This window comes from Vibrio sp. V38_P2S17PM301 (genome assembly GCF_009904845.1).
Taxonomy (GTDB): Bacteria; Pseudomonadota; Gammaproteobacteria; order Enterobacterales; family Vibrionaceae; genus Vibrio; species Vibrio proteolyticus.
In genome coordinates this window covers 112,763-167,483 of sequence record NZ_WXWO01000025.1, presented here as the reverse complement: position 1 = coordinate 167,483, position 54,721 = coordinate 112,763, and the positions used below count along the sequence as shown (strand labels likewise).

The following is a 54,721-nucleotide window of genomic DNA, read 5'->3' as shown; positions in this document are numbered from 1 at the left end:
TTTCAGCCCGGGCGGCCAGATCTTCATCACTGTTCCCCAGATGAATGTTGGCCTCGGACAACAGATGCCAACCGTTGACATCATTGGGATGTTCGTGGGTATAGCGTTGCAGAACCCGGACGGCTTCTGCATTTTTGTCCTGTTTCATCAGCACATTGGCATAGTTGATCGTCAGAACCGGATTGGCCGGTTTGCTTTTCAGGGCTTTTTCCAGCATTGCCTGAGCTTTTTCCGGCTGCTTTTTCTCCACATACAGATCCGACATCGCATCTAGGTAGAAGTTATTGTTGGGATCCTGTTTATCCAGCGCTAACAACAGCGGCTCTGCTTTATCCAGTTGCTTGGTGTCCAGATATACTAACGCGCGGCCATACTGAAATGCCGCTTTGAGCGCTGGTGGTGATTTTTTCTCGGTGCGGTCAAACCAATCGAGTGCTGCTTTGGCCTCAATGTTGGCGTAACGTGCCACCACACGGGCGCGCGCCAGATTGTAGTCCAGCGACGGATTCACTCTGTGCTGAGGATAGTGACGCGCGCGCTCACGGCTGTCGGTAATACGATCTTCGGGCAGCGGGTGGGTCAGCAGCATCGGAGGTGGTTTACTGGCGTAGCGGTATTCGTCGGCCAGGCGACCAAAAAATCGAGGCATGGCTTCGACATCAAATCCGGCTTTGGACAGGGTAGCAATACCAAAGCGGTCCGCCTCTTTTTCGTTGCTGCGGGTGTAATTAATCTGGCTTTGCATTGAGCCAGCCTGTGTGGCTGTCAGGGCAGCAATACCCGCTTCTGGCGCAGCGATAGCCAGCAGCAGCGAGCCAACCAGTGCCGCGATGGTGGCGGGAGACTTTCTCGCTTGATCTTCCATGCTTCTCGCCAGATGGCGCTGAGTCACGTGGGCGATCTCGTGCGCCAGTACGGAAGCCAGCTCACTTTCGCTCTGAGCGTGCAGAAACAAGCCCGAGTGCAAGGCCACGTAACCGCCAAAGAACGCAAACGCGTTGATGTTACGATCACGAATCATAAAGAACGTAAACGGTGTCTTGACGTCATTCGCGTTCGCGACCAGTCGGTGGCCGAGTGAGTCGATGTACTCGCTCAATACCGGGTCATTAATGACAGGCCGGCTGGCGCGCAGCATCCGCATGTAGGCATCGCCGTAAATTTGTTCCTGATCAATCGACAGGGTGGCACCTGCGGCCGTGCCGATGTCTGGCAGGTCAACATTGCTCGCCACCGACACCGACGGCGCACACAGGGCGGCCGAGACACAGAGACAAACGAGTGAACGAGTGCGTTTAAACATAGTAGTCAGAAGTACTCCATATACATATTCTCTATTGACACTGCCAAGCGCGATTTGTTTCAGTAATAGTTAGGGTCTGCGATTGTAAGCAGATGTTGCCCGTGGCAAGCTGCGTCTGTTTAAACAGTGGCACAGCACTAAAATACCGATACAATATTGAGCCTATGATAAGCATCGGACTGAAGAATGAAACCCAAGATTGTCGATTTGCGTGCGCAGCGTTGCCCAATGACTCTGTTGTTGGCCAAACGTCACGCCGTGACACTGCAGTGCAATCAGACCATGATACTCTATATCTCTGATCTCAGTTCGAAAAACGATATCGAAAAGTTTTTGAGTTGCAAAGGGTTTCACGTTTGCACAAGTGAAATTGATGGCGATTTTTCCATGCAAGTGACCTGTTTAGGTCAGCCTACTTAAAGGAAGTTAAATGTTTGAAATGGTGCTGCGTTGGTATAAACGACGCTTCTCGGATCCACATGCTGTCAGCCTGGTTGCCATTCTTCTGATTGGTTTCATCATTATCTATTTTTTCGGCAACCTGATCGCACCGTTGCTGGTGGCGATCGTGCTGGCTTATCTGCTTGAATGGCCGGTCAATCAACTGTCCCGGGTCGGGCTGCCGCGTACGCTATCAGTCATTCTGGTGATTCTGTCGTTTACGGGGCTGATGCTGTTGGCGGTGTTTGGGCTGGTACCGACCATTTGGCAACAGGTCGGCAACCTGGTGAATGACATTCCTAAGATGTACACCGACCTGCAGGTGTTCATCAACACGATTCCGGAGCGCTACCCTGAGCTGGCTAACCTCAAAATTGTTGAGTCGATCGTTACCAACGCTAAAAACCAGATGTTGTCGGTCGGAGAGAGTGTGGTCAAAGGCTCGGTTGCATCGCTGGTCAGTCTGGCGACGCTGGCGGTTTACCTGATTTTAGTGCCGCTGTTGGTGTTCTTTTTGCTGAAAGACAAACAGCAGATGATGGACATGGCGCGCAGTGTGCTACCGCGTAACCGCAAACTGGCCAATAAGGTCTGGTACGAGATGAACGAGCAGATTTCCAATTACATCCGCGGCAAAGTGTTGGAGATCCTGATTGTCGGCGGTGTCAGCTACGTGACCTTTGCGATTTTAGATTTGCGTTACTCGGTGCTGTTGGCGGTAGCCGTTGGCTTCTCGGTGTTAATTCCGTACATAGGTGCGGCGGCGGTAACCGTGCCGGTGGCCATTGTTGCTCTGTTCCAGTGGGGGTTAACACCGCCGTTTTACTACCTGCTGATTGCCTACGGCATCATTCAGGCGCTCGACGGTAACGTGCTGGTTCCGGTGCTGTTCTCTGAAGCGGTCAATTTGCATCCGGTGGCCATCATAGTGTCTGTGTTGGTCTTTGGCGGCTTGTGGGGCTTCTGGGGCGTATTTTTTGCTATTCCACTGGCCACGTTGGTGAAGGCGGTATGGAATGCGCTGCCCAGCATAGACGAAGAGCCGGCAGAATCGGCTTAAATTTTATAAAGCTCAATAATATCAGCCCTGATGAGTTTCTCATTCAGGGCTTTTTTTCGCCAGAAAGTGGTCTGATCTCAGAAAAAATGCACGTTTTGGTGAGAAAATGCTCAAGAAATCTTGCGCTTCGTCGATAACAAAACCATAACAATAAAAACAAGATGTTACCGTCATTAAGGATCACGAGGTAAATATGAGATTTAGTCAGAAGATAGTTATTGCTTCGTCTGCATTGCTGTTTGTTACTGTGTCATTGCTGTCAATTCAGCAATTAAGAACCGTTCGCACCGAAGTAGAAGGGCTGGTGAATAACAGCCTCAATGAAATGGTTACTGGGGTGAAAAACACCATTGCTTCGGAAATGGAAAGTAAAAAAGCGCTCGCTCAATCCATGACGGAAGTGATTGAGCTGGACCCGCAAAATCATGAGTATGTGAAAAACATTCTTGAGAAACCGAAATTGAAATCGAGCTTTCTGGCGGTCGGTTTTGGTTACCAGAGCAATGGTTTTGTGATTGAAAATGATGACGGTTGGGACGCTGGGCCGGATTATGATCCGCGTGTACGCCCTTGGTTTAAAGCCGCGAAAGCGGAAAACAAACTGATTGTTACCCAACCTTATGTTGACGCCTCATCGGGGAACGTCATTATTTCCATCGGTACGCCGGTGCGGGACAACGGTCAGTTTACTGCTGGTATGTTCTATGATTTGGAGCTCACAGGGCTGGCGGATCTGGTCAACAACACCAACCTGTTTAATGCCGGCTATCTGTTCATTGTGACCGCCGACGGCACCACTATTGCGCACCCTGACGTGAAAAACAACGGCAAGAAAATGGACACTTACCTGCCGGTTGCAATTCAAGCGGGAACGCAGGAAGTGGAAATGGACGGGCAAGAGTACCTGATTAACTTTACCCATGTGCCAAGTGAAAACTGGTATGTTGGGGCGGTGGTCGATGAATCGGTGGCGCTGGCGGCAGAAACTAAGCTGCGTAACAGCTCAATCATTTACACACTGATCGGCTTGGCACTGAGCGTAGCGATTCTGACGTTCCTGATCCGTATTCTGATGAAACCGCTGGGTGTGCTCAATCAGGCCATTCAGGATATCGCGTCAGGTCAGGGCGATCTCACCAAGCGTCTCAACACCAATACCGATAAAGAGTTTGCCGAGTTGGCGGAAGGGTTCAATGCCTTCACCGAGAATCTGCAAAAGCAAATTCAGCAGTCGAAAGCCATCAGTGGAGAAATCCGCCACGGCACTGAAATGACAGCGATGGGCTCGCAGGAATCGGCGCAGGCGATGCAAAGCCAGTTGCATGAACTGGAGCAGTTGGCAACGGCGATGAACGAAATGTCCGTCACTGCTACTGAAGTGGCCAACAATGCCCAGGGTGCAGCAGAAGCCGCCAAAGACGCAGACGATGCGACGGTGGAAGGCTCTGAAGTGGTCAGCCACACAACCACATCCATTGACACTCTCTCGGCCCGTATCGATCAGGCGGTAGAAGAAGTGCTGGGGCTGGAATCGGCCACGGCCAATATCGAAACCATTTTGAAAGTGATCAACGACATTGCCGATCAGACCAATCTGCTGGCACTGAATGCTGCAATTGAGGCTGCACGTGCCGGAGAGTCCGGCCGAGGTTTTGCGGTGGTGGCGGATGAGGTTCGGACTCTGGCCCAGCGTACTCAGGAGTCGACGACGGAAATTCGTAACATGATCGAGCAGCTTCAGGCAGGCGCCAGCGCGGTATCGGCGGCCATGAGTGAGAGTAAGAACACCGCAGTAGATGCAGTGAATAACGCTCAGTCAGCCAACCTGGCACTGGAGAAAATCCGTGATGCAATTCGCCACATCAGCGACATGAACATGCAGATTGCCTCGGCCGCAGAAGAGCAGAGCCTGGTGGCGGAAGAGATCAATAACAACACGGTGAAAATCAAAGACCTGTCGACTCAAGTGTCGGATGCGGCCCAGCAGGCCAACATTGCGATGCAGGTCCAGACAGAAAATGTGCGCGAGCAGGATGAAATTCTGAACAAATTTATTGTTTAGGCTTAGGGGAAACAAAAACGCCAGTCAATAAGACTGGCGTTTTTTTATGTTGGAGATTATTGCTCGTTAAGGTAGTTCAGCACCACTTCGTGGTGATCTTTGGTTTTGAACTTATTGAACACGTGTTCAATCACACCGTCTTCATTGATCAGGAAGCTGATGCGATGCAGGCCATCATAGACTTTGCCCATAAACTTCTTTTCACCCCATACGCCAAACTGCTCTGCGACCGCATGGTCCTCATCCGACAGCAGAGTGAAGTTGAGGTTGTCGCGTTCAATGAATTTCCCCAGACGTTTCACCGCATCAATACTGACTCCCAGTACCACCAGATTGTGTTTATCCAGCTCGGCTTTGACATCACGCAGGCCTTGAGCCTGAACGGTGCAGCCTGGTGTCATGGCTTTCGGGTAAAAATAAAACAGAACTTTCTTGCCTTTAAAATCTGACAGGGACACCAGATTGCCGTCTTGATCCGGCAAAGAGAATGCGGGTGCCGGGGTGCCTGCAGTCAATGTGTTCATTGTGATTCCTTTTTTATTGGCTGTTTTTAATGAAATTGAGTGAGCCTAGCACATTCAGCGTCGTGCACAACGCGTCAAACTCTTCCTGAAGCTGCATCAGATTGCAGTCCGAGTCGACCGTGGCGGTGATCGCGATGTGGAACTGGTCGTGATCCAGATGGACTTTCGACTTGTTGATGGTCTGTGCGCTCAGTGAGCCTAACCCGATGTTGCGATCGGCGAAAAACTGAGTGAACTGTTCGGTCAGTCCGACGCGATCATCTGACTCGACAAACACCTCAAGGGTGTAGGCATTATCTTGATGGTCATGGGTAGAGGTACGTTTCATCATGGTGATGAGATCATGCTCCTGACCAAGCAACGGCAGAGTCGTTTCGACGCGAGTGACGGCGTTGTTGTTCCCTGAAAGCAGCATGATCAGGGTAAATTCATCGCCAAACAGCGCGATGCGGCTGTCGACAATATTACAACCGGATTTGGTCACCAGCTGGACAACCTGGTTACATATTCCGGGGCGGTCACTCCCTACCGCGGTAATGACTAAATGCTGAGTCATACTATCACTTACTTCAATGTGTCTTATTTGTTCAGCTAGCTTAGCACAGTTAAGCGCAGGAGAAACGTCGCCGGGGAAATTGATGTGTGTTATGTCAGCTAAATCAGACGCCATTCGCATATGACAACTGCCTGACAATGGGAGCGTGGAAAGGAGTATAAGGTCGGTTAGCTTTTACGCCTGTGGGCGTAGTGGTGCGCCAGACTCAGGATCATTAGTGATATGAGTATCGCATCTGATAAATATTCATTCATTTAGGCGATTTAAGCGTGTTTAATCCCTTGTCTTTATCAATCGCCTTACAGTACCATGCAGAAAGAATCAATGTAGGGAGAAAGACATGTTTTCAGGAAGTATAGTGGCGTTAATAACCCCGTTTGACCAGGATGGCGAAGTCGATTTTGTCAGCCTGAAAAAACTGGTTGAGTTCCACGTGGCCGCGGGCACTGACGGCATAGTCGCAGTAGGTACAACCGGTGAATCTTCAACGCTGACCGTAGAAGAGCATGTCAAGGTGGTCCTGAAAACGGTAGAGTTTGCGGAAGGCCGCATTCAGGTGATCGCCGGAACGGGCGCCAACGCCACTCATGAATCCGTCACGTTTAGCCGTTTGCTGAACAACTCCGGCATTGCTGGTTGTCTGAGTGTCACTCCGTACTACAACAAGCCGACTCAGGAAGGTTTGTACCAACACTACAAAGCGATCGCTGAAGAAAGCGACGTGCCTCAAATTCTTTACAATGTTCCGGGCCGTACGGCGGTAGACCTGCATCCGGAGACGGTAGCTCGCCTGGCGGAAATTGAGAGCATCGTGGCACTGAAAGACGCGACCGGCGATTTGAGCAGAATTGCAATTCATCGTGAACTTTGTGGCGAAGACTTTATCTTATTAAGTGGTGACGACTCGACTGGCCTGGAATTTTGCAAAATGGGTGGTCAGGGCGTGATCTCTGTGACCAACAACATCGCGGCGGCGGACATGGCGGCCATGATGCGTTTAGCGAAAGAAGGCAAGTTTGAAGAAGCGGAAGTGATCAACCAACGTTTGATGACGCTGCACAAGAACCTGTTTGTCGAATCCAGCCCAATTCCGGTTAAGTGGGCCGCGCATCAGATGGGCCTGATCGCTCACGGTGGGCTGCGTCTGCCACTCACAGAATTGTCCGAGCAAGCTCGTCCGGTGGTGCAAAAAGCCCTGGTTGAAGCAGGTATCTACGAATAGAAATGGAGTGCCGGAGCGATAGCTTCGGCTGTTTTTAGGAGTTTCAATGAAATTTTCTCATCAGCTAGTCGTCAGTTCGCTAGCTGTTTTTGTTTTAAGTGCATGTTCCGGTGACGCGTCACAACGTCGTCAGGCGAAAGATGACTTTGAGTACGTTAATACGCCAAAGTTGGAAAACTGGACCCCGTTGGCCGCCTCTCAGCCTCAGTTTTACGAGAACTATAAGATTCCTCAGGGCAATTTCCATGGTGGTATTGGTAAAGATGTGGATATTCGTCCGCCTCAGCAAGTGCTGGAGTTGATCCCCGGTGCACGTACTGAACTGCGTGACGGAGAAGTGACCTTATGGCTGCTACGTCAGGATGAAGCGGACAAAGTGTGGAATACGGCACTGAATATGCTCAAAGAGCGTAACATTCCGATCCGTTCTCAGACCGACAACCGCATTGAAACCGAGTGGGTGACCTGGACTTCTGAAGATGAAGACGGTGAAATCGGCAGTCGCTATGAAATTACCCGTTCTCAGCTCAACAGTCGCTATGGCTTCAAGATTTCGCTGATTGACTGGCGAGAAAACGGTCAGTCTAAGCCCGTGACAGCCACCAATAAAGAACGTTACAACGCGCTGATGACCAACCTAGTGACCGCTCGCTATGACATGGACATGCGTGAAGAAGCGGCGCGTAAAGCGCAAGAGTTGGTGAAACACATTCCAATTACCATGGGAACCGACCGCAGTGGTTTCCCGGTGATCATTGCGCGGACTTCTTACGATGTACTGTGGCAGCGTTTGCCAAAGATTCTGCCAGCGATGGGCTTTACGGTGGAAGAGCGCAACCAGTCACAGGGCACCATCAAAGCGAAATACGCTTCGCCAGATGACGCATTCTGGAATGATGTGGGTGTGAAACCAGTCGATTTACCAGCGGGTACGTATACCTTCCTGCTGGGGGACTTGGGTAACCGTACTTCCATCAATATTACCAATGCCGCCGGGAAACCAGTCGAGGAGCAGTTGCTCAAAGACATGGCGCCAGTGTTGGCAGCGACCGCACAAAAACACGGTAAATAATCGCAGAATAGGGACCATACGGTGACTTTTCGAGCTCAACAAAAACAGTAGGTTATAGTAAAAACAATTACTTAACTGGCAATAAGCGCCGCCACAGGATGAGTGTGGCGGCACTAGTTGGGTCACAATGTGGTCAACGGATTTAACTTGATTGCTTCATTCAAATAGTCTGGCGCCAGGTGTGCATACACCATGGTTTGCATGATGGTTGCATGGCCAAGTATTTTTTGTAGCGTCAAGATATTTCCTCCATTCATCATGAAATGGCTGGCGAACGTGTGGCGCAGTACATGGGTTGCTTGCCCTTTGGGAAGTGCAAATCCCTGACTAAGCAAAATTTCCCGAAACTCACTGTAACATTCCCCAAATAAATACCCATTTTTGCCAGTCCTTATCTCGCGGATCAGCTTTGCGTCTACCGGTACCGTGCGGTTTTTTCCGGTTTTCGTATTGATGAACGTTACGCGATCGATTGCTAGTTGTGAGCCTTTTAGGTTTGCTGCCTCTCCCCAGCGCGCGCCAGTGGCCAGGCACAATCTGACAATATTGAGCATATCTCCGGATAAAGTGTTCAGCAGTTGCCTTATTTCCTCTGTAGACAAAAAGGCCATTTCGTTATCCGATAGCTTGATTTTGGCCAATCCTTTAAGCGGGTGTTCATTCCAGAACTCATCGATATCGATGAGGGCAGTAAATACACCGCTCAATAGCATTTGCTCCTGGTTAACGGTCGCGGGCTTGGTTCCGGAGTTGGTTCGTCCTGAACGATACTCAACAAAAAGCCGCTTGTTCAGCTTGTGCGCCGCAGGATCGCCCAGAGATGAGCAGATATTCATGAGTTTCCTGCGTGCCGTCTTGCCATCCTTGAGTAAGTGCCCCTTGTGTTGAAACCAAAGCTCAATTAACAGACTTAGTGGTCTGTGATCTTTGGGGCGCTCAACCCAGTCCTTATTGTTTTTTGTCGTCATTAGCCAACGTTCGTACTGCATGGCCTCTGATTTTGTTTTAAATCGTTTTCTATATCGCTTGCCATGTCGACCCTGTGGTCGACAATCAACCTCATAACCGTTTGGAATGGATTTAACAGACATAAAAATGCCCTCCCCAACGGTAATAAGCAGTTGCATAAATTATTAAGCTTGTTTCTGTGAGTCCTCTTGCACTAAGCCGCATTGCTCTTGAGTTGAGAACGCCGGGCATACTTGTCCAGCTTCAGGGTTGGTTTTACCGGTCATTAACCAAAGTGTGTATTTTTCCAGCTCTGGCCTTTGTAGCATTTCCAGCACACCATCCAATCGAGGTCTCTGTTTGTCGGATAAGTAATTTTCAAGAGATCTTAGTGGTATTCCTAGGATTTCAGCGAATTCTCTTTGGGAATACCTCTCCTCTTTTATTACGGCTTTTAGTCTTTTACCAAAACTCATAAGTTGATCCCGTATTTATGTGGTGGTATTATCCGTACCAATAGTTCGGTACTGCGTGAAGGTTCACCCGACTGCACCGGGTAAAACTTTCAGAGGATACAGGAAATGGCAAAAAAAGAGAAAATGGACGATCGTCCTGTGATCGTGATTCAACCTGACATGCTTCCAATCTCGCTTGAGGAGTATGCTCGGCGTACGAGTCAGTCGTTGTCGGCGGTGAAAAGTCAGCACTTGCGAGGAGCAATTCCAACTCTGCAGGTCGGCAAATCCAGCAAAGTATATGTCAACCAGGCTCAGCTTATCGTGAGCTCTCTTGAGGCTGCGGGGTGGGATATCCAGGTGCCGAAAAGCTTTTACGATCTCGCAAAAGAAGAGGTTGCTCGCTATGCGTAACGGCATTATTAAATGGTTCAGTATCGACGTGCCCCCGGCCACAACAGACCATACCAAAGGTAATGATATGACCTGCCAGATGAACAGTAATGTTGGTCTTGATGAACCTAATGTAGTTGAAGCTCGTCATTGGGTTAAAGAGAATCGTTGCTTGCAGGTGGGTACTTATGACTAGTGTTATTTCGGAATGTATTGACGCTAGCTCCTTTTCTATCACTGAAAAGCGTGGCGAGTTTCATTTTCATTATGGTGATCTAGTGATTAGTGGTAGTGCCATCAAGTTATTGGCATCCGGCTCCGTTGTGCTAGAAGATCATCAAGGGTTGCCTATGGGGGTTGTGACTGGCCAATTGGCTCAGAACATACAAGCTCAATTGAATCAGTGTCGGCAACACGCCGTCAGTTCTTTGTCTGAGTAGCCCACGTCGAGCTTTATTGAATGGCGCAACGAAAGTTCGAACTGATCCAAGACTTTAACTATGGAATGGTTATCCAGTCCGAGGGGAAGTCTGTCACGCGTAATATGCCTAAGGAGTTGTGGGACTTCTGCAATGTCGTTCAGTCTCTTGGTGGTGCGTTCGCGGGTTGGGCCGGTTATGCGCGTGCCTGGCTTGGAATAGGTAAGAGCTATCCGACCAAAGTTAAGCGCAAAAACATGACCAATCTGATTTTGTGTATTGCCAGTAATCTGGATTTACGCACATTCACGTTTTGTACTGCCGGCACGATTGCGCAGTATGCCGATAAAATCGGCGTTGATACTTCCACCGTGAGCAGACATCTGCATGACCTGATCGAACTGGGCGAATTAGAAGAGGCTTTCCCTGGCGATAAAGCCTCTCCTAATGATCCTAGAGCGGGATTGATTCAAAAGCCTAACCTAGTCGATGAGAATGGCCAGATATTGAAAAACACCGGCGTCTATCTTCCGCGGGTTCTTCGTGTTACCAACAAGTTTTTTGAACGTCGATGCAGTGAAGAAGCCGTCAACCGAATCTATGAAAAGCATTTTAGGGAAGTAGAGAAAACGGGCCTGTCCGTAAAAGAGCTGTTGCTGGAAGTACGCGATCGTGTATATGGCTATGCATTTAAGAAGCACACAGAACGCTTATCTTTAAAGCTTGGCTTCCGTTCCTCAATCGTACTAAAGCGCTGCAATACGCGAGATGAGGCGGTTGCATTAATCACGCGTCAAATCCACAAAGAGTATTCCAAATCGGAGATTGCGGGGATGTCGACCGCTGAACTCAATTTCCTTGTTCTGAGGCGTCTGAAAGCGTCTGGATGGGAAAAAGCACCGCCAGGTTGATCAACCTATTCACTCCTGACAAAAAAGAGCGTGGCACTAATAACAGAGCGTATTAGAGGCTACGCTTTTTTATTAATCAAATCAGTGTGTTGGTCTTAAATTTTTACTTAGATATAGTAGCGGCGATTATTGTGCAAGTCTATGTTTTTGATCCACTTTTTGATCCATTTCGCCGATCCTTTTTTGACCACTTGGATCGTTATGCACATCGGATTCGGTCGTTGCTATGTTAACTAACAAGTAATGCAAATGGGTTTTGAAGGATAAATACAACTTTGGTGATGGTTAAATGCAATATCTCTCGTTAAGTTCCTATCATTAAATAATTTGTTCTTTGGAGTAGGCCACTCCTTGCATTGTGGGGATAAGTTCCTTTTGCTCTCCACCCGTTGCATGACCAGTGATACTTATCCCCACAAGCCGGATGGTAAGGAAGGCAACGGCGCGACTTGCTCGCAAGCGAGCTGGCGCCTTAGGGCGTTTAAGTCCTGTAGCATGGCGATATACACCCAGGCTTACACGAAACCAAGACGGCCGTCAGGGGCAAGCCCCCGACACCCCCTGGATTCTGGCAGGAGGAAAGACAAATCTGAGTGTCTCTGCACGTAAACTCGTCCAGGCGTCTTGTGAGCATGTTTTTATTGCCGACCGAAACGAAGGTAGGGTTTGTGAAAAATGACATACTATTCGAAGTTGCATCTAACTATCTGATTTTTATGAACATACGTAGTTGTTTGGAAGAGTGGGAAAAATAAGAATATTTTTCATATCCTGAGCCTAAAAATATTTTCTTCCTAGTGATTCAATAACTTACATGGCACTGTGAGTTTTAACGCTCTGTAACGATTTCAAAAGATGGCAATTTTGAAACGTGCTCCGACTCAAATGCATCGCCAAAGCCCTTGTGCGGCCAGCTCTGGCGCTGAAGTTTTCGATCTTTTCATTTTTCGCGCAAAGAGGTCACGAAAGCTCGGAGGTGGGGGGGGATGAGTTGTTTTTTCGGCGAAAATTTTTTTCTTTTTCTGGCTTTGGTGAGACTCGTTTGTATTGGTTGTTGATTTCTATAAAACATCTCCTAAAGTGAGTCTTGTTGCATATTGTTTGGATGCGTGCATCAAACATGCAACGAAGATATCGCCATGACTTTCGTCGCGGTAGACTCACTCACTTATGGAAGAATCGTTATGCTTGATATAGATACAATTACCAATGCTTGGGGAAGATGGAAAACAGCTCAGTATGGTACGACTTGCTGGTTTACGGAAAGTACGCAATATGACCGTAATAAAGATACGAGGGACTATAAGCAGTATCAAACCAATGTAACCGCGCCCAAAGACCTCGTGTACTCGAGCGCAGTGCAAAGTGACGGTGGCGCAGCTCTTCTGGGGCGGTATGATGTAGAAAATGGCAGTAGCCAAGTCCTCCAACATACCGTCAATCTTCAGCAAGGTTTGCAGGATTCTTTCACTTGGAGTGTTACGGAAGAAGTAAAAGTAGGCGTCTCTGTTAAGGTTGAGGCTGGTATCCCGTTCGTTGGGGGGGCTGAGACTAATTACAATACCGAAGTATCACTGTCTTCGATGCAAGGTGCAACGACAACAAAAGACTCGAACTATGGGGCGTCAGTAACAGTGCCGATTTCTCCTCATACACATAGTTGGGGGCAGATCGACTTGTCTTTTACTGATATTGCCACGACTTGGGTTGGCAATGTTAAGTTGGAAGGGTGCGTAGCCATTTGGTTTAACAACAAAGTTGCGCTCAACAATGACGGTGACTACCACTGGTTATGGTTTATCCCTATTCAAAATGTTTTTAACGACTGTATTCGCAACAATATTGTCGACACACGTGGTTACGTTGTTCAAGGCGGTAGTGTCATTGCGCAGGCCAGTGGGGCATTCCACAGTAGCCGAGGATTGGACATGAAAACAGTCGCTCACGAGCAGCCGTTGGACGCCAAACAAAGAGACATGGTCGAACAGCACATTACGGTCATTGACTTTGAACGAGAGTACCAGGCCATCCCAGCTAAATTGGAATAAGGTGTGGAATCTTAGTTTTAATTAAGCCGCTTAAACAAGCGGCTTTACTTTATTGGCTAAGGCGTTTGCCTGGGAGCCGTGCCCTGCAATTTCTGAGGCGTTTTCCGGTGCTCCGGTCGGCCCGTCGGGGGCTGGGTGGGTATGCGTTGATAAGGCGGTCGCCAATTGGTTCACGACGTCTGTTAGCTGGTAAAGAATGTCAATGGTGTTCACCGTTTCATTGCCGATCTTTATTTTGCCGCCTTTCTCCACTTGCATTGAGATCAGTTCGCCGGCAATCGCTTGCTTCTTACCAGCGACGTTTTCATTGAGATCGGATGCCGTGGTGAGGTTCAATGACTCTAAGGATGCGATCTCAACGTGGCCAGTGGTCAACATCATAAGCGCGCCAAGGGCCGTGAGCTGATACTTCCCCCCTATGTTCTCGATGACATGAGCGGTTATCTCACTGTTTTTTGAGATGGCGTGTGTCTCTATATGACCCACAATCTGATGCAGTTTGGCGCTGATTTGCTGCAACTGATGATCGGTGGTCTGTTCAATATTGCCGCTGGCATCGATGGCCATTCGGGCGCCCTTTCTTGCCTGGGTAATGAGCTCTCCGGGTTTGCAACTAGCCAGCGTCGTTCCATAAGGCAAAACAGTGCTGATGTAAGGCTTGTTGATGTCCCCAAACGCAAAGCTCAGTTCCACAATGGCGCCAGGCTCTGGAAGTTGCATGATCCCGCCGCTGGCACTGAATGAGCCCGAAACGGCGATATTCGGCATTTCAGGCGCATGAGTCTCATTACCTTGCTTGTCCAGTAACTTGACGCTCACAGCGTATCTGGGGCGAAATGCATTGCTTAAATCGCCCTCGTGACTGTTTTCATTGATGGTTGTGACCACAGCCCACACCGGCACGTGCCAGCCTTGGGCAATCTCGGGGTAATGTTTTCTGATGATTTGTGCAATTAGCTCATCCATTGTATTTGCATCTTTTCTTTGTGTAATTCAATGTTTCTGACTCGTTGGCCATTGATTAAAACGCCTGGGCGTAACAATGGATTCATGGGAATTTGAGCGCTGTTGTTCTGCGCGTTTTCTAAATATTGATGCGGGATCGGAATGTTGCGACCGTTCCAGAGTGAGTCGGACCAGGAGCCAACAAAAATACGGCCATCACCTTGCTGTTGCCAGGTGTATTTTTTGATGCCGTAGACATCGCCTAAATCATCCAGCAGCGTGTATCCGGTGCCGTGATTGATGATGTAGGGGGCGGGCGTTTTTACATAGTCATTGTCAGGGGCCACGAACTGCAAGCCCGTTATCGTTGTCACGGTAGACAGAACATCGGTCAGCGTGGCGTGTTGAATGGCCAGCGGCAGCGTATTACGCAGTGCGGCGCTCAGCTCTCTGCAGAACAGCGAATAAGCGCCCTGGTTGATTTGTTTGTAGCTTTCAACGTACCCCATAAACCAACGCGTCAGCGTGTTGTTATAGCCGCATTCGTACGCAACCACTTGTTTCATGTTGGGCTGAATGTTGGTCAAAATGGTGGCGGTGCCAGGGCTGCGGTAAGCCAGGTTACACACCACATCGATCGGCTTTGCTTCCTGGTTGCCAATGAATAGTCGTTCATTGAGTTTCACTGCTGTTTTCCTCCGGCGCATTCATGTATTGACCGAGTTGATCATCCATATACTTAAAAACGCGCTCCAGGCTGCTCAACTGCGTTTCTGGCGGGATGTTGGCGCTGTCTTCGGGGTGTGCCGTGTCACCGCCTTGCGTTTGTTGTGTCGCGCCTGGGATGGCTTCTCTTTGTGTTTTCCGCTCTGGAACGGAGAGCCTTTCTCGCAAGGAGAAGTTAACGAGCCAGGCGAGATTATCTTGTTGCTCGTCAACGGCGACCTCACCCACAAATTTAGCCTGATAAAACTTCATCGCATCGGCGGCGTCATGGCCAAGTCGGTAGACTGTGCGGCTGCCATTGTCATCGACGGATTCGGCCATATCGACCAACTCGGATAACCATTCTGGTGCAGAATATGGGATCAACATGTTCACGGTCATTTCTTTGGCTTTGGCGCCCTCTTCGGCGGCGTCTGTACCGCTGCCCGTTCCGCTCATGTCTGAATCACCAAAGGGCAATTTGATATTAATCCGGATCTCTTTTCCTCGGATCTGTCGGTTGTTTAATCTCAGAGTCATACATTTACCATCTGATAAAAAAACGTGGGCTCTTGGTCACTGACCATCAAAAATAAGGTGCTGTAAGGCTCGGCGCTGATACGGGTTTCACGTAACTGTTTGGCCATGTTTGCCGGTGTTCCTGTCAGCCTGACTGCGTAGCATTGGCCTTGAAAAAGACGGATGAAATTTGAGACATCAGTCAGGAGTGTATCCATTGTTTGGCTCTGCAGTGCGGCCAGTTGCTTTAAGCGCTCCACGGGGGAGACGGCGCTTTCAGCGCACGCCTGCGCTTGTGCGAGCTCGGCGCTTAAATAGTGCTGCGTCGTGGACAATGGCGCCTGGTAAGCATAATCATCCGTTCGCCAGTAGGGATTGAGCCGGCGAGCCGGTATCTGCATTTTTTCGATGGCCAGGATGGCATTTTTTTGGGCGTGATCCGTGACGGCTAACCATTCAGGGAAAGCTAGCAAGGTGGTGATCGCGGATAGATTGGCGGCAAACGTGGATTCTGTGGAGCCCGTAATCACCAGGGCTAAACCATGTTTGCCAGAGACCGGATCGTATTGTTCGGTCAGTTTTTGGGCGGCAAACGTCGCCGCGGTATCGGCAGATAAACGCTGCTGTGTGCCTATCCGGTATTGGTAAGGCGTCAGGGCAACCGCAAAGCCAGAAAATAACAAGCTGTTTAATTGTTCACGCAATGCGGCCAGGCCGGCGGCAGAATCGGCCAATTCTGACGGTGTATGCAGCGAGCGTGATAGCTTATCCAGTTGACTTGCCTGGCTGGCGACGTGTGACTTTAACTGCCCGATAAAGCCGGACGCTTGCGCGTGGATGCTCTGCGCTGCGTGGGGAAAGGTGATGCGGTTCATAGGCTATCCGGGACCAGGTATTTCACTTTGACGGCGTACACCACCACGGTTGATCTTGGCCTGTTTTCCTCGCCACCAGTGTTGTCCACGGTCACGGTATGGCTGTGGTTGCCGCTGCCCCCCATGGAGTGATTGTGAGAGCCCAGCGCGACGCTATGACTGTGGGTCGTGCCACTGACTAAACCTGATACGGCATTTTTTTCCGTGCCGTCACCGGACCATCGACCAAGTAAACCACGTATAATAGAACCTGCGCGGCTTAATCCGTCTTTGGTTGTGTTCCCCAGCAGTTTGATGTCTGGCGACGCGTTGGACGTCGTTTTTGTGCCTAAATTGGTGCTGTTAATCGTGTGGGTATGGTTTCCGGTCGTGTTGGTACTGGCAGAGTGATTGTGAGATAAAATCTCTTGTTCGAGTTGCGAGCCTGGGTCAATGCCATCCGCAAACTGTCTCAAGTACCCGTGGGTGCCCCAGTTGGGCAGCGTTAAGGTGTCCTCAGTGATGCCCAGGTAATCAAAATAATCGGGGTAGTCCGCTTTATTGAGGGTTGCGCCATCAATCGGCAAATAGTCGTTATCCATGTCGGTGTTTTGATAGATCCTGACGCGGCCCAGTTTGCCCTCAACCTGTCTCATGACGGTGAGCATTTGACTCATGGACTGGGCCATGTCGGAGAATCGCTGCTCATAATCTGAGTTGAGCGCTTTAAGCTTTTCATCGGTCCGGCTAAGTGCGCGTAAATCCTGGGCGTCTGACGTTGATGTCAACTTTGCCAGGGGCGCAGCGTAATAGGTCACGCCACTCTCAATAAACGTGGGCGCCAGACTGTCCTCGATGCGAAGGGTGTTAATGGTCATCCATTCACTGTTGGCCTGGCCTTGAAAAGTGGCCACTAAATACACCGTTTTCGGGAACACCACATGGGTTAAATCCAGTGGTGTGACGGTGGTCAGTACCGACTTTAAACCGCCGACGTAGCCGGCGCCGGGTTCGATGGTGGCGGTGATGGCGCCGGCCGTGTGCGACACTTTCCAGCCATCCTCCAAAAACGCGGCCTGGCCGTACTCGGTCAGGTTGTTTTTTCTCACGCGCTCATCCATGGCGGACAATCGGGTATTGAATTCTAATTGCCAGGTTTCTGCAGGCACGTTGATCTGTGTGAGTGCCTGAGCGTTTTTGTAGGTCGTGACGAGGTTGCGTGATAGCGTGTCGCCTTCAATGCCCGCTAAGGGGTCGGCCTTAACCTTGCTTTGCTCGGGTTCGTGGATAATGACACCGGCCAGGTTTAATGCGCTGTTGACCAGATAGATAGCATTGTAATTCCAGGTGCCAATATCCGTACCCAATAGGCACGAATACACCACCGCATCCGGGTTGATAAATCCTTTGTTATTCTCGGGGATGTCGTAGCGATACTGGATCTGGTTTTCTGGCGGCAGTGTTTCGTCAGGGTCGATCGGTAACGAAGGATCCAGCCCCGGAATCAATGCAAAGACCACCTGATCTAAAATAACCGGCTCGCCGGCGGCTTCCTGTTGGGCTTTGTAAGTGGCTAATGCGTTGGTTAATTGTTGCGTCATACTAATACCTTCATTCTTACTGTTCGACGGTGACATAAACAAAATCACTGTCGACTGAGCCAGATTCGTTTGTTACCTGGCACCAATACCGATGAGTACCGGCGTTGATTGTGCTGACTGTCATCGTGGCACTCAGACCGCCGTATCGCTCGGGAATGGGCGAATCAATGACAGAGCCGCCTGAGCCATATTGGTTGTACCACTGGTAGGAAAGGGTACCGCCGCCGCTGTCTGCAACGATTGAAAATGTATAAGGTGCACCGATTGCGACCGTTGGGTGATCTTGAGGTTGTTCAATGATGGTGGGCAGGGCCGGGCCGACAATGACCGCAACGCGGTCAGTGCGAACCATTTGATCAAATTCGTTGTAGGCAACAAACTGCCGTGGGAACGTGTCTTGATTCGGGTACTCACTGGTATAGCGGGCAGACGTGCCGATACCAGAAGAAATCACAACATCATTGTCTGGGTTGATGCATTCCCAGCGCAGCTGGCTACCATGGGCGTTAAATTCGGCGGTAAGCGTGACGGTTTCGCCAGCGGGCAGGCTCGCACCAACAGGTTGAGTTTCTACGGTCGGAGGGGCAACGACGGTGACATAAGCCGTCACACTGTTTATCGCGCCGGCTTCATTCCATATTTTACACCAGTAACCATGTCGGCCTGCATTGACGGTAGAGACTCGCATCATGGCGGTATTGCCCCCAAAATCAGGCGATACCGGGCCCTTTTCGTTTCCAGAGGTCGAGTTGTACCATTGATAGTGAATATCGCTATCCTGGTCATCAACAAACACGGCAAAGCTGTATTGCTGGCCCTGTTTTACGTTGGCGTGGTTCAATGGTTGGCGCGTGATGCCCGGTAGCTCTGGGAAAAAATGACAGACATTGCTGATGTACTGACAGGTCATTTGTCCGTAGTGATTGGTCAAGGCAAGCTTATTGGTGACGTTGTACTCATAGCGCCGGCATGTGGCGCCATAGGTTTGAATCAATAAGTTAATGAGATCCTTTTTACCCGCTAATGCTTCCGGATCCAGCTCTAGGGTCACAATGTCCCAGTCCCGATCGGGCTGTCGTTCCTTAATGTCATAAACACTGACACCCAGGCGCTCAAATATGCGATACAGGCCTGCGGTCATGCCGGCGTCTTCTGCGTTCACGAAAGCATAATCAACCCGCTTGCGGTAAATCAGTTCATCTTCACCATCCAGACGCTCTATTTTTCGTTCCCAGGCGACATAATCCACGATGATGAGATCGCACGTCATCAGGTCAAACTTGCCCAATGAAAGGCGACACCATGTTTCGACTTTTTCCCAGAAAGATTGTGACGCTGCAGCGAGCTTCCTCAACTCGCCTTTGCTCATCCAAAACGGCAAAGTGATGTGCATCATACGCCGGCCCTCGGTGTTTCGGTCAGGGTGAGCGTGTTGATTCGCGCTATCTCTAAGCCGGTTCTAAAATCCCGGTTTGGTGTGTACAGCGTCTCGATGAGTGGGAACTGATTCCGGATCTCCTGGTTGAGTGTGGAGTAGCTGAATAAGGATTGTGGCCAGGTTTGAGTGACATGCTCATAAGCCTGGTTTTCTCGAAACGCACAGCGGATCAACTGCTCGATGTCCTGAAACAGTGTGCTCTTTTGTGCGTCGGTCAGGTTGGCCACGGGCAGCACTTCAAAAGTGATGTCTTGCGGCACATCGGGCAAGTCCATGGCTAACATGTCATCACCCAGGCCGTGATGGCCATCATCACGCACTGCTTTGTTGATGGCATCAATGAAAGGTTGTGAAGGGATGCCACTGTCCAGCAAAATATAAGCGTTGGCGCTGCCTGGTCCACGTGGTGCGCCGTGCTCAATGTATATTTGATCCGCTTTGACGCCGCCAAACTCCGACATGATGAGCTTGTATTTGTCATCAATAAACCAGCCTGACACCGATTGAAAAGCGCTTCTGTAACGCTCTCTTGCGTCAGCGTCGCTTTCTTTATCTTGCCCTGGCTGCGTTAGCCAGTCTGCAGGGTTATACACTCTGAGTAAGCCCGGGAGTGGCGTTTGTGGGATTTGGTAATAGCCGGCGCCCAGGTTGTACGCGGCGCCGGTGGCCTCTGCTTCGCATTGGATGGAGAGCTGCGCCACACCGGCAGGCAGCGTCTCCTCTTTGAGTGTAACCAACTTATACATCACGCCATTAATGCGATCGGTGCTAATGGTAAAGCCAGCCGGCAAGAGGATTTCCGGTGCGGTGAGTTCACGTTCAAAAATAACGTAGCCCTCGGCTTTGCTGGCGTCTTTTCGGGTCAGGTTCACTGACCACAAATACATATCCAGAAAATAGCCGGTGGCCGTTCGTACAAACGACTGAGGCAAAATGTCGGTAATCAAAAAGGTTAAAAGCCAGAAATACGCCTTGGTGATCATGGCCTCGATCAGTCGCCAAAACGGGGAGAAGGTCGAGTCATTGTTGATAAGTGAGCCCTGGTCCTTGACTTCCTGCTGAAAGACCGCTTTGACTTCTGCAGCCTCGGTAGGAATGTCGGCGTTTTTTACCAATTGTTGAAAGTCTTGGTTTGGGTCGTGAGTCATAGCCATGCTTCAATTACTCCAAAGTCGTAGCTTTTCGCCGTTAACTGGCGTTTGTCGTTTATCCTCTGAATTTTTCCGGTGCCCGGGATGACTCTGAGATCATCCTCCGCCAGTAAAATAATTCGGTGTTCGACGTCGGCGATCTCTGTCGGGCTGCGCTCTGCGACAAGCTCAACGGCCAGTCCGCTTTCTAAGATCGCGTGTTTGATGTCCTGGGCGATAACAACGCGGTCGGTGGTTATCACTGGGTTTTGACCATCGTCTAAAAGGATGTCCTCATTGACGATCAGTAGGTCGCTGTAAATGGGGTTTGTCATGATGACCACCTTGCCAGGGCGTTATTGATGGCATTGGGATCCGTCAATTGCTGTGGATAAATGTTCATCGTGCCGATGGTGTTTGAATTCGTTTTGTTACTGTTATTGTTATTGATGTAACTTGACGGTATCGGTTGTACAGAAGCCAGGTTCGCTGTCTGGTTGACGTCAGGCAGACGTTTATTCAACGCTTCGCGCCGTGCATCAATGTCGATCGTTGCCTCGTCACCATCTGCAAACCATCCCTTCACTTTTGCCCAGGCATCACTGAGCCAGCCGATAAAGTCATCCCAATAGGCCCATAGGGCCGCAACGGCAGTGATCACACCCACGATGGCAATAGGGATCCATCCAATGGTGGCAATAAAGGCCGCACCGACGCCCCAAACGGCGGGGATCATCGTAATGAGCAGCTTGGTTAAGCCTGCGATACCTGCCCACATGCCACCCATAAAGAACTTAGACACCGCCCAGATAGCGGTCAGACCCACCCAGGCTAGCTGAGTGACACCGGTGACAAGGGATAACAGCGCCATACTGGCGCTGAGTATCCCAATGCCGATCACCAGATAGCCCACCATTTTTGTGAGGTTAGGAAAGAGGTTCATCCAGCGTCTGAGTGTCTGACCGCCGGCGATCATGTAATTAATAAAGGGCTGCAGCGAGCCACTTAACGCCTGACCAAACACAATTTTTACGTTGTTCACGGCTTGCCCTAATTGCGCATAAGGGTCGGCAATGTTTTTGGCCATCGTCACGGCGCGCTCCATGCCTGAAACGCGGTTCAATGATTCAATATTGGCTTTCAGTGCATCGGTGTCATGCCATAAGTTGCCGAGCATACCGGCGGCGTTCGTGCCAAAAGCCGTGTTGAGGATGCCCATTTCCTTGAGTCCTAAATCATCCCCTAATTTGGCTTTTAGCTTGTCGATGATTTCGACCATGCCAAGCGCTTTACCGTTGGCGTCAGAAAGGCTGATGCCTAACACTTTCTGAGCATTAGGCAGCGCATCCAGAAACCCCGCATAAGCGGTGCCGGCGACACTGCCTTGCATCGTGGATTGAAGGGAGCCCAGGATCGCGAACTGCTCTGCGGCACTGATGCCCTGGTTAGTAGCCCTTGCACCGACACCGGCAAACGCCTCATTCATCGCGCTACCGGTGGTTTTAAATAACTGGACGGCCGTCGCTGTTTGACCGGCGATTTGCTCTACCCATTTATCCTTGCCGATCGCATTCGCATTCTTTTTAAAGATGCCGTACATGGTGCCCATGTAGTTGGTGATCGTGGCGGTATCGGCTTTGGTGGCGGTCGCTAACACGGCGGATGCGTTCGTAAATGTGGCCAGGTTGTTTGCGCTGAGTCCATCGATGGCCGATTGAATGTCATAGGAAGCGCGGACAAAATCAGACGCGCTTTTGCCATAGGTTTCAGAAAATACGATGGCCTGGTTTTGAACGGTATTCGCGGCGTCTGCGCCCAGGGCGCTGTCATTAAACAGTGACATCAGTTCACCGCGTGCGGCGTTCATCTCTCGCGCGGGTCCAGTCAGGCCGTCGAACATCGCCCCACTGGCCCAAAGGCCTGCGGCGCCGGTTCCGGCCGTTTGCCAGGCTTTTGATGAACGGTCGGCCATTGATTGCAGACCAGCAAAGCTTTTCTGTACGCCTTTAAAGCCTTTCTGAGTGCGGTCGTTTAGCCAAACGGTAAAGCTTAATTGATTAGACGCCATTTAAGATGTCCTTAATGTCTGGCGATAAGGTGTGATCCAGTACCGCCTGGGCGCAGGGGTCAGACCAAAGCAGTGACACGCTTTTGGCTAGGCTGGATGATTGCAGCTTTTTGGTCAGGTCTGACATCAGTGTCAGCTCGCTTGCCAAAATGGCATTGATGCGGCTTTCAAAGCCGGCATAGGCGCCGTTCAGGTCGGTTAAAATCTGAGTGATGGCGGCTGTGTCAATCTCTCCGGAGACGTACCGCGCAATAGCATCCATCTGCTGCTGCGCTGTTGTGGTCATGCCGTTTAAAAACTCGTCGATATCCCCCAGGAGTGAGCCGGTGGCGTTCATTAGATAATCGCAGCCTTGTACGTCTTCAATGCGATTGACGCCGGAGGCACAGTTAATCGTGGCAAAGAGTTGATCTAAATGTGTCTGCATTTGGTTTTGTGATGCCGCTGTGCAAACAAGGGAACCATTAATGGCGGCGTGTGTTGCGTCGACCAGTTCCTGGGTGACGCCATCGGCAGGAGGAGCGGCAATAGGCAGACTGTCAACGGCGGTATTGGCATTGCCCAGAGTGGTGAGCGTACTGGATGTCAGAGTCAGGCTTGGGCTGTTTAAGCCCAGGCCGTTTTGTAGGATTTCGTTATACAGGTCATCGTTCATTATCACACCTACTAAGGGAACGATTTTACTATTCCCTGGTTCACTGCCAGTGTTAATGACTCGTGATGATGTTCATCTAACCACATAGCCCTGGCTAAGTTCTCAATATCGTCATTTTCATGCGGTAAGTAATGCCGCCTTAGCGCCATTAATTGGCTGACACGGCTCTTGCGATAGGTGGCAGCCAGGGCGGTGATCAGTCCAATGATTGGCCGAAATCCGGCTCAACTTTGTCTGTGACGGCTATCATCATTTGGTTGAGTACGCCTTTCACCTTGAGGGCTTCGGCTAAAAAGTCATGGTGCTCTTTGCAGACCACGCCCATGAGATAGTTTTTGGCCGCGGCGGTCGGAGAGATTTTCCCGCTCTGTGACGCGTTCAAAAAGGCGTTGTACTCGTTCAAGCTGATGGAAAATTGAATGCCGGAATGCAGTTTTTTACCGTTGATCACCAGTGGCACCACCACATCCGTGCTGCCCTGCAGAGACTTAAGCAGGCTAAGTGCTTCGTTTTCTGGTAGGGCATCCGCGTTGGTTTCTTGATGGCTATTTTGTGGTTTCGTCATGGCTTTGTTCCTCATAAATCAGTGTGTTGACGTAATTTTGCAAACCTATCAACTGCGCTTTTAACTCGTAGTAGGATTGGTAATTTCGGACGATAGTGGGTAAGGCCAGGCGCAGGTCATTGCGTTGCACCACGATCGGATCCAGTGTTTCCAGTTGCTGAGGTGGGCGGATCATTAATGATGCGTCCGGCTTCGGCGGTGAGCTCTCCAGGAGCGGCGGCTCGGTTGTGGAGGCGCACCCATTCAGAAACAAAATCAGCATTGCAGCCGGTGTCGGCCGGCTTAGAGACCACCTTGATGATCTCTTTTTCAATTGGGACATAGACGGTCACCACTTCCTTTTTTTGGGCCGCGGCATTGAGGCCAGATTGATACGCTTTCTTTTCGATGCCCTGTTTTTTGTCGATTTGCTGCAGGGTGCGAGCGTTGTTTTTCTGCTCGTATTTCAGCGCGGCAGCCTGGTAGCCGCTGTCATAGATGGCGTTGTAAATGACATAACACAGCCCCGCAATGACAACGGCGATAAGGAGGTTGCGCCAGCTCTGCAACGTCATAGGGCCAACACTTCGACAGGGAAACTGCCCTCAAACTGCTCTGGCTTTCCGGCGCCTAATGGCGTGTTGTAGTGCTGTTTCCAATAGTTGGCCATGGCCTGGATATCGCCGGCTTCAGGAAGCGCCGCCGGCACACGTAGATAGTGGATACGGCACATCGCGACCTGATAGGCCAGATTCCAAATGAGAGAGCCAGTGCAGACGCTGTCCACATGTCCGGCTTGCTCGCCCTGAGTCAGCAAAGACAACACTTTCTTTTTGAGTTCCGGTTTGTACTGCAGATAGTTGTGACAGCGCCGGAAATGCTTTAAAACACTGTGAAATTATCCTCTAAAACGTTTTTGGATGCGAAACTAACCGAAATAAAGCGGGATTTCGCGAAACAAACCTGGGTTATCGATGCCGATTCTCAACGAGAGATTTTGTATCTAGGTTAAAGGAAACCCAGCGCGATAGCTGGGTACAGATCAATCTGAAAGGCCGGATAATTGTGGACGTTCAGAAAAAGGGAAACCGTCAGAATCTGGATAGTCACTCAATACCTTTCGGTCCCTGAGCAATTGAATGAACTGCTCCTCAGTCTTTATAGGGGAAGTTCTTAGCGCTTCTGGATAGTTCTGGTCCTTTTCATATTGATCAATGCGGCTCAGAACCTTAAAGAGCTCACGATCTCGCCATTCTAATTCTTCTGCCGCCCGCACCGGCTTGTGGCGCTCTGGGTCATAGGCCCAGCCGTCAACATCATTCATCCACGAATCATAAGGCTGATAGGCAAGAAGCGTGTGGGTATCTGGCACATCCCCGATAGTTTCAATTAAATAGTCGTAGAGCTCAGGGTTGTCTCTGTCCTTCGCATAAGCATACTGACCTCGATGATCCGGGACTTCCTGCCAAGTGCCTTTCACTAACTTTATTGCGAACCCTTCATTAGGCTCTGGTGGTGCTTCAAAAACATGATGGTCAGGAAGTTCAAAGTTGTAGTCTGAGACCAAAAACGCCATCCCCCACTCATTGTAGTAGGACTGGCCAATAAGGATCTCATAGACTGCCCACTCATCCTCTTTGTATAAGACGGTTTGAGTGTCAGGATCGTACTCAGGTGGGTGTTCTTGTATCGCCCACTCTGGATAATCACCATCTGGCTGGCCTATGACGTAACGACGTCCGTGTTCATCCCAAAACGCTTTCCATGTCATGTCTTCGATTTCATTGGACCAAACGTCTTTATCACGATCGTAATGGGCAATCATCCCAGCGCTTGATGGAGTATAAACAGTCTGAGTAAAATCCGAACCTAAAGCGGTACCTTTAGAAACGTGCTCTACGGTATTTTCAATCCACCACCCATCTGGAGTGATACGTGACACGTTGACGGGTTGAGAGTGTTCGAAGAATTTAGTCATTATGCCAGCCTTACTATCCAGTTTACTTTACGGTGGTTAATGGTGTTTCTCGACGCACCAAACAGTGCAATGAATAAACTGTGAGCATGAGCGCCAATGGAAGTTGAGTGGTAGTGGTTACCTGCGGATGCCGTTGTGTTTGTATAGCTTCCTGATGGATTGCTAAAGCCCGCATTATAACTCCCTCCATAGAGCGCGCCAGACATGGTCCTCACTGTATATGGGTGCGCGTGGCTACCCGTCGTGTTCGAATTTTTGGTCCCCAAATTTGTAGAGCCGACACTCGAGCCGGGGTGTCCATGCGCTTTGACTTGGCCTTCTTCCCAAGCTCCGACCGTTTCCCCGTCTTCTTTCCCGATGACGCCACAGCCGCGCATATCGGGAATAATGCCGTTCGGCCAAATGGATGCAAGTTGAACATAGGTCTTCACATCAAAGGCCTGACCCTTCATGATACCAAAGCCATCAGGGGCTTCATTCGTAAACCAAGGAATGGCCGCACCGACAGGGAATATTTTTGCGGCCAACTTTAACCAGAGGTTAGTGACCAGCTTGTCGATGACATTCGGTACTCCCAGTGAATGCATCAACTTTTTAACGGTCAGTATTTTTTCATCGTCTGTCCCGGTTGTGACGTCTTCCACCGTCGCAATCTTCGCGATACCACGCTCTCGCTCTGTGGCTTGAGGGTAAATGGGGGTCACTTCAAGCGTCACAGCAGAGGCGTTGTATAAATCGACGGAGCATTCGATTTCCAATTGAATGTAATCTTGACCAATATCAGGCACCAAGCTGGGGACATATGAGCTGTAGATGATCATATCGCCTTCATCATCGTATAGCCCAAACTCCCAAACGGACTCCCCGGCAAACCGGGTGCTATCGACATACACTAAGGCATGGATCCACCGGTCTGTGGTATTGCCTTCATTAATGTCTTGACGCCCAAACTCGTTAACGAGTTGAGTGAAGGCGGTGTTAGGTTCAACATATTCAAAGTTTGAATCGCCCAATGCGATTTCTCGGATAATCACTTTCTCACCGGCTTGGTAGGCTGCGTCTAACTTAGCCAAACCGACGTCAGTGACCACTGCGCTTTTTAAAGGTTCGTTCGCCATAATCAATCCATAAGAGTCACGGTGATGCGTTTTCGGCTGCGGGTATGGATGCCGGCATAGATGCCGCCACGACTTAAAGGATTCCGGACGATCATGTTCCAGTGCTGGGAGCCTTGTTTGTTGCTCTCCACTAACGTCACCACGTTCTCATAATCCTTTTGAGTCAAGCCGCCTTGTTCCTGGGTGGCTTCCACAAGAAAAGTGCCTTTCTCGCCAGGCGGATTCATTTGATGCCAAACGGTGAGTTTTGGGTCAAAGCCAGTCAGGTCCAATGCGCGCTCCACCGCCCAAATGGTGCCCTTGTACTTATACAGTGTCAGGCCATTTTTTACGACGGCACGTTTGCGCTCAAGCGGCCAGGCATCGTTCCAGGTGTCAACTCGAAACCACCAGGCAAGCCAGGGCAGATACGACTCATGCACATGGTCGATATCCAGTACCTGCAACCCTTGAATCGCTGAGCGCACCTCGTTCATTTCTTCGGAGGTCAGACGGCTTAGTGTTCTCAGCCGGATGTCTTGCTTTAAGATTTTGGGCAGCATCATTACGTCTCGTTTATCCAGTGATGACAGAATACCGAGTCTCAACATCCTCATTTCCGTTCGGCAGATGGCTGGGTGATATAAAGACACAATGCGGGCTCTACCTCACTCACATCGAGATAAATCATGAACACTGAACATCAACCGAACAACACCATTGAAACCGTATCGAAACCGGACGCTCAGGTTTTCGCCCTGGAAGACATTGCGCGTGCAATGATGGAATTTGACCTCTGCATTTTGAATACTCCCATCCAGTTTGGCGGGATGGTGCTCAACTGTGCGAAGCGGGTGCGTAAAGCACTGGTGAAAGACCGCATTGAGGCGGTGCGATTCACAAAAGAGCAATACGGCTTTGAGTCCAACGATGCCATCACGGCCCACATTGCCTCCAGCATTCTCGTATTCGGTGAACGTGTGGAAGAAGCGCGGGATGAGCATGGAAAGCTGACGAAATTAGGAATGAAAGGCGAAGTGGTGGTGCCGGTCGACATGCTGATTAACTTGCCTTATGAGGAGCACATCAACCTGGCGCATTTGATGGGAAAGAGCTGAATCTCGCCCGAATCAAATCAACGGTATTCGACCAATCTTTTCGTCTGCTTACCCATCGAAAAATCGGCATTGTGACGGCTTCAGAATTGCTCCGGGCCGATTGGGCACAGTTCGCGTATCTTATTGAGATGTTTAATCATGAAAAGTAGCAACAGCAATTACGCATTAGAACTGATTGTGGGTATTCAGGATGCGTTTACCCAGCAGTCTAAAAAGATTGAGAAAGAATCCAGTAAGCTGGAGCGAGAGTTTAAGCAGCTACAGAAAACCACGGCGGACATCGATGCGTTTAAAAAAGCGGAAAAAGCGCTGAAGACGCTGAATCAGCAGGAAACTCAAAACAAAAAAGCCATTACAGTACAAGAGCGCGAGCTGGTGCGGCTTGGGCGAACACTGAAAAACACCGGCATCGATATCAACAACATTGCTCAGGAGGAGAAGCGCCTTCAGACAGAAATCCAAAAAACCAACCGAGGTCTGAAGCAGCAAGGAAGTGCGCTTAAGCACATTGAGAAAATCGGTACGATGGCGGGCGGCGCTGTCGCATCGGCAGGGTTGGCCTGGGCAGGAAACGACAAGGCCCGCAACGAGCGGTTACTGGCGGCCCGCAGCAGCTATTCTCTGGATGACGTGCAGTCAGCAGAGCAGCGGCAATTTCGTTCCGACTTGATCCGACGGTATGGCGCCGATCAGGAGAGCATCTTCTCCGCCCAGGCGTTAGCCAAGCAACAGAACTTAGGTGAAGACGACACGCAAGCTCTAACAAAAGCGGCCATTCAACTGCAGAAGATATTCCCTGACTATTCCTCACCAGAAACCGTTCGTGCCCTGGCGAACATTTCCAAAGGTTTTGGTATCAGCATTGAGGAAGCCGCCAATAAAGTGTACGCCACCAGCTCAATGGTCGGCGATGCGAATGGCGACCTACTCGATACGTTCGCCGAATACTCCCCTTTGCTCGGCGATAAAATCTCCTTCGACCAATTCGCCGCCTCCATCGTTCGTGCCCGTCAGGCGGGTGTGTGGAATACCGACAAAGTTGGGGATGCTTTCAAGGAATCTTTCATGGCACGTTTCAGCGATAAAGGGGAATTTGCCAAACTGGTCGGCGAAGACGATAAAGCGGGCTCCATTGATGCGATAAGCGACATCGACCTGCGCAATCGCATTAAAGAAGCCGCCTACCGGGTGCGCAATGATGTGGCCACAGGTGAGGCGCCCGGGAACCACTACGCCGCTCTGCTGGCTTTAGTGAACAGCGCCAGTCAAACCGATGCGGCTGCGGTGAAACCGATCCTTGAGGCGATGGGCGGCACCATTTTGTCTGAGGATATTGGCACTCAAGGCCTGAATGCCATGCAACAAGGTCTGCAAGAAGGCGCTCAGGTCTTCGAAGGCACACAATCTTTGGATGAAGCAAGCAAGGGCATCGCCACGTCAATGGATAAAGCGATGAACGCCTTGGGCTCCATGGCCGATACGGTGTCTAACAGTGCAGCCAATCTCATTGATAAGTTTGATGGCTTAGGGGACGCGATATCCAGTGTGACGGGGTCAGCAACGGGGGCCATGAATGAGCACTCAGCATTAGGCTATGCCGGACTGGCGGGGTCTGTGGGTTTGACCGGCTTCGGAGGATTGATGGCCACCCGCATGGGTAAGAAGGCGTTAGGAAAAGTGTTTGGTGTCGCTACAGGGGCAGAGAAAGGCTTCAAGCCCAGTCGTCTATTCAGTGGCCTGTTTTCCTCTAAGGCAGCCGAGCCTGTTGCCAACATAGCAAAAGGGACCAGCCTGTGGTCAAGAGCTGGCACAACGCTCTCGGGGGCCGGCAAAGGGTTGATGAAGAAGTTGCCGTTTCTCGGGACCGCATTAAGTGCGTTGTCTATCGGTGACAGTGCGTTGAAAGGTGATACCGAACAAGTCTGGAAAGACGTCGGTGCGACCGCAGGCTCTTGGCTGGGCGGTTTAGGGGGCGGCGCATTGGGCGCGCTGTTTGGGGGTGTCGGTGCAGCACCCGGAGCGGTGGCAGGCTCCGTGGGTGGCTCAGTGGCGGGGGAAACCTTGGCCTCCTGGCTCTATGATGTATTGGGTGGCGATAAAGAGCCGGATGCCCATCAGCAAGCCGTGACCCAAACGGAACAAACGATTCAGTCTGTCAGTGACCAGGTCAAGGAAGTCAAACTCACCCCACAGGCCGCCATCGAAGTCAACTTTACGCCGACGATACAGTTAAGCACCTCTCATACTGACCCTGAGCCGATAGCGCAAACGCTGGTGATGGCATTAAGGGACATGACACCGCAACTCAAGCAGGCACTGCATGATGCCATGGACGATTTGTGGCGTGATATGGGGCATGTTGACCTGGATTAAAAATAGAATATACTGTTTATATATACAGTAATATTTTAAAGGAGTTCTGTATGCGCGTGAATATGATGATTAAAGAGTCTGACTTACCTGACGGTAAGTTCTCGTTGATTGAACCGGAAGTCCAGCGTCGCTTGGCCAAGGTCTACCCGAACGTGCAAGTCCGGGTACGCAAGGGAGAGAACAACCAACTGGATATTCAGGAAAAAGACAAAACCCGACGGGAAAAGCTTCAGCAGCTCCTGGAAGACATCTTTGATGAAGCCGATGAGTGGCTGTATAACTGAAATAAGAAAGGCGCCAATGGGCGCCTTTCTTTTTTTGTTACGGTCTAACCATTAAGTTTTCAATAGACGATCGCGTTTGTTCAAACGTTTCCTCCTCCATCTCAACACCGATAAAACGGCGATTCAAATTCAGGCTGGCTTTCCCCGTTGCACCGCTGCCCATAAACGCATCCAACACCACGTCATTCTCTCGGCTGCTAGCAGTCACAATATGCTCTAACAGCGACTGCGGTTTTTCACATGGATGTTTCCCCGGATAATACTGAACAGGGGGAAAGTGCCAGACGTCGGTATACGGAACCTCACTAGTGACGGCAAAAGGCCGACGCAAATGCTGGTATTGAGCTTTCAAATCATCGTATTCACGAACCAGCGCCTGGTATTCAGATTGAAGACCGTCGTATTCTTTTGTCAAGTCGCTGTGTGTCCGGGACAATTTTCCCTGCTTTTGAGCAAATAGAGCCTGAAGTTGTTGATATTGTTTTTGGTTGGGCAGTTTCCATTGGCTTTCGCCGAACCAATGTGAACACATCTGGGAGTCCGTGGCCGCATTGATTTCCTTAGCCGTGACGCCAAGTCGCTTTCGGGCGTTGATGAAATAGTCCATCAGAGGCCTGAAGACTTGCTTTTTGAGCTGCTGACACTGCGATGCGTATCCGGAGCAGCCTTTGGCGTAACCTTCGGCCTTATAGTGGCCCGCAAACAAGATGCGCTCGGTGGCCGGAAAGAACATGCGCAAATCCGGCTTATGCATGCGTTTCCAAGGGCCGGACGGTTTGGCCCAGATGATGTGGTTCAAGACGTCGAAACGCTGCCGGAGTAGAATTTCAGTGTCACTGGCCAGCTTTGAGCCACAAAACAGGTACAGACTACCGGAGGGCTTCAGAACGCGCCAAAACTCCATCAGCACTTCATCAAGCCAGGCCAGAAAGGTGTCGACATCAGGCCATTGGTTATCCCAGGCATTTTTCTTGACCTGAAAATAAGGTGGGTCAGTGAGGATGAGGTCGACCGTGTTGTCGCTCAGGTTTTTTAGGTACGCCAAACAATCAGCATGAATCAGCGTGGCACGGCCATCGCAAAGGGTGTGTTGCTGCATTCTTATCTCCTGTCATACAAGAGCCTTGAATACGCCATGTGGAAAAGCCACCAGCCATGCAGGCACATGACTGGTGGCGTTTTGCTGCTTCCTCTCCGGGGGCCGGGTCTCAGGTACTCAAGGCATCAAAACACGAAACAACCCTATCATGATTTACTGTGTATTTGTACAGTTATCTATCTCGTATGAGCTGGCTAAGGTCGGGGTAAGGCAACTGGGCCAATTGCTCAATGACAAATGCAACATGATGGATGGAATAATCAGGCAATGCTTCAGCAATAATATAAGGATCCAGCACACCCTGGCGGGCATGTTCCACAATAAGAAGGACCAGTTGTTGGGCATCGGTTTTGACAGGTAACATACGGCTATTCCCACTCTCGTTTTAAGGCGACACGACACTATTATGGTGTGCGGGGAATAGCCAGTGTTTTAATAAAAAGCGGCAATAGTGAATTGCCGCTCACAGTTCAAAAATTCAAATATCCGTATAAAACGGGTAAGATTGACATATCTAGTCCTACGGTAATGTCATATTCAAGAATGCGGCAATATATCCAATATACGAACCACTAACGTTAATACACCACTTATAATAAAACTCCAAAAGCCCAATGAATTGAACCACATAAATGCCCGGAACTTTTTCGACTCGGTGGTCACCCGATGCCGAATAAACGGATACGAAATGCAATAATCCACATAACGAGACATAATGCTGGCCGACAGCATGCACATGGGCTTAGCATGCAACTTTTTGACATCTTTAGACAACTGTTTGTCGATGTACACAATACGTTGTGGATCTCCCAAAGATAGCACCACGCCACACAAAGTACCCGGAACTGCCCACAGGAGCATATAACCGCCAAACACTGCTAGTAAAACAATTATTCCGACTTCCCACCAAGGTTCTGTCATTCAAATAACTCCACAACATATTCATATGCAATATATACTGATTCACCAATCTTTCTGCCAATGGCATCACCTGCCATTCCGCCAATGACTCCACCTGCTACGAAAGCTCCAATGGTCGCGACCGCAAGAACAGGTGTAGCGGCGGTACTCAATACCAGAACGGTCGCACCGGCGGCCATACCTGCGACCTTGCCACCGACAACAAGACTGCCCATAAACCCACCGACCTCGGTGGTCGCGGTCTTGCCGCACTCCCCGGTGCCGTCCACTTTGCAGGCCTCGTAGATAGTATCCGCGGCACTGGCCCCACCCAGTACCACGCCTACATAGCCAGCCCAGCGAGCAGCAGTGATGCCTTTTGCCACATTTGCAATGCGTTTGCCCATATTCGGCACGAACCCTTTGGCGATGATCTCATCCGCGTGATGCACGACTGACTTAGTCGACAGTCTCAGCGCCCGCTTAATCTGAGTGTTAACAGGAAGCTGAATACTGCGCTTGGATAACATCGCAAACGAGTCGTCCAGCTTTTTAAACAGAGCCGCTCGTTCTGACACAAAACTACCATAGTTGATACCACCAACGCGACTGGCCATGGCCACTTGCCCTATATACAAATCATTAATTTCCAATAACACCTGATTGATATTCTTCAAATGCTGCTCAACCATCGCGGTGGCAATACCCACACCGGTTGACGCATGCGCATAGTAATCCGGTTGCTCTGATGGCACATCTCCAGATTCCGTACGTTGATTCGCGTAGTGGTCCAACAGTTCAAAGTGACGATTGACTGTGGCCACCTGTCCATCATCCAGCTCGCACAGGGCTGAACTCGCTGCCAGCGCCTCTTCCAGCATGGCATTGAGTTGTTGCCGTTGCTCGTCGTTTTCCGGCTCCGCGGTGGGCAGCAGAACCAGTTCTCCTTGACGCACGGGGTCATTGAGGTGTGTATTGTATTTTTGAATCAAGGCTTGATGCGCTTCACTGGTCTCCTCTGTAAATAAATCCGCCCAAAGTTGAGCCTGACTTTGAGAGCGCAAAACCTGTATCCAGCCGAGTGAAAACCCAGTCGCCATGGACGCTGCAACGTTCAGAACGGGAACATGGTCTGCGATGCTCGGACTTTGCGTGATGTTGACGGTCTGCGCATCAATTTCATGCTGGTTGTAACGTCCCCAGGTATCGCCGTACGGATGCACCGCCGCCACAGTTTCTATCGGTGAAGGCACTTCATTTTCAGGCGTAGGTTCGGCGCTCCGCTCAAGCAGAGGTGTTTGCTTAATACCGACCACCTGGTCCATGTCCAGCGTCATAGCATGTTGGTTCAGCCAGTCGGGACTGGCTTGGGCCAACTCATCCGCCGTGAGCTTTTCTTCCCGATACAGTAGGTGCTGCTCGGGCGCGGGCTGACCTTCAATCTTATAGGGCAGCAAAATGCTGGCGTAGTGATGCTCAGAGAGCCGCTCTTCGGTCAGGTTTGAGGCATCCGATCTCGTCACCTGGAACGTCCAGCGACCGTCACCGGCCACTTTGAATTCTTTTGTCAGTTTGCCTTCAGAAAACAGGTAAAAATACCCGGCCGTCGGCCAGCCAAGGCGCGTTTCACTGACCTGAACAGCCAGCTTCACCGGTATAAATTCGGCATTGATTTTTTGGCTGTCAGTCGGGTTAGGCATGACCGTGTACGCGTCTGACTGACCGCTGTGTAAAAACAGATCGTGATAGAGCGTCTTCTCTTCGGCCTCAAAGCATTGCGCGGTGAGAATACTGTCGCCTTCGCTGGTTTGCTGCTTTTTCCATTGGGCAACCGCCTTTTCGTTATCAGTCGCACCTAACAGCCAGACACCCGTCTGTAAAGTGTTGAGTTCATCCGGACTGCAGTAGAGTTTGAGGTTGATTTCCTGCTCTGGCGCTTTTTCCGGCGTCTCTTGGACCGGACCTTCCGCAGGACGAGTCAGCGCGGTCTCATCCACAACGGGCTTATAGCCAGCGCGCACTACCTTACGCGACGAATCAAAGTCTATTGACATGGTTACTCTCCCTGAAGCGACATCATAAATGGCGATATTGTACGATGGAGAGGCGGCAAGGCGTAGCCGGAAAGACTAGGTAAAAGCACGGTTCATCTGGTGATTTTGCCGTTTGTGAAGATTTGAGGAGAACGTCACACCGGGAGGGGCACTTAAAAAAAGAGCCCGCCAATGCGTGCGGGCAAATCTGACGTTGCTAGATAAAGGGGGACTCAACCTTATTGAGGATGAGTGCATTTAAATTAAGTGATAGACTTATCATCGTCAAGCACACAACACCCTGCACTCATTTTTTCAGTAAAACCTTACTTTTGGCGACTATCCGACATGTTGATGTGGTCAGCAAGTCGCTTATCCAGCTCGGATTGACGGGAAAAGTGAATATTGAGCACGATGGCCTCGTCAAACGCGGCTACCAAGGCCAAGGCCGAGTGTTGGTCATCCAGCACCAATTGATACGTCAACACAGGTAACCATGCTCCGTCCGCCATGTGATCGAGTCCATACCAAATCGCATCCGGTTGACTGAGTAGCTTCTCCTGAATCATTTCCCGGAACGGTTCGAGCTCTGGTGAGTATTTTATCGCTTTATTGAGTGTCGCGGCTGACAGGACGTGTTTGGACACCAACTGGACTTGCTCATTCAGCACACGCTGACTTTGCGACAGCGAGTAGTTTAGAATGCTTTGTGTCAGACTGTATTCTTGCGCTCGCTGCATCATCGATGCGGGCAACGTTTTCATTGATACCAATGGCGAGCTGGTGAACTGATGCTCTTTGCCAGTGATGGCATCTTTGTCCAAAGCCTTACCGCTGACTTGCTCTGAAGCGCGTCGCATTGATGCCGGCAGCGCGTCATACTGCTTACGTGACAACACAGACACGGTGGCTCGGCATTTATGGTGGTTGGGTGGGTAGAAACGTTCCCAAAACGGATCGTCTTTAGGTTTGATCACGCCATCGAGCTTTCTGCACAGCTCAGTCGTTCCCGAATCCAGGACGGACGAATAGACCAGGAACTCAACCAAATCGTTATTCGCAATCTGGGTCCAGCGGCCAGAGTTGTACGCCGTCATCATGTTGTTGCGATAATGCAACTCTAGCCAGTACGGGTTGGCTTCAGATAAGCCTTCTTGCTCGAGAAGCTGACGAATATTGCCCAGGGTTTCAGAGCGATAAGCGCCGCTTTCCAGTGCGTCTTCATAGCGTTTCTTCACGCGATTGACCGCATCAATACTGGAGACGTTCGCCACCGTGAATGCACGCAGCTTCATGGCCGCTTCCATCTGACGATACTCTTTGGTATCGGTCGGTAGCATCACTTTGAGTGCATCCATCGCTTCCTGAAAAGGCACATCATCCACCGCGAGGTAAATGGGCGCATAGGTCAGCTCGACGGGCTTATCTTCTGCTTCAGTGATGGCGTTTTGAACATGCGCTTGACCCAGCAACCAACTGACCATCATCGATGCGGCGTAAATGTTGGTGTACGGGTGGGTGACCTGAGTGATATCGATGTCATCAGGGGTTGAATGCGCCTTGAACGCTGCTTCCAGCTCCCTTGAAAGGCTTTTGACGGTGAAGGAAAGCGCCTCATTTTCGAGGCGCTGCAATTTGATGAGGTTGTCGGTTTCTTTCTGGTCAAGGTGAGTTAAAGCAGACATAGGTGCTTTCCTGGGGCGTCTGATAAGGTCAGGGGGGAAAGCGGTTGAACCGGCTCCATACCTGAGCCATTTGCCAGAGCCGATTCCAGCATCGCTTTGTAAGCGTCTTCATCCACCCGGACTTTGATGCTCCCCTCACGGCCGTTAGCCAGAAAAATCCACTTAAACAGCGTCTCGTTGAGCGTCTTATGCACCATGCGGGCATCGCGTTTAGAGACGCGCATGGCGGCCCGTTCATGGACCTCACCCAATGAGCGAGAGCCGTACTTTTGATTGCCACCGGTGAGAGTCTGCCCTGTGATGCGCTTGGAGATTTTGTTGTCGATGTATTCAATGGTGCGCAGCAGCTCGTCCACCTTGCCATTCGCATCGAGCGCAACAATCTCTTTCACGCCAGACAGTGCCACAGCATCGCCGTTCATCACAGGCGCCAGTGAGTCTGCTATTTTCTGTAAATCGTTATCACCGTTCGCGTTTTCAGCCAGGGCAATGGCCGTAGGAATGGCGTATTTCTCCCCCAGACGCTCAATGTTGGCCCAGCTTATCCACTTACTTTGCCAAATGGGCCAGACCGATTCTAAGATGGTTTCACCGTACGGACGCTCAGTGGTCGCATTGCGCAGAACGGGGATGACTTTACCTGTCACCGGTGTTCTTGCGGTGTAGTCCACCGCGCTGTACACCAAGGTGCCATCTTTTAATAGACGAAAGTCTTCAGGACGTTTGGGCTCAGAATCGGTGAGGACAAGCTGCGAGCCGCCTTTCTCCCAAATCAGCTCTACCGGCATAAAGCCAAACTCCGTCGCCCCCAGCATCTGCTCCATCAGCGTTTCTAAATCGAAGTCCGCCATCACATCGTTGTAAAATGCAACGTCATTGGCAGAGCCTTCAATCACGTAAGGCACGGTCATCGCGGTGGCATGACGCATCTCAATATCGGACGCCACCTCTTCATCAAGCAGCATGGCGCGAATGGCCCCAAAATAGTAGTTACTGCTTTGGTAACGCGCGTTGCCCAACTCGGTCGGCAATGGGTAGTGATTAACGATAACGTCGGTGGGAAGCCGAGCGATAAGGGACGACAAGGTGAGATTCTTTATCACGGGCAATCGCAGCTCCTGTGTATTGAGCGCCCTGTTCAGCGCCGTTATTAAGACCAAGCAATGAATGGAGTAACGCGATGGCTTCGACTTTGCGATCGTCAAAATCAAACTCGCTGATTTCACCGAGTTCATAAATGGCCATCTGCGTCATGGCTTCCGTCAGCACTTCCTTGTCATCGTCACTGTAGAGGCGAGTCAACGCATTCTTTTGACCCAGATAGGCATAGCACCAACGGGCGGCCGATTGACAGGCGGTTTGCGCGTTTTTTTCATCGTTGTACGTTAAGGAGGCGTAGATTTGCTCATCCAGGGCGTCTGATACGCCCTGGATAGTAACCATCGCTCTTAACTGCGTCAGGGTCATCGTCATGGGGGGACCTACGCGACCGGAGCCAGCGCATCATCGACCCAGCAAATCGCATCCACGACGACAGCCGGTAAAGGCTTTGACATGGTGTACACATCGGCCCCTGATGGGTCATCGACTTTCTTCACTTTGGAGAAGAACGGCAATGCCTGAAGACCGGCGTCCAGGTCGTCCAGTGCGGCATAGTAAGGGGTGTGACCCGCATCAAGGTCAATCATCACCATCTTGTCATCATCCACCGTTTTTACCCGTGTTTTGACACCGCCCACCATGGTTTCGTAAGAGCCGTTTTCAGAGGTAATGACGTAGCCCCCAACATTGACCTGACCTTTGCTGACTTTCACATCCAGCACGTTGGACAGGTTCTTACCCGCCAGCGTGACAATACGGGCAAACAGCGTTTTGCCACACAGCACTTCAATGTTGGCACCATAGCCTTTGGCCTGAATGGCTTCATCCATCTCTTGCAACGCGGTGTACACGTGTTCAATGGTGGCCTCTGGTGCCAGGAGTGACGTGTCAAATCGGTAGCGCAATGTTTCACCATAATCCACTTCAAACAGCTCCAGAGCGCCGTCCGCGGTCTTCATGGGATATGCAATCTTGCCGGTCAGGGATTGTGCGCACAGCGCTTCGGTGGACACTTCAATCTTACGCATCACGCCAAACTGGAGCATGTCAAAAAACTTTTGAATGTTCTTTAGCCCCAAAGCCTTCAGGTTGTTCAGCTCCGATGCCGAGATGTGTGAGACGGTCGAAAAGCCTTGCGGCTCGATAGATTGCGTTTCTAAGTCGTCGCCACCGAGTTGATACGCCTTGGTGCCCCGGCGCACGACAGGAATGTTGGACAGAGTTTCTTTGAGCACATTCCAGGGAATGCGCACGCTCGGGTAAAACACCGCATCCCCGAACACTTTCTTGCGGATGCGCATTGGGACCGGCTTGCGCTTTTTATAATTGTTGAGCAGTTCGGACCACTCTTGAGGGGCTAACAGGCCGCGTAAAATATCAATAATATCCATGCTTCTTTCTCTTTATAACCGCCGCGTCAAGGCGGCTGTAATGAATGGGGAGGGTTATTGCTCAGAGCCAGCGTCTAGTGTGTCTTTCTCCAAACACGCTTCAATGACTAATTCAACACTGTCCTCAACACGTGGGTAGTCCCCTTTTTTGGTCAATGCCACTTGAATGGAGACTTCACCATTGCCCACAGGGGTGATGACACCTGTCTTCTCATCCACAGTAGCCACAGATGTATCACTGGATGAATACTTCACGATTTGCTCGTATGGGTTATTGATGGCCAGTACGAACGTTTCTTCATCACCGCCTTTAGCCAACGGACTGACCCGTACCGGCGCGTCATCCACTTTCACAAAACCGACGTGCGGCTCATCCGAATCGACGTCAGGCGACGTCTGAGCCACCGGTTGACCGAGCTGGTGATACGCATCGCCTTCACGTTTTAGAATGTGCAATGTCGCAATGGCTTGCTCAATCAGATCGTTACGACGTGAGTGATGCAGCAAGGTGCGAGGGTGTGCGCCCATCTGTACAAAGGCGTTAGACGCTTCGCGCAGTGCTTTGGCAAACACACCGTCTTGTTTGGCTTTGTGTTGTTCTAGCGGGCTCATAGCCAGGCTCCTTCAGCAAAGAGGTGGGACAACGACAAAGTGAACTCATTCGACGCGGACAGTGCACGGCCATCGGCAAGCACCACACGATCACGAAGGTATGTGCCGGTGCGCAACGTGGAGACCGAACCGTCCCCCTCAAACTGGTTCGCGGTGACAATGCCCAAGGCCACTTGTGTCATTGTGATATTGCCCGCGCCATCATCGACCGCAGTGATCATTGGTGAGCCATCCCAGCGCTGCGTAATGATACCGTCGGTGATCACCACGACATGTCCCACATTCAGTCCTTCAACACCTGCGTCCACCAGTACTTGTTGAATAATGTTGCCCCCGGGGTGGCTCCCAACGACAGCGGGAGCACCTTTTAGCGTGGTCTTCTTTGCAAAATCCATTACCAGCCCTCCGGATCAAAGTTGTCTTTTTTAGCGCCACCGTTATCAGCCAGCTCTAAGTGTTGGGTTAACTGGTCCCAGGCCGAAGGTTGGGACGACGTCGTGTTCTTTTCGGGCATGGCCGCAATCATGCTTTTGAGTTGGCTGTAGCGGTTGCCATCACCCGAGGCGCAAAGCTCAATAGCGGAAGCACCATCAATCATGGCTTTCACGCTCTTGCGCAGCTCATCACTCATCTCACGAGAGTCCGCCAGCTCGGTCAGCGTTTCTTTACGGTCGCCAGCTAACGTGTCTTGCATAGCGGTGACCGCAACGTTTGACTTATCGTCATCGGTGGTGACGTCGCCATCCTTACTTGGCTCGCCGTCTTTTTTAGCCGGTGCAGGCGTATTGGGTTTCACCCCCATCGCTTCGAGCTGCGCTTTAACGACGTCGCCCATCAGCGCTTTGAGTTCGTCTTTTTTCATATTGATTCCTGTTTCATTGTCATCAGAGCCAGACTGAGTACCGACTTCTGCACTGAGATAGATAGCGCCATCGCAAAAATCGCTATCACTGAGGTTCACCACATCACGGGTTTTGGTGTCCGCTGCCGGAGGAAGCTGCCCCAGGAACGCCAGATGGTGCATGTACCATTCGCCGTCTTTATCCGGCATGGGGTGAATGCCAGCACTGAACCCTTCAAATGCACCAGAATCTTCCAGTTGCTCCATTTCAGGGGTATACACCACTTCACCCACCAGCACCGTCTTGCCGGCTTTCTCTCCCGTGCCGGCTTCGGTCCGAAGGTTGGACGCTCGCCCCAACGCGGCAATCTGATCGCTGCCTTTGGTTGGGTGACCCGGTGTCACCGGTGGACGAGCATCCGATTTGTAGTTACGCACCACGGATTCGAGCTGCGCTTTGGTGACAGGCTGGCCATTTTTTTGAATGCCATCCGCCACTATCTCTAACTTACGAACTCGCATATCGCCTCCTTACACCGTGACCGTGACACCGAATTGCCCAGGCGCATCCGGCGGATATTTCGCCCCCGTTTGCATGTCGAGCATAAACACACGACCCGAGGTGTTGCTAATCTCAATAAAGTGCACCGCAATGTTGGCGGTGTACGGCGAGCCGTCGTCGTTGTATCCCGGCACCGGTGGATTTTTCACATAGCCATGTAGTCGGGTGATACCGGCATCAATGATTTTGGTGCCGGTTTCCGGATCCAGCATGCGCACCTGGCCAGTCAGGCGCAGTTTGATCCAACCATCGTTTTTCGTCAGTTGAGACACATCGCCCAGCGCAACCGATTGAAACTCGACGGTGGCGGTCGGCGCTTCATATTTTCCGGTGGGGACTTCCACATCCCCAATCCCGCCCAGCCCACCGACGGTGGCCATCTTGCGCTGTAAGTCCGCATTCGCACTTTTGACGCGCCCGACGTACTGGGTTTCATTGATGAACGCCATCTGGTCACGCCAGACCACACTTTTTTCTGCCATGACTTACCTCACGCAATCAGTTTGTTAAAGGCGCTTTCCAGCCCTTCAACGTAAATTTCCGCTTCAAATTCCACGCTTTGCATCGGCACGGGTGGCGTCATTCGATAGCGGTACTTAATCTTGCCCAGCATCAGATTGGTGAGCGGGTTGTCACCGGCATCAATCGACACGCTGCTGTACACCAAAGCGGTGCCTTCTTTAGAGCGCAGATAGTCGTTCACCGTATCTTTCACCCGGCCACACGTGGTGTTGGCAATATCGGTCGGACTGGTGAACATGGGAAAGTCCAGGAACTGGCGTGTGACGTCTTCAATGCTCTCTTCAATGATGTCGGCGGTGCGGCGCACCGAAAGAAACGACAGGTAATCGCTTTTGGCGGGAAACGCGGTCGAGTAGTTGCCAAAGTTCTTCCAGCCGCCGTGGTTCATCAGCGTGGCAATACCATTGACGTTGAGATAGTTCACATCACACGACGGGTCACTTGGGATGTAATCCAGCTCAATCGATGGGCCAATCACATCGGCCATCACATAGTTCGACGGAGAACACCAGTAGCCCGTCTCTGGCACAATGTTCTGCTCGGTCTGATCACGGTCTACCTGAGCCATCAAACCGCACAGACTGGGCGCGTACCAATCCACGACCGTTGCGCCATCGCTGTCCAGCACTTTTGGACGAGGCCAGCCTACGTAGGCACGTTGTGAGGTGTATTTTTGTTTCCAGGCATACGCCTCTTCTGGCGTTGAAATATGCTCAGGCATATCACCCACCCAAACACCGCGAATCGTGCTGATGGCCGCAACCGCAAGACCCATCGCGCCATCCTTGTGCAAGATGCCCGGCGCCATGTTGATTTTGGATGAGAAGCCGTAGGTCTGTTTTGCCCTGCGAAGCAGTGGCAATGCTTCCATGAATTTTGCTAACAGCGCATCAGTCACGCGAGCGACGGTTAAGACATAAGTGAGTTCGACACCCGCAACATCACCGACGATGACCTCTTCCCCCTGGTCATTGATGTAGCGGTAGTCGCTCTTTGGGGCGAGCGTCACGGTGACCACGGTTTGCCCCTCAGACAGAGGCGTAATGATGCCGTCACGGCTATCAACCAAAGCAATGGCTTCCTCTTCAATCGACCAAACAGCGGTTTGCTCATATGGGTTGATTAAGGCGTTAGGCTGAGAGTTAGCACCTAAAAACGCGGTCGCCATGGAATCCCCAAGCACGGCCGGACTCATCACCTTGCCAGCGTTCGGGTTCGTTTGAGCCACCGTCACACCATAGACATGCGCTTCGTCGACATCATGCTCACCATCATTAAAGGTGACCAATGCAGTGATGTTGGCAACACCTTCTTGCACGGGCGTGACGACGCCCGTCATCGCATCGACGGTGGCAATCGCTTCATTGTCTGAGCTGTACGTAATGCCATAAGCATGAGGGTTTACAATCGTGACAGGCAGGCTTGCACCATCATCAATATAAAGCGAGGTGCTTGACGTGCTCATGGTGACGCCAGAGGTCACCGGCGCTTCCACGTCGGGAAAGTCGCTGTCTTTACCCAAAGGGATGGCAATGATGGAGTTGCTTGGCACATAGTTGTGGACACGACGGATGGCATTGTTCAACGTACCTTCACCGAAGACTTTTTTCGCGTCGTCGTAATGGGTGGTGTGGTAGAGCTTTAATGGCTCTGCCAACTCAGAGGTGCCAAACACACCAATCACACTGGACGACACTTCGATGACCGAAATGGGACCGGTGAGCGATTCAATGGTTCGGATGCCGTGAAGTAATTCGGCCATGGATACTGTCTCCTGTTCATCAGTGGAGTCAGTATCTCGGAATGTTGCGGGGGTTATTTCCGTTCGGAAGTCGCCGTATTAGTGAAATCAAACACTTCACTCTGGCTTGTAGCGAGGATTTGGCAGGAAAGCTTAATGCCAATGATGCCTTGTGGCAAATCCGTTTGGGTCACGATAATGCTTTCCAGCCTGACGCGAGGCTCGTACTTGGCCACCGATTCGGCAATGGAAACTTTCAGACCTTGTACTTCCCATTGAGGTTTATCCAGGTACGCCAACGCATCGGCGGCGTAGTCTGGTCTATAAATCCGTTCGCCTTTCCCCGTGTACACAATCATAAAAAGCGACTGCTTAATATCGGACACCAAATCGGTATGTCGTCCGCGTCCGTTCAGTTTCATTGAGTAGGTCATACGTACCCCGTTTGAATTCGTTTGAAATCCGGTTTGAATGAGTTTGAAATGATTTCTTTGACCCATCACCCCGGTATCAACTTCAATGCCCTCAGAATGGCGCTGAGCGCGTTTTTCATTTATTGGTTGGCGGGGGATGTTTTCCCTCCAACGGAATCGATGTGATCATGACTGACCACTGCGACGGTGACCCCATTGACCGTGACGGTCCCTTTCATGATTGCGCCGCTGCTCATCACTGCCGCTCCCCCTGCAGTACTACTGTAGCCCGCCGCACCCACGAGTCCGGTAAATGTCGCCGTCATGTCACCCGTTAACGCTTGGGTAATATGGGTTTCCCCATTGAGTAAAATCGTGGGGGCATTCACGGTGTAGGTCGGGCTGTTAATCGTCACCCCCGATTCGTTGACGGTGATGGCTGGCTCATTACCCTGGATTTTCAGCACACCGGTGTGCGTGGCCTGGTCGTATTCCAGCAACGTGCCGTCTTTAAACTGAACACCAAACTTGTCCACGTTGGCGATATAAGGCTTGGCTGACTTATTCGCCATCGACCCCAGCACATAGCCGGACATCATCGAGCCGCTGGGGGTAAACAGACACAACACTTGCTCGCCGACGTCTAAGTTGCACGAGATGCTCACGCTCTTGCTTCGCATCCCCAGCACAGGAAGCCAGTCTGATTCTGGATACCTTAATCCTGGGAACGTCACTTTGACGCGCCTTAGCTGCGCGTCCACCTTGCTGACTTCCCCGATGCACACCAGTTTACGCAGCATCGACAGTACATCAGAAAGCTTGGCTTTTATGTCTGCGAGTTTGTTAAACATGCTGCCTCCTAACGCAGTATCCGGCTTAACGCACCGCCGCCGAATCGAGACAGCGCCTGCGCAGCCGTGCGAATGGGTCTTGGTGTTTGTGGCACCGCGCCGCCAACAAAACCGGAATCAAATCCACTGATGGCCATTTCAACCGCATCCGGGCCATCATCATGGCCACGCGGAAACTCTAAGAACATTTGACGCAGCAGGGTCTGAGTTTCTAAGAATTGGATAAGGCCATTTTCAACTTGAGAAGAGAGCGACTTGATCCGTACCTGCTTATTGCCGCCTTTGAACTCGCGAACCGGAAGACGCACCCCTTTCTTTTTGGCGTAACGCATCACTTCTTTTTTATAGATCTTCTGGAACGCCACGGTTTCGAACATCACAAAGGACGGACGATGCTGCAGGTAGACATCCACGATGCGCTGAGCAAATTGCAAATCGGATTCTTTCCAGCCTTTGGCAAACAGCACATGATCGACCATGGTGATCTTGTGGCGAGCCACGACCGCAATGAAGGACCAGTCGCCTTTTTTGAGCCCCGTTGCAGGGTCAACGGCCATACCAAGGGTGCAGTCTCGAAGGTCAAGTTCGTAAGGCTTGAAGTACACAAACCAGTCTTCTTTAAAGTCCGCATCTTCATCGGCAATGGGCCGGTTCATCCATTCCGTCCACCACGCACTGCCTGACGCTATTCGTTTATTTTCTAAGTCTTGTAAGCTCCAACGCGACGGGAACAAAGGACGCCCCGACGGCGTAATGGCACTAAAGCGCAGACCTAACCAGTTCGGCAGACGACCCTCTTCAATTTGGTTTAACAAGCGTGACGGCAAGTCGTCTGGATGCATGATGGTATTGGCGATGATGGTCAGTGCACCTTTACCCAGGTTCATAATCACGCGCTTGAACCAACGCTCGGCCTGGCGCCGCAATGTGGGGGATTCCACCTCTTTATCGTCTAACAGATCATCACAGATGATGTGGGTCGGACGTTGGTATTTGTTCTTGATACCCCGCAGGCGCTGGCCACGACCCACGGCGACAATGGAGGAGCCGTTCGCAAGTTTAATTTTTCGCTTGGTCCACGTATTCCCGCGCTGCTCGCCGTAGTCGTCCAGGATAAGCTCGTTATCTTCTAAGTCATCTTTGATGGCGTCCATCATCTCTTTGGCGCTATCTGCCGATGCACCACAAATCACAATGAACGACCCCGGATGATTGAGCGCCAGCCAGAGCGGCATCGCCTGCGTGTTACGGGTGGTTTTACCGTGGTCACGCGGCTCAATATCAAGAATACCCTCATACTCGCCGCTGATGGGCTGCTGAATAAAACCATGATCGCGTGGGTCGATGAGTTCTTTAAACAGCACTTCATCTTGACGGTTTAAGTTTCGATTCGCCGCCAGACGCGTGAGCGCCAGTTGGTATTCACTGAACGCCAGCGTGAACGCATCCGGCATGTAGGTTTTGCAGAAGTAGGCAAAGTCATGCTTGGATTTGGCGCGGCGTTTCTGACGGGCTTTTTCTTCTTTCTCCTGTCGTGCTAACGCTCGCGCTTCTTGCGCCTTACTGTGTTTGGCGAGGCGTTTATCCTCAACGGCAATATGGGCGCTGTCACGAATATTCTCTAAATCCGCATCAGACACCCCCTCAAACAGACCGCTCATCGACGGCCTCGTTTGGGTTTCTGCTCGATGCGCAGTGCCTGGATGATGCTCACCAGTTCCACCAGAAGCTGTGGGTGCTGCGCTTTGAGTAGTTCCGTCAGTTGGCGCTCGAACTCGGCCTTCGCCGCGTCCACACCTTTACGAAACTCCACTTTCAGGCGGTCGAGGTTGACCTGGGCATCCGACAGTCGCGCCAGCAAGTTCGCCAGTTTGTTCGGATCTTTAAAGGACTCCGGGCCAAACTCCAGCTCACGCAGCACATTGAACATGTAGCGCTGCATGATCTGTAAGTTCAGCTCGGAAATGTCGGTATTGGGGCTGTCTTTGAATTCCTTTAGAAAGACCTCGGCCTGCTCTTGAACCAGACGCTGCTCTTCGATCAATTCCTGATTGCTGCGAATGACACGATGGACGGACGAACGGGAGATATCAAAGCCGTCATGCTTAAGCTGCGCGGCAATCTCATCCAGCGTCCTCTTTTCCACGGTGTACATGTCAATGACGCGCTCAAGCAGCCCGTGCAATTCCACCTTTGAGCGTGGGGCCATGGGGTTTCCTTCTTATTTATTGTTGTGAGTGTGCAGCGTATCCCCTGACGGCGTGGTTCACTTCCGTTCGGCAGATGGCCACGAAATAAAAGGCAGAATGCAAGTCTGTTTCAAACTCGCTTCAACGGAGTTCATCGGTCATGAAAGGCTTTCTGAATGCGCTGCACAACACCACTAAAGCCATAGAGGGCTTACCAGAAACACTGGCACCATTTGGGCTGCAGTGCGTGCGTGACAACATGAAAAACGGCACGTTCAAAGCCAATTCGCTGCTGACCAAAAACACCAAGAACGCAGGCGCGAAACCGCTGTTCGACACGGGGGAAACCTACGCGTCACTGACGTATCAAGCGGGGAAAGAGGACTACCGTGTCGGCACCAACAAAGCCCACGCCCCGCTGATTAATGATGGCGGCGTGATCAAAGCCAGGAAGGCGAAGCAGCTCGCTATCCCGGTTAACAAGCAGGTCAAGAAACGCACTGAGGTGTATGGGGTGCGCAAAACCCTGGAAGGGTTAGAGCGACAAGGATGGAAAATTTTCTATCGTCCTCACTCCATCATGGGGCGCGCCCCACTGGGAGCAAAAGCCTTTGGTCAGAAAGTGAAGACCAAAACCAACCGTAACAACCAACGTTCAGCGAAAGGCGTGTTCTATGTGCTGTACATCCGAACGCCACAAATCAACGTCGCCGGTCGCGAATTTATGTACTTCAGTCCGGCGCAACAGAAAGCGCAAAGAGAGATGGCATTAGAGCAGTTAAAGGCAGCCATTCAATGAAAGTCATTCGAGCATTAGAGAAAGCGTTAGAAGAGGCGCTGGGCATGCAGGCCGTGATTGAACCGTCTAATGCCATCGCCCGAAAAGAAGTGCGCGTGATGTTTAACGGCCTTCGCGGTTTGAACCGTTTGCCCCTTTCAGTTCAAGGCTCCTACGTCCCTTATGAAATGTTGGTGGATGTCGTGATCTCCGCCCGAGTCAGTGGGGGCAACACACAGTGCTTCTTATCCAGTCAGCAAATGCAGCTCAACCTGTGTATGACGGATCACCTGACCAACGACTTGATGGTGTTGAAAGACATAGGCGAGGCGCTGCCTGTTGGCTTTGGCGGGCTGAGTGAACGGTTAACCATCAAAGGGGATGCAGAGATTTCCGATGCTCGTAAGGTGGCGTCGGGTTGGAGCGAGCCGAAACGTGATGATGACTTTGAACACAAAGACGATCTGTTTGTCTGGCGTGAAGACTGGCAAGCCACGTTAGCGCTGACTGTACACAAGCAGTTTACCAATCCCGATGTGACGGAAATTACCGCTCAGAGTGAGTTAACCGGTGAGAGTCATACCATCCGCAGTGAGGAGCAATAACATGGCAGAGCAAGCAACGAACTACGCCCAGTGGGGCGGCTTTGGTGATTTGGTGTTTAAAGGCCGTTTTACACCAAACAAAATCAGCGACTCGCGCACCTTTAAGATCAACAAGCAAGATCTCGTGAACGGCTATCCCGCGCACCAGAACATGGGCGAAGATGAGCACACCGCCTCACTGGAGTTGACCTTTAACAACCACTTTGTGGACATCACCAAGATGACCAAGCAATTAGAGCAGATGGGGGAAAATGGCGTACCACGCGCTTTGGTGGTCGGTTCAACTGTCCATGGTCAGTTCAGCATTCGTAAGATCAACCGCACCAATATCCAAACGCTGCCGAGTGGTGTGGTGACCAGCGTGGACTATCAACTGGATATTGTGGAGGTACGTGCATGAACACCTTAATGGCTCGTCAAGGCGAGCGCTGGGAGCAGCTTTGCTATCGCGCTTACAATGCGACCAATCAAGCGCTCGTGGACGCCTTGTTTGACGCCAACCGAGCGCTGACCCAAACCATGACCGACTTCACCTTTGATGGCGGTGAAACCGTCAACATCCCAGACGTGAAAGTGGTGAACACGGTGACGGTGGAGACGCCGCCATGGGCATAACGGCAACCGGGCTTATTCGTCCATTCGCTATTTTGCACTGGGCGGGCAAGGATGTGACGGCTGAGCTGAGCCGCTTTGTTAAGTCGATGACCTATACCGACGTGATGGAAAGCAAACAAACGGGCACCGACACCGTGTCTCTGACGCTGTTTAACCAGGACCGGCGATTTTTTGATGCGTGGTATCCCAACCAAGGCGACACATTAAAACCGGGCATTGGCTGGCTAGACGAACAAGGCCAGCGACACGAGTGGCTGTGGGGCGAGTTCAGCATCGATGACGTGTCATTCAAACTGGGGCCGGATGATGTGATCGTCGGCGCGAACGCCAAACCGCCGGCACCAGAGCGGGGTGTTATCGACAATCCGCAATGCATTGCGCGAGAAAACGTGACCTTTGAACACGTTGCCGAGTCCTGGGCGAAAGAGAGTGGTCTGTCGTTTATCAAAGCCCCAAACACACCGGACTTTCGTTTTGCTCGCATCGAGCAGCGTGACGAGAGTACGCCCGCGTTTTTAACCCGGCTGTCTGAGCAAACCAGTGTGCCGATGGCCATCAAAGGCAAGAATCTTGTGATGGGCAGCTTTGAATCTGATGTGATTCAAATCGACACCGTCAACCGCAGCATGTTGACCTCACTCACGTTGCCTGACAGTGCTCGCTCGAAGTATGTGGCCGTGGAAGTCGAAGGGTACGACCAACAGTCGAACACTCTGTTCAGCTATCGTGCTGGCGATGCCACCGCGACGGGCGACCGAGTCAAGGTGCTGCGTAACATCGACAACGTGACATCTATGGCGGATGCCAGAGCGTACGCCGAGTCTTACTTGCAAAATGGCGCTGAGGGTAAACAAGGCGAAAAAGGTCGCCTGTCGGTAGTGAACACCATGTTGACTACGGCCCACCTGATTGAATTTTTACATCTTGGCAACGTGCCAAACCGCTGGAAGCCGACCACTGTGACCACGTCGATCAGTGGCCGTTCGTGGACCGCCAGTGCCCAACTATCAAGAGCACGCTGATATGACTCATCGATTTCCGAACCTCCCAGAGCCACAGTTGGTTGACGTCAACTATGACGTCGATCTGGCCAGTTTAAAAACGCGCTATCAAGCCGGTACCGGGCATTACCCGGGTCTGAACGATCCGGAGACGTTCCATCTGGAGCAAATTGCCTACGAGAAAAACGAACTCAAGGCGCTCATCAACTATGAAAGCAAACAGAACTTGCTGCCGTTTGCACAAGGTGAGCGTTTAGACAACCTTGGACTGCTGACCGAAACCGAGCGTCTGCCTGCCTCAAGGGCCCGTACGGTCATGGCTTTTGTCTTTACCGAGCACGCGGGGCTGGTCATCCCCAAGGGCTATCAGGTGATCGCGGTGGATAACCAAACGCTTTTTGAGACCTTGGATGACACCGTGGTCAGTGCGGGTACGCTTGGTGTCCAGGTGAATGTCGAGTGTACGGAGGCTGGCCTTCAAGGTAATGGCTTCTTGCCTGGACAAATTCACCAAGCTGTTGAGCCATTAACCGCACTTGAAAGCGTGCGCAACACGGAGACGACACTGGGTGGCGCAGAGATTGAAGACGATGACGCCTTTGCGTATCGCATCTATCTCTCGCCATCGAAGTTCAGTGTGGCTGGCCCCTATGAGGCGTATGAGTACTTTGCCCGCTCAAGCAGTTCGTCGATTAAAAACGTCTCGGTATGGACGCCCGCGCCGAATGAAATTGAGATCAGCGCCATTTTGCAAGATGGCTCGCTGCCCAATCAAGCCATCAAAGACTTGATTCAATCGGAATGCTCAGGGGCAAAACGCGTGCCTATGGGGGATTGGGTGCGCGTAGTGGACGCGGAAAATGTCATCGCAACCGCGCGCTTCCACCTACAAATTTTCAGTGATTACGCCTCATTGGCCGAATCCATTCAAAGCACGGCGAAAGCGAACATTGAAACGGCCATTGAGACATGGAAGACGCAACACGGACGCGACATTGTGCCGGCGGCTTTAACGTCACTGGCGCAACGCATTGAAGGGGTGTACCTCGCCAAAGGCACCGTGAAAGACAGTGAAGGCGCGCTTATCACTGATACCAAGAGCGTGACGAAAAAGCAAAGGCCGCTCATCACATTAGAGAGCTTTACCTTTGAGGTTGTGACAGAAAACAGCCAGCAAACCTTTGAATAACAACAATAACCTGAGAAAAATCATGAATGAAACTGGAATGAAAGCTGTCCTTTTGTCACTGGCGGACATGACTGGACTCAAGAAGGTCTTGACCTCCGTCTCGGCCACCGTAGTGAGCTTTGGGGTCCAGGATACGGCGCAGTTGATTGCCATTGGCGTCGGGATCGTATCGGGCTTTATGGCAATCCGCCACTACGCGGTGGCGACCCGGCTCAACAAAGCAAAACTGGAGCGCTTGCAAGCCGGGGATGACGCCATGCTGGAGTCGGAGGAGACCTCATGAGCCTCAAAGCCAGAGCCACGCAGGCCATCGTCTGCTCGGTCACTGCCGTACTGGCGATCGTCTTTAGTATCGATGACGAGCTTCATGTCAGTGAAAATGGGCTTCGCCATATTGCCAATGAAGAAGGGTGTCGCCTGAAAGCCTACCAATGCAGTGCAGACCGATGGACCGCGGGTATGGGACACACTGAAGGCATCACCGCCTCCACGGTACTGACCAAACAACAAGTCGCGGAGTTCTTTGTGCAGGATGTGGCGAGCGCGGAAAGGGTCGTAAAAAGGCACATCACGCAGAAACCGAGTCAGGCGGAATACGACATGATGGTGAGCTTTGTTTTCAATCTTGGCTCCGGCAATTTCCTGACCTCTACGCTTCTAAGGAAGTTCAACCAGGGCGACAACCTTGGCGCTTGCAAACAATATCCTCGGTGGGTGTATGTCAATGGCAAGGACTGCCGTATCGAAGAGAACGACTGCCCAGGCATCCCCAAACGGCGCAATAAAGAGATGAACATCTGCTTAAATGGATGGCAGTAGCATGGGAGTCCTGAGCCAATTCAAACGCACCGCGCTATGGGTTGCAGGTGCCATTCTCATCCTAAGCTTACTGGTGAACTATAAGCTGTTTGGTTACACCAGTGAACTGATGGCCAGCAATAAAACCTTGGGCGATACCATCACCAGTCAGGAGACCACCAACCATCAACTGGCCCAGCGTATCTCTGAATTAACCGACCAACGAACCAGGGCGCAGCAAGCCGCCGACGCGTCGTCGCATCGAGAGCGCGATGCCCGCATTCGGCTAAGCGATCGCATTGAACAACTAGAAAAGGAACTGAAAAATGAAACGTGCAGCACTGTGTCTATCGCTTATCCTGCTGACTGGGTGTCAGGATACTAAGGTGGTGACTCGCTATGAGTATCAGGATGTGATTCAGGTGCCGCCAAGCAGTGACCTGATTGAATGTGAGCGGCCCTTTGATAGAAAGCCAAAGACCTATGGTGAAGCGGCCAGCCGCGATGAAGTGTGGTTAACCTACTTTCGGTTATGCGCCTGCAAGATAGAGCGCAACCGGGCCTTCTACGGTTACACCAATAAAAATGACGCTTGCTCCAAACTGGAGTCAAGCGCCATTCAACCCTCGGCACACCCTACCCAAACAGACTGAGCTGTTTTTCCTTTTGAGCGCTGGCGGCTTCGCCCTTGTCTTTGACGAACACAAACCAGGTTTGTAATTTAGAGGCAAAGAAGTAGCCATCTCGCACATGGTTGCGCTGTGTGCGAGTGCTGCTATTAAAGACCTCATAAGCTGGAAGCATACGGATCGGTTTCGATGGCATGATAGTTACTCCTTCTCCACAGGTACTCGGCCAACTCTTTTGGGGTGTACCAATTACGGATCCCCAAATCGCTTTTAATGATCGCCTTATCCACTTGATTGAGCGCCGCTTGAAACTCACTGGCCGCAATGCGGTTGTCGGGATACATCTCGCGCAATAGTGCCTCGAGCTCATCTTGCGATTGAGGATTCAACACCTCATAACGCGGTTCGGCCCGAAACTTTACTCGTCGTGACATGAGGCCTCCTTGCCCGCAACCCAGCGCTCAAGCCCTACAATCACCTGACGAATCGTGTCACGCGTCAGCCAGCGGGCGCGTTCGACTTTTACTGTGCGAGCCACAAAGCTGTCCAGTGCCGGGTCGTTCAATCCCGTCCAGCCCATCGCTTTCGCCAGTATAGCGAGCTTGGCCCACTGGTTGCCTGACGGTTGACGGGGCGACTGACCACCGAGTCGTTTTTTAAATTGCGGTGAATCCAGTAGATAGCCTTCTTGCTTTAATTCCTGCACCACTTGACGAAGCTCGTCATCACTGAGTGCTTTACAACTGGTCTTGCCGGTGGTGATACCGAGGTAATTACGGTACTCGTCGTCATCAAAAAAGCCCAGGCGATCTTCAAGCAGCGCTTTGACGCCTTTGTGCACCAAGCCGTAATACGTATGGCGGTTAATGTTCATCTTCATAGCGCCTCCTCAATCGGTAAGGTGAAGGGTTTACCGAGCCAGTTCTTGTTCGCGACACGCAGCAACAGCGCGGCGAAGAACTCAGATTTTTCTTTGGTGCTGAACCCGGCACGAAGGCGGAGCTCATCAAAGAGCGCATCGGTATCCGCATCGAGAATGAACTTGCGCTCTACACGCCCTAACGCCTTGCTGCGTAAGCGACTGTCACGGGTTCTGTCTGCAGAGGATTTGGGGTATTCGACTCTTGGCCGTCCATAGCGAACGGTGGAAATGGCCATAAACGTTACTCACTCACGAAAAACATGGTGATATTTTATGCGTTTTGATTGGTTTGTCTGGATTGGGTCGACGATAGGAAAAAGAAAACCGCCTTTGCGAGGCGGTTGGTGAAACAAACGATTCAAATTACTCGTATCGTCCTGCCACTTCCAGTAACAGGTCTGAATGGTTAAAAATGTCATCGACACATTCAATAGGGTGGCGAGTTTCTTTCTTATCATCCCCAATTAAACCAATGTATTTTTGTTTTGCATTAAAGTGCAAACGACAAAGTGGCTTACGGTTATTATCATCTAATAGGATGCCAAAATAGCTTTGTGTATCTCGAGCGATGATTCGTGATACATCGAATTTTTGACGGAGAATCGCTTTTACGACGTTATAGCCTTCTGTTTCTTCATCTGTCGTATGAATCTTAGATACTTTTCTATCATCAACAATGTCCTCTAATTCTAACTCTTCGTTCCCCGAATTTTTCAACGGTTTAGCCTCGGAACCTATTGCTGATTGTAAGCGAGCATTAATACTGTCATTTAAAAACTGTTTAACCGCTTTGCTTGTTAACTCTAAAAACTGAGCTTTGACTTTAGGTGTTTGCACTCCATCATATACTTTTGATGTAAAGAACTTGACGAAATCTTCTTCAGGTTCAGAGAACTGCTCTGAAAGCACTTTCTTAATTTGACTTAGGTACTTGAGCTCACCAGCTGCATCAACAACAGACTCTACATCAAAAGAAGTCTTCGTGAGCTTTTTTACTTCAGGAACAACATGGTCATCTAAATTCTCTAGATCTAATGTCAGAAATGGTTTTTCATCCATTTTATTTGGAGCATCGAGATCTGTGAAAAATTGATATTGCGTTCCGTTTGTTAAGACTGCAATTCGAGCATTAGTGACAGAGAAATATCTAAACAATTGTCCAGCGTGTTTTGTTGATAATTTCTCACCAAGCTTTTTACACTCAATCAGAATTTGAACTTCTCCATCCTTCATTAAGGCATAATCAACCTTTTCACCTTTCTTTGTTGCAGTATCAGCAGTGAACTCTGGAATCACTTCTGTTGGGTTAAAAACGTCATAACCTAAAACTGAGTGTAAAAATGGCATGATCAATGCGTTCTTAGTAGCTTCTTCGGTTGTTAAAGTAGTAGCAACTTGATCCACTTTCTTTGCTAAAGCCTTTAAGCGATCGATAAAATCCATAATATCTCCTGAATACTTTACCTATGGGTGAATAACCTACAATACTACAATGAAATTAGTTACATACAAAAAGCACAC

At 50.9% G+C, this 54,721-nt stretch carries 66 protein-coding genes (1 of these 66 only partly in view); 23 read left to right on the top strand and 43 right to left on the bottom strand.

All coding sequences use genetic code 11. From position 1 onward, the window contains the following. Positions 1-1,303, bottom strand: partial view of a beta-barrel assembly-enhancing protease gene (locus tag CAG64_RS06005; RefSeq protein ID WP_021704380.1) — the 5' portion only. It extends 152 nt beyond the left edge of the window; the window shows 1,303 of its 1,455 coding nt (coding positions 1-1,303); the start codon lies at positions 1,301-1,303; the stop codon falls past the left edge of the window. A 186-nt stretch (positions 1,304-1,489) separates the two neighbouring features. Between CAG64_RS06005 and CAG64_RS06000 the strand changes: the two genes are divergently transcribed. The 3 genes from CAG64_RS06000 (at position 1,490) to CAG64_RS05990 (ending at position 4,866) form a co-directional block, all read left to right on the top strand. Further along, entirely contained in the window at positions 1,490-1,723 is a 234-nt protein-coding gene (locus CAG64_RS06000) for a sulfurtransferase TusA family protein (protein ID WP_021704379.1), read from the top strand. A gap of 10 nt (positions 1,724-1,733) precedes the next feature. Then, complete coding sequence (locus CAG64_RS05995) at positions 1,734-2,804, top strand: AI-2E family transporter (RefSeq protein ID WP_161488777.1); 1,071 nt, start codon at positions 1,734-1,736, stop codon at positions 2,802-2,804. 193 nt (positions 2,805-2,997) lie between these two features. Next, positions 2,998-4,866 carry a methyl-accepting chemotaxis protein gene (locus CAG64_RS05990; protein ID WP_021704377.1) on the top strand — a complete coding sequence of 623 codons (1,869 nt, stop codon included), beginning with the start codon at positions 2,998-3,000 and terminating at the stop codon, positions 4,864-4,866. 56 nt (positions 4,867-4,922) lie between these two features. On the opposite strand, the gene bcp is transcribed toward CAG64_RS05990, so the two are convergent. Beyond that, the gene (bcp, locus tag CAG64_RS05985) at positions 4,923-5,390 is read right to left on the bottom strand and encodes a thioredoxin-dependent thiol peroxidase (RefSeq protein WP_161448392.1); all 468 of its coding nucleotides are present in this window, start codon (positions 5,388-5,390) and stop codon (positions 4,923-4,925) included. A 13-nt stretch (positions 5,391-5,403) separates the two neighbouring features. Beyond that, positions 5,404-5,946, bottom strand: a complete 543-nt coding sequence (locus CAG64_RS05980; protein WP_161448393.1) for a glycine cleavage system protein R — start codon at positions 5,944-5,946, stop codon at positions 5,404-5,406. A 340-nt stretch (positions 5,947-6,286) separates the two neighbouring features. Here CAG64_RS05980 and dapA point away from each other — a divergent pair, with 340 nt between their 5' ends. Continuing rightward, complete coding sequence (gene dapA, locus CAG64_RS05975) at positions 6,287-7,168, top strand: 4-hydroxy-tetrahydrodipicolinate synthase (RefSeq protein ID WP_161448396.1); 882 nt, start codon at positions 6,287-6,289, stop codon at positions 7,166-7,168. 46 nt (positions 7,169-7,214) lie between these two features. Continuing rightward, positions 7,215-8,240, top strand: a complete 1,026-nt coding sequence (gene bamC, locus CAG64_RS05970) for an outer membrane protein assembly factor BamC (protein WP_021704373.1) — start codon at positions 7,215-7,217, stop codon at positions 8,238-8,240. Between the two features lie 122 nt (positions 8,241-8,362). On the opposite strand, the gene CAG64_RS05965 is transcribed toward bamC, so the two are convergent. Together CAG64_RS05965 and CAG64_RS05960 are read right to left on the bottom strand one after the other, a co-directional pair. Beyond that, positions 8,363-9,331: a phage integrase gene (locus tag CAG64_RS05965; RefSeq protein WP_161448398.1), complete on the bottom strand. Its 969-nt coding sequence runs from the start codon at positions 9,329-9,331 to the stop codon at positions 8,363-8,365. Between the two features lie 42 nt (positions 9,332-9,373). Further along, on the bottom strand, positions 9,374-9,664 hold the full coding sequence (locus CAG64_RS05960) for a helix-turn-helix domain-containing protein (RefSeq protein WP_161448400.1): 291 nt from the start codon (positions 9,662-9,664) through the stop codon (positions 9,374-9,376). A 105-nt stretch (positions 9,665-9,769) separates the two neighbouring features. Between CAG64_RS05960 and CAG64_RS05955 the strand changes: the two genes are divergently transcribed. The 5 genes from CAG64_RS05955 (at position 9,770) to CAG64_RS05935 (ending at position 13,414) form a co-directional block, all read left to right on the top strand. Then, positions 9,770-10,057 carry a hypothetical protein gene (locus CAG64_RS05955; protein ID WP_161448402.1) on the top strand — a complete coding sequence of 96 codons (288 nt, stop codon included), beginning with the start codon at positions 9,770-9,772 and terminating at the stop codon, positions 10,055-10,057. After that, entirely contained in the window at positions 10,050-10,232 is a 183-nt protein-coding gene (locus tag CAG64_RS05950) for a hypothetical protein (RefSeq protein WP_161448404.1), read from the top strand. The genes CAG64_RS05955 and CAG64_RS05950 overlap by 8 nt, the downstream gene beginning before the upstream one ends. After that, positions 10,225-10,476: a hypothetical protein gene (locus CAG64_RS05945; RefSeq protein ID WP_161448410.1), complete on the top strand. Its 252-nt coding sequence runs from the start codon at positions 10,225-10,227 to the stop codon at positions 10,474-10,476. Before CAG64_RS05950 ends, CAG64_RS05945 begins: the two co-directional genes overlap by 8 nt. Positions 10,477-10,496: 20 nt before the next feature. Beyond that, on the top strand, positions 10,497-11,366 hold the full coding sequence (locus tag CAG64_RS05940) for a hypothetical protein (protein ID WP_161448412.1): 870 nt from the start codon (positions 10,497-10,499) through the stop codon (positions 11,364-11,366). 1,184 nt (positions 11,367-12,550) lie between these two features. After that, entirely contained in the window at positions 12,551-13,414 is an 864-nt protein-coding gene (locus tag CAG64_RS05935; RefSeq protein ID WP_161447559.1) for a cytotoxin, read from the top strand. Positions 13,415-13,444: 30 nt separating this feature from the next. On the opposite strand, the gene CAG64_RS05930 is transcribed toward CAG64_RS05935, so the two are convergent. The 17 genes from CAG64_RS05930 to CAG64_RS05855 form a co-directional block, all read right to left on the bottom strand. Then, the gene (locus CAG64_RS05930; protein ID WP_161447557.1) at positions 13,445-14,380 is read right to left on the bottom strand and encodes a hypothetical protein; all 936 of its coding nucleotides are present in this window, start codon (positions 14,378-14,380) and stop codon (positions 13,445-13,447) included. Next, complete coding sequence (locus CAG64_RS05925; RefSeq protein ID WP_161447555.1) at positions 14,368-15,045, bottom strand: hypothetical protein; 678 nt, start codon at positions 15,043-15,045, stop codon at positions 14,368-14,370. Before CAG64_RS05925 ends, CAG64_RS05930 begins: the two co-directional genes overlap by 13 nt. Then, positions 15,032-15,604 (bottom strand): baseplate complex protein, encoded by a 573-nt coding sequence (locus CAG64_RS05920; protein WP_161447554.1) that lies wholly within the window; start codon positions 15,602-15,604, stop codon positions 15,032-15,034. Before CAG64_RS05920 ends, CAG64_RS05925 begins: the two co-directional genes overlap by 14 nt. Next, a complete protein-coding gene (locus CAG64_RS05915) occupies positions 15,601-16,458 on the bottom strand; it encodes a hypothetical protein (RefSeq protein WP_161447552.1) in 858 nt (285 codons plus the stop codon). The genes CAG64_RS05920 and CAG64_RS05915 overlap by 4 nt, the downstream gene beginning before the upstream one ends. Beyond that, positions 16,455-18,038 (bottom strand): phage tail-collar fiber domain-containing protein, encoded by a 1,584-nt coding sequence (locus CAG64_RS05910; RefSeq protein WP_161447550.1) that lies wholly within the window; start codon positions 18,036-18,038, stop codon positions 16,455-16,457. The genes CAG64_RS05915 and CAG64_RS05910 overlap by 4 nt, the downstream gene beginning before the upstream one ends. A gap of 16 nt (positions 18,039-18,054) precedes the next feature. Beyond that, positions 18,055-19,434, bottom strand: a complete 1,380-nt coding sequence (locus tag CAG64_RS05905) for a hypothetical protein (protein WP_161447548.1) — start codon at positions 19,432-19,434, stop codon at positions 18,055-18,057. After that, the gene (locus CAG64_RS05900; RefSeq protein ID WP_161447547.1) at positions 19,431-20,630 is read right to left on the bottom strand and encodes a baseplate J/gp47 family protein; all 1,200 of its coding nucleotides are present in this window, start codon (positions 20,628-20,630) and stop codon (positions 19,431-19,433) included. The genes CAG64_RS05905 and CAG64_RS05900 overlap by 4 nt, the downstream gene beginning before the upstream one ends. Beyond that, positions 20,621-20,941, bottom strand: a complete 321-nt coding sequence (locus CAG64_RS05895) for a DUF2590 family protein (RefSeq protein ID WP_161447545.1) — start codon at positions 20,939-20,941, stop codon at positions 20,621-20,623. The genes CAG64_RS05900 and CAG64_RS05895 overlap by 10 nt, the downstream gene beginning before the upstream one ends. Then, on the bottom strand, positions 20,938-22,674 hold the full coding sequence (locus CAG64_RS05890) for a phage tail tape measure protein (RefSeq protein WP_161447543.1): 1,737 nt from the start codon (positions 22,672-22,674) through the stop codon (positions 20,938-20,940). Before CAG64_RS05890 ends, CAG64_RS05895 begins: the two co-directional genes overlap by 4 nt. Further along, complete coding sequence (locus CAG64_RS05885) at positions 22,664-23,329, bottom strand: DUF7217 family protein (RefSeq protein WP_161447541.1); 666 nt, start codon at positions 23,327-23,329, stop codon at positions 22,664-22,666. Before CAG64_RS05885 ends, CAG64_RS05890 begins: the two co-directional genes overlap by 11 nt. An 11-nt stretch (positions 23,330-23,340) precedes the next feature. Further along, positions 23,341-23,478, bottom strand: coding sequence for a DUF6890 family protein (locus CAG64_RS24065; protein WP_443084052.1), 138 nt, complete (start codon positions 23,476-23,478; stop codon positions 23,341-23,343). Between the two features lie 47 nt (positions 23,479-23,525). Then, complete coding sequence (locus tag CAG64_RS05880; RefSeq protein WP_161447539.1) at positions 23,526-23,894, bottom strand: putative phage tail assembly chaperone; 369 nt, start codon at positions 23,892-23,894, stop codon at positions 23,526-23,528. Between the two features lie 116 nt (positions 23,895-24,010). After that, on the bottom strand, positions 24,011-24,448 hold the full coding sequence (locus CAG64_RS05875; protein WP_161447537.1) for a hypothetical protein: 438 nt from the start codon (positions 24,446-24,448) through the stop codon (positions 24,011-24,013). Beyond that, positions 24,445-24,696 carry a hypothetical protein gene (locus CAG64_RS05870; protein ID WP_202600867.1) on the bottom strand — a complete coding sequence of 84 codons (252 nt, stop codon included), beginning with the start codon at positions 24,694-24,696 and terminating at the stop codon, positions 24,445-24,447. Before CAG64_RS05870 ends, CAG64_RS05875 begins: the two co-directional genes overlap by 4 nt. Positions 24,697-24,915: 219 nt before the next feature. Beyond that, positions 24,916-25,851: a hypothetical protein gene (locus CAG64_RS05865; protein WP_161447536.1), complete on the bottom strand. Its 936-nt coding sequence runs from the start codon at positions 25,849-25,851 to the stop codon at positions 24,916-24,918. Next, positions 25,851-26,969, bottom strand: a complete 1,119-nt coding sequence (locus CAG64_RS05860) for a phage tail-collar fiber domain-containing protein (protein WP_161447534.1) — start codon at positions 26,967-26,969, stop codon at positions 25,851-25,853. The genes CAG64_RS05865 and CAG64_RS05860 overlap by 1 nt, the downstream gene beginning before the upstream one ends. A gap of 2 nt (positions 26,970-26,971) precedes the next feature. Next, positions 26,972-27,559, bottom strand: coding sequence for a phage tail protein I (locus CAG64_RS05855; protein WP_161447533.1), 588 nt, complete (start codon positions 27,557-27,559; stop codon positions 26,972-26,974). A gap of 78 nt (positions 27,560-27,637) precedes the next feature. On the opposite strand from CAG64_RS05855, the gene CAG64_RS05850 reads away from it, so the two are divergent. The 3 genes from CAG64_RS05850 (at position 27,638) to CAG64_RS05840 (ending at position 30,723) form a co-directional block, all read left to right on the top strand. Continuing rightward, a complete protein-coding gene (locus CAG64_RS05850; protein ID WP_161447531.1) occupies positions 27,638-28,066 on the top strand; it encodes a hypothetical protein in 429 nt (142 codons plus the stop codon). Between the two features lie 138 nt (positions 28,067-28,204). Beyond that, a complete protein-coding gene (locus CAG64_RS05845; protein WP_202600866.1) occupies positions 28,205-30,439 on the top strand; it encodes a phage tail tape measure protein in 2,235 nt (744 codons plus the stop codon). 50 nt (positions 30,440-30,489) lie between these two features. Beyond that, a complete protein-coding gene (locus CAG64_RS05840; RefSeq protein ID WP_161447528.1) occupies positions 30,490-30,723 on the top strand; it encodes a DinI-like family protein in 234 nt (77 codons plus the stop codon). Positions 30,724-30,760: 37 nt separating this feature from the next. Here the strand turns inward: CAG64_RS05840 and CAG64_RS05835 are convergent, their stop codons facing one another. The 17 genes from CAG64_RS05835 to CAG64_RS05755 form a co-directional block, all read right to left on the bottom strand. After that, entirely contained in the window at positions 30,761-31,822 is a 1,062-nt protein-coding gene (locus CAG64_RS05835; protein ID WP_161447526.1) for a DNA-methyltransferase, read from the bottom strand. Positions 31,823-31,994: 172 nt separating this feature from the next. Continuing rightward, positions 31,995-32,186 (bottom strand): hypothetical protein, encoded by a 192-nt coding sequence (locus CAG64_RS05830; protein WP_161447523.1) that lies wholly within the window; start codon positions 32,184-32,186, stop codon positions 31,995-31,997. Positions 32,187-32,359: 173 nt separating this feature from the next. Continuing rightward, the gene (locus CAG64_RS05825; protein ID WP_161448244.1) at positions 32,360-32,743 is read right to left on the bottom strand and encodes a hypothetical protein; all 384 of its coding nucleotides are present in this window, start codon (positions 32,741-32,743) and stop codon (positions 32,360-32,362) included. After that, entirely contained in the window at positions 32,740-34,776 is a 2,037-nt protein-coding gene (locus CAG64_RS05820) for a hypothetical protein (RefSeq protein ID WP_161448246.1), read from the bottom strand. Before CAG64_RS05820 ends, CAG64_RS05825 begins: the two co-directional genes overlap by 4 nt. 305 nt (positions 34,777-35,081) lie before the next feature. Next, the gene (locus tag CAG64_RS05815; protein ID WP_161448248.1) at positions 35,082-36,440 is read right to left on the bottom strand and encodes a phage head morphogenesis protein; all 1,359 of its coding nucleotides are present in this window, start codon (positions 36,438-36,440) and stop codon (positions 35,082-35,084) included. Beyond that, complete coding sequence (locus CAG64_RS05810) at positions 36,428-37,543, bottom strand: phage portal protein family protein (RefSeq protein ID WP_337247436.1); 1,116 nt, start codon at positions 37,541-37,543, stop codon at positions 36,428-36,430. Before CAG64_RS05810 ends, CAG64_RS05815 begins: the two co-directional genes overlap by 13 nt. Continuing rightward, a complete protein-coding gene (locus CAG64_RS05805; protein WP_161448250.1) occupies positions 37,482-37,913 on the bottom strand; it encodes a hypothetical protein in 432 nt (143 codons plus the stop codon). The genes CAG64_RS05810 and CAG64_RS05805 overlap by 62 nt, the downstream gene beginning before the upstream one ends. A gap of 8 nt (positions 37,914-37,921) precedes the next feature. Continuing rightward, the gene (locus CAG64_RS05800) at positions 37,922-38,932 is read right to left on the bottom strand and encodes a major capsid protein (protein ID WP_161448252.1); all 1,011 of its coding nucleotides are present in this window, start codon (positions 38,930-38,932) and stop codon (positions 37,922-37,924) included. A gap of 54 nt (positions 38,933-38,986) precedes the next feature. Then, complete coding sequence (locus CAG64_RS05795; RefSeq protein WP_161448254.1) at positions 38,987-39,544, bottom strand: Ig-like domain-containing protein; 558 nt, start codon at positions 39,542-39,544, stop codon at positions 38,987-38,989. Further along, positions 39,541-39,939, bottom strand: a complete 399-nt coding sequence (locus CAG64_RS05790; RefSeq protein ID WP_161448256.1) for a hypothetical protein — start codon at positions 39,937-39,939, stop codon at positions 39,541-39,543. The genes CAG64_RS05795 and CAG64_RS05790 overlap by 4 nt, the downstream gene beginning before the upstream one ends. After that, positions 39,939-40,907 (bottom strand): hypothetical protein, encoded by a 969-nt coding sequence (locus CAG64_RS05785; protein WP_161448259.1) that lies wholly within the window; start codon positions 40,905-40,907, stop codon positions 39,939-39,941. Before CAG64_RS05785 ends, CAG64_RS05790 begins: the two co-directional genes overlap by 1 nt. 9 nt (positions 40,908-40,916) lie before the next feature. Continuing rightward, positions 40,917-41,429, bottom strand: coding sequence for a phage major tail tube protein (locus tag CAG64_RS05780; protein WP_161448261.1), 513 nt, complete (start codon positions 41,427-41,429; stop codon positions 40,917-40,919). Positions 41,430-41,437: 8 nt separating this feature from the next. Continuing rightward, positions 41,438-43,231 carry an Ig-like domain-containing protein gene (locus CAG64_RS05775; RefSeq protein ID WP_161448263.1) on the bottom strand — a complete coding sequence of 598 codons (1,794 nt, stop codon included), beginning with the start codon at positions 43,229-43,231 and terminating at the stop codon, positions 41,438-41,440. Between the two features lie 53 nt (positions 43,232-43,284). Continuing rightward, positions 43,285-43,644: a GPW/gp25 family protein gene (locus CAG64_RS05770; RefSeq protein ID WP_161448265.1), complete on the bottom strand. Its 360-nt coding sequence runs from the start codon at positions 43,642-43,644 to the stop codon at positions 43,285-43,287. Positions 43,645-43,763: 119 nt separating this feature from the next. Next, positions 43,764-44,474 carry a phage baseplate assembly protein V gene (locus CAG64_RS05765; RefSeq protein WP_161448267.1) on the bottom strand — a complete coding sequence of 237 codons (711 nt, stop codon included), beginning with the start codon at positions 44,472-44,474 and terminating at the stop codon, positions 43,764-43,766. A gap of 8 nt (positions 44,475-44,482) precedes the next feature. Next, a complete protein-coding gene (gene terL / locus CAG64_RS05760) occupies positions 44,483-46,135 on the bottom strand; it encodes a phage terminase large subunit (protein WP_161448270.1) in 1,653 nt (550 codons plus the stop codon). Beyond that, complete coding sequence (locus tag CAG64_RS05755; protein WP_161448272.1) at positions 46,132-46,683, bottom strand: phage protein Gp27 family protein; 552 nt, start codon at positions 46,681-46,683, stop codon at positions 46,132-46,134. Before CAG64_RS05755 ends, terL begins: the two co-directional genes overlap by 4 nt. A gap of 140 nt (positions 46,684-46,823) precedes the next feature. Between CAG64_RS05755 and CAG64_RS05750 the strand changes: the two genes are divergently transcribed. The 10 genes from CAG64_RS05750 to lysC are packed head-to-tail and all read left to right on the top strand — an operon-like array spanning position 46,824 to position 52,302. Beyond that, complete coding sequence (locus tag CAG64_RS05750; RefSeq protein WP_161448274.1) at positions 46,824-47,462, top strand: hypothetical protein; 639 nt, start codon at positions 46,824-46,826, stop codon at positions 47,460-47,462. Further along, positions 47,459-48,046 carry a hypothetical protein gene (locus tag CAG64_RS05745; protein ID WP_161448276.1) on the top strand — a complete coding sequence of 196 codons (588 nt, stop codon included), beginning with the start codon at positions 47,459-47,461 and terminating at the stop codon, positions 48,044-48,046. Before CAG64_RS05750 ends, CAG64_RS05745 begins: the two co-directional genes overlap by 4 nt. A gap of 1 nt (position 48,047) precedes the next feature. Then, complete coding sequence (locus CAG64_RS05740; protein WP_161448278.1) at positions 48,048-48,446, top strand: phage tail protein; 399 nt, start codon at positions 48,048-48,050, stop codon at positions 48,444-48,446. Then, complete coding sequence (locus CAG64_RS05735) at positions 48,443-48,661, top strand: tail protein X (protein WP_161448280.1); 219 nt, start codon at positions 48,443-48,445, stop codon at positions 48,659-48,661. The genes CAG64_RS05740 and CAG64_RS05735 overlap by 4 nt, the downstream gene beginning before the upstream one ends. After that, positions 48,652-49,683: a phage late control D family protein gene (locus tag CAG64_RS05730; protein ID WP_161448282.1), complete on the top strand. Its 1,032-nt coding sequence runs from the start codon at positions 48,652-48,654 to the stop codon at positions 49,681-49,683. Before CAG64_RS05735 ends, CAG64_RS05730 begins: the two co-directional genes overlap by 10 nt. A gap of 1 nt (position 49,684) precedes the next feature. Beyond that, positions 49,685-50,851: a baseplate J/gp47 family protein gene (locus CAG64_RS05725; protein ID WP_161448284.1), complete on the top strand. Its 1,167-nt coding sequence runs from the start codon at positions 49,685-49,687 to the stop codon at positions 50,849-50,851. Positions 50,852-50,888: 37 nt separating this feature from the next. Then, the gene (locus tag CAG64_RS05720; RefSeq protein WP_337247435.1) at positions 50,889-51,134 is read left to right on the top strand and encodes a hypothetical protein; all 246 of its coding nucleotides are present in this window, start codon (positions 50,889-50,891) and stop codon (positions 51,132-51,134) included. Further along, positions 51,131-51,670, top strand: a complete 540-nt coding sequence (locus CAG64_RS05715; protein ID WP_161448288.1) for a lysozyme — start codon at positions 51,131-51,133, stop codon at positions 51,668-51,670. The genes CAG64_RS05720 and CAG64_RS05715 overlap by 4 nt, the downstream gene beginning before the upstream one ends. Before the next feature lies 1 nt (position 51,671). Beyond that, complete coding sequence (locus CAG64_RS05710) at positions 51,672-52,034, top strand: hypothetical protein (protein WP_161448290.1); 363 nt, start codon at positions 51,672-51,674, stop codon at positions 52,032-52,034. Continuing rightward, the gene (lysC, locus tag CAG64_RS05705) at positions 51,976-52,302 is read left to right on the top strand and encodes an Rz1-like lysis system protein LysC (protein ID WP_202601091.1); all 327 of its coding nucleotides are present in this window, start codon (positions 51,976-51,978) and stop codon (positions 52,300-52,302) included. Before CAG64_RS05710 ends, lysC begins: the two co-directional genes overlap by 59 nt. A 134-nt stretch (positions 52,303-52,436) precedes the next feature. On the opposite strand, the gene CAG64_RS05700 is transcribed toward lysC, so the two are convergent. The 4 genes from CAG64_RS05700 to CAG64_RS05685 all read right to left on the bottom strand — a co-directional run bounded on the left by CAG64_RS05700 (position 52,437) and on the right by CAG64_RS05685 (position 54,643). Beyond that, the gene (locus CAG64_RS05700) at positions 52,437-52,712 is read right to left on the bottom strand and encodes a hypothetical protein (protein WP_161448292.1); all 276 of its coding nucleotides are present in this window, start codon (positions 52,710-52,712) and stop codon (positions 52,437-52,439) included. After that, positions 52,697-53,152, bottom strand: coding sequence for a regulatory protein GemA (locus CAG64_RS05695; RefSeq protein WP_237668241.1), 456 nt, complete (start codon positions 53,150-53,152; stop codon positions 52,697-52,699). The genes CAG64_RS05700 and CAG64_RS05695 overlap by 16 nt, the downstream gene beginning before the upstream one ends. A 2-nt stretch (positions 53,153-53,154) precedes the next feature. Continuing rightward, positions 53,155-53,436 carry a hypothetical protein gene (locus CAG64_RS05690; protein WP_161448296.1) on the bottom strand — a complete coding sequence of 94 codons (282 nt, stop codon included), beginning with the start codon at positions 53,434-53,436 and terminating at the stop codon, positions 53,155-53,157. A 127-nt stretch (positions 53,437-53,563) separates the two neighbouring features. Beyond that, complete coding sequence (locus tag CAG64_RS05685) at positions 53,564-54,643, bottom strand: type I restriction endonuclease (RefSeq protein WP_161453387.1); 1,080 nt, start codon at positions 54,641-54,643, stop codon at positions 53,564-53,566. Between the last annotated feature and the right edge of the window lie 78 nt (positions 54,644-54,721).

Coding starts and splice junctions, on each gene's coding strand:
- CAG64_RS05875 (WP_161447537.1), bottom strand. CDS start 24,448: ATGACGTTGCAGAGCTGGCGCAACCTCCTTATCGCCGTTGTCATTGCG.
- CAG64_RS05905 (WP_161447548.1), bottom strand. CDS start 19,434: ATGATGCACATCACTTTGCCGTTTTGGATGAGCAAAGGCGAGTTGAGG.
- CAG64_RS05910 (WP_161447550.1), bottom strand. CDS start 18,038: ATGACGCAACAATTAACCAACGCATTAGCCACTTACAAAGCCCAACAG.
- CAG64_RS05965 (WP_161448398.1), bottom strand. CDS start 9,331: ATGTCTGTTAAATCCATTCCAAACGGTTATGAGGTTGATTGTCGACCA.
- CAG64_RS05880 (WP_161447539.1), bottom strand. CDS start 23,894: ATGACGAAACCACAAAATAGCCATCAAGAAACCAACGCGGATGCCCTA.
- CAG64_RS05955 (WP_161448402.1), top strand. CDS start 9,770: ATGGCAAAAAAAGAGAAAATGGACGATCGTCCTGTGATCGTGATTCAA.
- lysC (WP_202601091.1), top strand. CDS start 51,976: ATGAAACGTGCAGCACTGTGTCTATCGCTTATCCTGCTGACTGGGTGT.
- CAG64_RS05730 (WP_161448282.1), top strand. CDS start 48,652: ATGGGCATAACGGCAACCGGGCTTATTCGTCCATTCGCTATTTTGCAC.
- bcp (WP_161448392.1), bottom strand. CDS start 5,390: ATGAACACATTGACTGCAGGCACCCCGGCACCCGCATTCTCTTTGCCG.
- CAG64_RS05950 (WP_161448404.1), top strand. CDS start 10,050: ATGCGTAACGGCATTATTAAATGGTTCAGTATCGACGTGCCCCCGGCC.
- CAG64_RS05980 (WP_161448393.1), bottom strand. CDS start 5,946: ATGACTCAGCATTTAGTCATTACCGCGGTAGGGAGTGACCGCCCCGGA.
- CAG64_RS05800 (WP_161448252.1), bottom strand. CDS start 38,932: ATGGATATTATTGATATTTTACGCGGCCTGTTAGCCCCTCAAGAGTGG.
- CAG64_RS05995 (WP_161488777.1), top strand. CDS start 1,734: ATGTTTGAAATGGTGCTGCGTTGGTATAAACGACGCTTCTCGGATCCA.
- CAG64_RS05710 (WP_161448290.1), top strand. CDS start 51,672: ATGGGAGTCCTGAGCCAATTCAAACGCACCGCGCTATGGGTTGCAGGT.
- CAG64_RS05940 (WP_161448412.1), top strand. CDS start 10,497: ATGGCGCAACGAAAGTTCGAACTGATCCAAGACTTTAACTATGGAATG.
- CAG64_RS05960 (WP_161448400.1), bottom strand. CDS start 9,664: ATGAGTTTTGGTAAAAGACTAAAAGCCGTAATAAAAGAGGAGAGGTAT.
- CAG64_RS05930 (WP_161447557.1), bottom strand. CDS start 14,380: ATGGATGAGCTAATTGCACAAATCATCAGAAAACATTACCCCGAGATT.
- CAG64_RS05815 (WP_161448248.1), bottom strand. CDS start 36,440: ATGTCTGCTTTAACTCACCTTGACCAGAAAGAAACCGACAACCTCATC.
- CAG64_RS05920 (WP_161447554.1), bottom strand. CDS start 15,604: ATGACTCTGAGATTAAACAACCGACAGATCCGAGGAAAAGAGATCCGG.
- CAG64_RS05805 (WP_161448250.1), bottom strand. CDS start 37,913: ATGACGATGACCCTGACGCAGTTAAGAGCGATGGTTACTATCCAGGGC.
- CAG64_RS05795 (WP_161448254.1), bottom strand. CDS start 39,544: ATGAGCCCGCTAGAACAACACAAAGCCAAACAAGACGGTGTGTTTGCC.
- CAG64_RS05725 (WP_161448284.1), top strand. CDS start 49,685: ATGACTCATCGATTTCCGAACCTCCCAGAGCCACAGTTGGTTGACGTC.
- CAG64_RS06000 (WP_021704379.1), top strand. CDS start 1,490: ATGAAACCCAAGATTGTCGATTTGCGTGCGCAGCGTTGCCCAATGACT.
- CAG64_RS05790 (WP_161448256.1), bottom strand. CDS start 39,939: ATGGATTTTGCAAAGAAGACCACGCTAAAAGGTGCTCCCGCTGTCGTT.
- bamC (WP_021704373.1), top strand. CDS start 7,215: ATGAAATTTTCTCATCAGCTAGTCGTCAGTTCGCTAGCTGTTTTTGTT.
- CAG64_RS05830 (WP_161447523.1), bottom strand. CDS start 32,186: ATGTTACCTGTCAAAACCGATGCCCAACAACTGGTCCTTCTTATTGTG.
- CAG64_RS05990 (WP_021704377.1), top strand. CDS start 2,998: ATGAGATTTAGTCAGAAGATAGTTATTGCTTCGTCTGCATTGCTGTTT.
- CAG64_RS05935 (WP_161447559.1), top strand. CDS start 12,551: ATGCTTGATATAGATACAATTACCAATGCTTGGGGAAGATGGAAAACA.
- CAG64_RS05895 (WP_161447545.1), bottom strand. CDS start 20,941: ATGACAAACCCCATTTACAGCGACCTACTGATCGTCAATGAGGACATC.
- CAG64_RS05855 (WP_161447533.1), bottom strand. CDS start 27,559: ATGTTGAGACTCGGTATTCTGTCATCACTGGATAAACGAGACGTAATG.
- CAG64_RS05915 (WP_161447552.1), bottom strand. CDS start 16,458: ATGAACCGCATCACCTTTCCCCACGCAGCGCAGAGCATCCACGCGCAA.
- CAG64_RS05860 (WP_161447534.1), bottom strand. CDS start 26,969: ATGGCGAACGAACCTTTAAAAAGCGCAGTGGTCACTGACGTCGGTTTG.
- CAG64_RS05720 (WP_337247435.1), top strand. CDS start 50,889: ATGAAAGCTGTCCTTTTGTCACTGGCGGACATGACTGGACTCAAGAAG.
- CAG64_RS05780 (WP_161448261.1), bottom strand. CDS start 41,429: ATGGCAGAAAAAAGTGTGGTCTGGCGTGACCAGATGGCGTTCATCAAT.
- CAG64_RS05865 (WP_161447536.1), bottom strand. CDS start 25,851: ATGACTAAATTCTTCGAACACTCTCAACCCGTCAACGTGTCACGTATC.
- CAG64_RS05715 (WP_161448288.1), top strand. CDS start 51,131: ATGAGCCTCAAAGCCAGAGCCACGCAGGCCATCGTCTGCTCGGTCACT.
- CAG64_RS05820 (WP_161448246.1), bottom strand. CDS start 34,776: ATGTCAATAGACTTTGATTCGTCGCGTAAGGTAGTGCGCGCTGGCTAT.
- CAG64_RS05835 (WP_161447526.1), bottom strand. CDS start 31,822: ATGCAGCAACACACCCTTTGCGATGGCCGTGCCACGCTGATTCATGCT.
- CAG64_RS05740 (WP_161448278.1), top strand. CDS start 48,048: ATGGCAGAGCAAGCAACGAACTACGCCCAGTGGGGCGGCTTTGGTGAT.
- CAG64_RS05770 (WP_161448265.1), bottom strand. CDS start 43,644: ATGACCTACTCAATGAAACTGAACGGACGCGGACGACATACCGATTTG.
- CAG64_RS05850 (WP_161447531.1), top strand. CDS start 27,638: ATGAACACTGAACATCAACCGAACAACACCATTGAAACCGTATCGAAA.
- CAG64_RS05890 (WP_161447543.1), bottom strand. CDS start 22,674: ATGGCGTCTAATCAATTAAGCTTTACCGTTTGGCTAAACGACCGCACT.
- CAG64_RS05885 (WP_161447541.1), bottom strand. CDS start 23,329: ATGAACGATGACCTGTATAACGAAATCCTACAAAACGGCCTGGGCTTA.
- dapA (WP_161448396.1), top strand. CDS start 6,287: ATGTTTTCAGGAAGTATAGTGGCGTTAATAACCCCGTTTGACCAGGAT.
- CAG64_RS05700 (WP_161448292.1), bottom strand. CDS start 52,712: ATGTCACGACGAGTAAAGTTTCGGGCCGAACCGCGTTATGAGGTGTTG.
- terL (WP_161448270.1), bottom strand. CDS start 46,135: ATGAGCGGTCTGTTTGAGGGGGTGTCTGATGCGGATTTAGAGAATATT.
- CAG64_RS05745 (WP_161448276.1), top strand. CDS start 47,459: ATGAAAGTCATTCGAGCATTAGAGAAAGCGTTAGAAGAGGCGCTGGGC.
- CAG64_RS05755 (WP_161448272.1), bottom strand. CDS start 46,683: ATGGCCCCACGCTCAAAGGTGGAATTGCACGGGCTGCTTGAGCGCGTC.
- CAG64_RS05775 (WP_161448263.1), bottom strand. CDS start 43,231: ATGGCCGAATTACTTCACGGCATCCGAACCATTGAATCGCTCACCGGT.
- CAG64_RS05750 (WP_161448274.1), top strand. CDS start 46,824: ATGAAAGGCTTTCTGAATGCGCTGCACAACACCACTAAAGCCATAGAG.
- CAG64_RS24065 (WP_443084052.1), bottom strand. CDS start 23,478: ATGGCGCTAAGGCGGCATTACTTACCGCATGAAAATGACGATATTGAG.
- CAG64_RS05945 (WP_161448410.1), top strand. CDS start 10,225: ATGACTAGTGTTATTTCGGAATGTATTGACGCTAGCTCCTTTTCTATC.
- CAG64_RS05695 (WP_237668241.1), bottom strand. CDS start 53,152: ATGAACATTAACCGCCATACGTATTACGGCTTGGTGCACAAAGGCGTC.
- CAG64_RS05690 (WP_161448296.1), bottom strand. CDS start 53,436: ATGGCCATTTCCACCGTTCGCTATGGACGGCCAAGAGTCGAATACCCC.
- CAG64_RS05900 (WP_161447547.1), bottom strand. CDS start 20,630: ATGGCTATGACTCACGACCCAAACCAAGACTTTCAACAATTGGTAAAA.
- CAG64_RS05845 (WP_202600866.1), top strand. CDS start 28,205: ATGAAAAGTAGCAACAGCAATTACGCATTAGAACTGATTGTGGGTATT.
- CAG64_RS05685 (WP_161453387.1), bottom strand. CDS start 54,643: ATGGATTTTATCGATCGCTTAAAGGCTTTAGCAAAGAAAGTGGATCAA.
- CAG64_RS05825 (WP_161448244.1), bottom strand. CDS start 32,743: ATGACAGAACCTTGGTGGGAAGTCGGAATAATTGTTTTACTAGCAGTG.
- CAG64_RS05735 (WP_161448280.1), top strand. CDS start 48,443: ATGAACACCTTAATGGCTCGTCAAGGCGAGCGCTGGGAGCAGCTTTGC.
- CAG64_RS05765 (WP_161448267.1), bottom strand. CDS start 44,474: ATGTTTAACAAACTCGCAGACATAAAAGCCAAGCTTTCTGATGTACTG.
- CAG64_RS05785 (WP_161448259.1), bottom strand. CDS start 40,907: ATGCGAGTTCGTAAGTTAGAGATAGTGGCGGATGGCATTCAAAAAAAT.
- CAG64_RS05840 (WP_161447528.1), top strand. CDS start 30,490: ATGCGCGTGAATATGATGATTAAAGAGTCTGACTTACCTGACGGTAAG.